Origin of the sequence: Serratia sp. BNK-4 (assembly GCF_048685115.1) — a bacterium.
In the GTDB taxonomy this organism is placed as follows: domain Bacteria; phylum Pseudomonadota; class Gammaproteobacteria; order Enterobacterales; family Enterobacteriaceae; genus Serratia; species Serratia bockelmannii.
This window is the reverse complement of record NZ_JBLQTM010000001.1, coordinates 513,404-569,701: the sequence shown is the minus strand read 5'-3', so window position 1 is coordinate 569,701 and position 56,298 is coordinate 513,404. Positions and strand designations below refer to the sequence as shown.

Annotated in this window: 56 protein-coding genes and 4 tRNA genes (2 of these 60 only partly in view); 18 read left to right on the top strand and 42 right to left on the bottom strand. The window is 59.5% G+C overall.

All coding sequences use genetic code 11. The annotated features are described in order from the left end of the window. Together ACMGGW_RS02670 and ACMGGW_RS02665 are read left to right on the top strand one after the other, a co-directional pair. On the top strand, positions 1-225 hold the end of the coding sequence (locus tag ACMGGW_RS02670) for a lysozyme (protein ID WP_049208782.1). 291 nt of this gene lie to the left of the window's left edge; the window shows 225 of its 516 coding nt (coding positions 292-516); the start codon falls outside the window, past its left edge; it ends in the stop codon at positions 223-225. A 63-nt stretch (positions 226-288) separates the two neighbouring features. Next, entirely contained in the window at positions 289-516 is a 228-nt protein-coding gene (locus ACMGGW_RS02665) for an ogr/Delta-like zinc finger family protein (RefSeq protein WP_025301639.1), read from the top strand. 143 nt (positions 517-659) lie between these two features. Here the strand turns inward: ACMGGW_RS02665 and rplS are convergent, their stop codons facing one another. The 5 genes from rplS to ffh form a co-directional block, all read right to left on the bottom strand. Next, positions 660-1,016, bottom strand: a complete 357-nt coding sequence (gene rplS / locus ACMGGW_RS02660; protein ID WP_025301638.1) for a 50S ribosomal protein L19 — start codon at positions 1,014-1,016, stop codon at positions 660-662. A gap of 48 nt (positions 1,017-1,064) precedes the next feature. Continuing rightward, the gene (gene trmD, locus ACMGGW_RS02655) at positions 1,065-1,832 is read right to left on the bottom strand and encodes a tRNA (guanosine(37)-N1)-methyltransferase TrmD (protein WP_004932485.1); all 768 of its coding nucleotides are present in this window, start codon (positions 1,830-1,832) and stop codon (positions 1,065-1,067) included. Positions 1,833-1,884: 52 nt separating this feature from the next. After that, a complete protein-coding gene (gene rimM / locus ACMGGW_RS02650) occupies positions 1,885-2,433 on the bottom strand; it encodes a ribosome maturation factor RimM (RefSeq protein ID WP_019455135.1) in 549 nt (182 codons plus the stop codon). An 18-nt stretch (positions 2,434-2,451) separates the two neighbouring features. Continuing rightward, positions 2,452-2,700, bottom strand: a complete 249-nt coding sequence (gene rpsP / locus ACMGGW_RS02645; RefSeq protein WP_004932501.1) for a 30S ribosomal protein S16 — start codon at positions 2,698-2,700, stop codon at positions 2,452-2,454. A 214-nt stretch (positions 2,701-2,914) separates the two neighbouring features. Then, positions 2,915-4,276, bottom strand: a complete 1,362-nt coding sequence (gene ffh, locus ACMGGW_RS02640) for a signal recognition particle protein (protein ID WP_004932504.1) — start codon at positions 4,274-4,276, stop codon at positions 2,915-2,917. Between the two features lie 169 nt (positions 4,277-4,445). Here ffh and ACMGGW_RS02635 point away from each other — a divergent pair, with 169 nt between their 5' ends. Together ACMGGW_RS02635 and ACMGGW_RS02630 are read left to right on the top strand one after the other, a co-directional pair. Beyond that, positions 4,446-5,237, top strand: a complete 792-nt coding sequence (locus tag ACMGGW_RS02635) for a cytochrome C assembly family protein (RefSeq protein WP_004932506.1) — start codon at positions 4,446-4,448, stop codon at positions 5,235-5,237. Between the two features lie 42 nt (positions 5,238-5,279). Then, positions 5,280-6,569, top strand: coding sequence for an HlyC/CorC family transporter (locus ACMGGW_RS02630; protein WP_016929024.1), 1,290 nt, complete (start codon positions 5,280-5,282; stop codon positions 6,567-6,569). A gap of 65 nt (positions 6,570-6,634) precedes the next feature. On the opposite strand, the gene luxS is transcribed toward ACMGGW_RS02630, so the two are convergent. The 10 genes from luxS to alaS all read right to left on the bottom strand — a co-directional run bounded on the left by luxS (position 6,635) and on the right by alaS (position 13,941). Beyond that, a complete protein-coding gene (gene luxS / locus ACMGGW_RS02625; RefSeq protein WP_004932513.1) occupies positions 6,635-7,150 on the bottom strand; it encodes an S-ribosylhomocysteine lyase in 516 nt (171 codons plus the stop codon). A 166-nt stretch (positions 7,151-7,316) separates the two neighbouring features. Further along, positions 7,317-8,879, bottom strand: coding sequence for a glutamate--cysteine ligase (gene gshA, locus ACMGGW_RS02620; protein WP_043143899.1), 1,563 nt, complete (start codon positions 8,877-8,879; stop codon positions 7,317-7,319). An 82-nt stretch (positions 8,880-8,961) separates the two neighbouring features. Beyond that, positions 8,962-9,390, bottom strand: a complete 429-nt coding sequence (locus ACMGGW_RS02615; RefSeq protein WP_004932520.1) for a YqaA family protein — start codon at positions 9,388-9,390, stop codon at positions 8,962-8,964. Next, positions 9,387-9,953 (bottom strand): fructose-1-phosphate/6-phosphogluconate phosphatase, encoded by a 567-nt coding sequence (gene yqaB, locus ACMGGW_RS02610; protein ID WP_025301636.1) that lies wholly within the window; start codon positions 9,951-9,953, stop codon positions 9,387-9,389. Before yqaB ends, ACMGGW_RS02615 begins: the two co-directional genes overlap by 4 nt. Positions 9,954-10,125: 172 nt before the next feature. Next, positions 10,126-10,202, bottom strand: a tRNA-Arg gene (locus ACMGGW_RS02605). A 52-nt stretch (positions 10,203-10,254) separates the two neighbouring features. After that, positions 10,255-10,331, bottom strand: a tRNA-Arg gene (locus ACMGGW_RS02600). A gap of 61 nt (positions 10,332-10,392) precedes the next feature. Beyond that, positions 10,393-10,469: transfer RNA gene (locus tag ACMGGW_RS02595), tRNA-Arg, on the bottom strand. Positions 10,470-10,472: 3 nt separating this feature from the next. Continuing rightward, positions 10,473-10,565, bottom strand: a tRNA-Ser gene (locus tag ACMGGW_RS02590). Between the two features lie 310 nt (positions 10,566-10,875). Continuing rightward, entirely contained in the window at positions 10,876-11,061 is a 186-nt protein-coding gene (gene csrA, locus ACMGGW_RS02585) for a carbon storage regulator CsrA (protein ID WP_004091602.1), read from the bottom strand. A gap of 252 nt (positions 11,062-11,313) precedes the next feature. Continuing rightward, positions 11,314-13,941 (bottom strand): alanine--tRNA ligase, encoded by a 2,628-nt coding sequence (alaS, locus tag ACMGGW_RS02580; RefSeq protein WP_099816563.1) that lies wholly within the window; start codon positions 13,939-13,941, stop codon positions 11,314-11,316. On the opposite strand from alaS, the gene ACMGGW_RS02575 reads away from it, so the two are divergent. Beyond that, positions 13,891-14,034 (top strand): hypothetical protein, encoded by a 144-nt coding sequence (locus ACMGGW_RS02575; protein ID WP_162180460.1) that lies wholly within the window; start codon positions 13,891-13,893, stop codon positions 14,032-14,034. The two genes, alaS and ACMGGW_RS02575, sit on opposite strands and share 51 nt — an antisense overlap. 40 nt (positions 14,035-14,074) lie before the next feature. Here ACMGGW_RS02575 and recX read toward each other — a convergent pair whose 3' ends face one another. The 3 genes from recX to pncC form a co-directional block, all read right to left on the bottom strand. After that, positions 14,075-14,587, bottom strand: coding sequence for a recombination regulator RecX (gene recX, locus ACMGGW_RS02570; protein ID WP_060434275.1), 513 nt, complete (start codon positions 14,585-14,587; stop codon positions 14,075-14,077). Positions 14,588-14,647: 60 nt separating this feature from the next. Then, a complete protein-coding gene (gene recA / locus ACMGGW_RS02565; RefSeq protein WP_004932541.1) occupies positions 14,648-15,712 on the bottom strand; it encodes a recombinase RecA in 1,065 nt (354 codons plus the stop codon). 111 nt (positions 15,713-15,823) lie between these two features. Beyond that, entirely contained in the window at positions 15,824-16,312 is a 489-nt protein-coding gene (gene pncC, locus ACMGGW_RS02560; protein WP_060448145.1) for a nicotinamide-nucleotide amidase, read from the bottom strand. 243 nt (positions 16,313-16,555) lie between these two features. Here pncC and ACMGGW_RS02555 point away from each other — a divergent pair, with 243 nt between their 5' ends. Then, on the top strand, positions 16,556-17,935 hold the full coding sequence (locus ACMGGW_RS02555) for an MFS transporter (protein ID WP_043135805.1): 1,380 nt from the start codon (positions 16,556-16,558) through the stop codon (positions 17,933-17,935). A gap of 9 nt (positions 17,936-17,944) precedes the next feature. Here ACMGGW_RS02555 and chbG read toward each other — a convergent pair whose 3' ends face one another. The 6 genes from chbG to ACMGGW_RS02525 form a co-directional block, all read right to left on the bottom strand. Further along, entirely contained in the window at positions 17,945-18,706 is a 762-nt protein-coding gene (gene chbG, locus ACMGGW_RS02550) for a chitin disaccharide deacetylase (protein ID WP_049294841.1), read from the bottom strand. 148 nt (positions 18,707-18,854) lie between these two features. Next, positions 18,855-19,703, bottom strand: a complete 849-nt coding sequence (chbR, locus tag ACMGGW_RS02545) for a transcriptional regulator ChbR (protein WP_043135810.1) — start codon at positions 19,701-19,703, stop codon at positions 18,855-18,857. Positions 19,704-19,718: 15 nt separating this feature from the next. Continuing rightward, the gene (locus ACMGGW_RS02540) at positions 19,719-21,104 is read right to left on the bottom strand and encodes a glycoside hydrolase family 1 protein (protein ID WP_049294840.1); all 1,386 of its coding nucleotides are present in this window, start codon (positions 21,102-21,104) and stop codon (positions 19,719-19,721) included. A gap of 43 nt (positions 21,105-21,147) precedes the next feature. After that, positions 21,148-22,509, bottom strand: a complete 1,362-nt coding sequence (gene chbC / locus ACMGGW_RS02535; RefSeq protein ID WP_016929034.1) for a PTS N,N'-diacetylchitobiose transporter subunit IIC — start codon at positions 22,507-22,509, stop codon at positions 21,148-21,150. A gap of 12 nt (positions 22,510-22,521) precedes the next feature. Then, positions 22,522-22,839, bottom strand: coding sequence for a PTS sugar transporter subunit IIB (locus ACMGGW_RS02530; RefSeq protein WP_004932561.1), 318 nt, complete (start codon positions 22,837-22,839; stop codon positions 22,522-22,524). A 420-nt stretch (positions 22,840-23,259) separates the two neighbouring features. Beyond that, positions 23,260-24,153, bottom strand: coding sequence for a LysR family transcriptional regulator (locus tag ACMGGW_RS02525; RefSeq protein ID WP_025301628.1), 894 nt, complete (start codon positions 24,151-24,153; stop codon positions 23,260-23,262). A gap of 106 nt (positions 24,154-24,259) precedes the next feature. Here ACMGGW_RS02525 and ACMGGW_RS02520 point away from each other — a divergent pair, with 106 nt between their 5' ends. The 4 genes from ACMGGW_RS02520 to mutS all read left to right on the top strand — a co-directional run bounded on the left by ACMGGW_RS02520 (position 24,260) and on the right by mutS (position 29,931). Beyond that, positions 24,260-25,060: an SDR family NAD(P)-dependent oxidoreductase gene (locus ACMGGW_RS02520; protein WP_049294839.1), complete on the top strand. Its 801-nt coding sequence runs from the start codon at positions 24,260-24,262 to the stop codon at positions 25,058-25,060. A 12-nt stretch (positions 25,061-25,072) separates the two neighbouring features. Next, positions 25,073-26,044, top strand: coding sequence for an aldo/keto reductase (locus tag ACMGGW_RS02515; RefSeq protein ID WP_197824180.1), 972 nt, complete (start codon positions 25,073-25,075; stop codon positions 26,042-26,044). A 30-nt stretch (positions 26,045-26,074) separates the two neighbouring features. Then, the gene (locus tag ACMGGW_RS02510) at positions 26,075-27,067 is read left to right on the top strand and encodes a hypothetical protein (RefSeq protein WP_265527318.1); all 993 of its coding nucleotides are present in this window, start codon (positions 26,075-26,077) and stop codon (positions 27,065-27,067) included. Between the two features lie 308 nt (positions 27,068-27,375). Next, on the top strand, positions 27,376-29,931 hold the full coding sequence (gene mutS, locus ACMGGW_RS02505; protein WP_197759248.1) for a DNA mismatch repair protein MutS: 2,556 nt from the start codon (positions 27,376-27,378) through the stop codon (positions 29,929-29,931). A gap of 79 nt (positions 29,932-30,010) precedes the next feature. Here mutS and rpoS read toward each other — a convergent pair whose 3' ends face one another. The 8 genes from rpoS to ftsB form a co-directional block, all read right to left on the bottom strand. Continuing rightward, on the bottom strand, positions 30,011-31,009 hold the full coding sequence (gene rpoS, locus ACMGGW_RS02500; protein WP_004932578.1) for an RNA polymerase sigma factor RpoS: 999 nt from the start codon (positions 31,007-31,009) through the stop codon (positions 30,011-30,013). 54 nt (positions 31,010-31,063) lie between these two features. Next, positions 31,064-32,059, bottom strand: coding sequence for a murein hydrolase activator NlpD (gene nlpD / locus ACMGGW_RS02495; RefSeq protein WP_197832156.1), 996 nt, complete (start codon positions 32,057-32,059; stop codon positions 31,064-31,066). Between the two features lie 325 nt (positions 32,060-32,384). Then, positions 32,385-33,011 (bottom strand): protein-L-isoaspartate(D-aspartate) O-methyltransferase, encoded by a 627-nt coding sequence (locus tag ACMGGW_RS02490; RefSeq protein ID WP_004932585.1) that lies wholly within the window; start codon positions 33,009-33,011, stop codon positions 32,385-32,387. Continuing rightward, on the bottom strand, positions 33,005-33,766 hold the full coding sequence (gene surE, locus ACMGGW_RS02485) for a 5'/3'-nucleotidase SurE (RefSeq protein ID WP_060434262.1): 762 nt from the start codon (positions 33,764-33,766) through the stop codon (positions 33,005-33,007). Before surE ends, ACMGGW_RS02490 begins: the two co-directional genes overlap by 7 nt. After that, positions 33,747-34,793: a tRNA pseudouridine(13) synthase TruD gene (gene truD / locus ACMGGW_RS02480; RefSeq protein ID WP_025301620.1), complete on the bottom strand. Its 1,047-nt coding sequence runs from the start codon at positions 34,791-34,793 to the stop codon at positions 33,747-33,749. Before truD ends, surE begins: the two co-directional genes overlap by 20 nt. A gap of 4 nt (positions 34,794-34,797) precedes the next feature. Continuing rightward, entirely contained in the window at positions 34,798-35,271 is a 474-nt protein-coding gene (gene ispF / locus ACMGGW_RS02475; RefSeq protein WP_004932594.1) for a 2-C-methyl-D-erythritol 2,4-cyclodiphosphate synthase, read from the bottom strand. 10 nt (positions 35,272-35,281) lie between these two features. Beyond that, a complete protein-coding gene (gene ispD, locus ACMGGW_RS02470) occupies positions 35,282-35,989 on the bottom strand; it encodes a 2-C-methyl-D-erythritol 4-phosphate cytidylyltransferase (protein ID WP_197832155.1) in 708 nt (235 codons plus the stop codon). A gap of 3 nt (positions 35,990-35,992) precedes the next feature. Next, positions 35,993-36,313, bottom strand: coding sequence for a cell division protein FtsB (ftsB, locus tag ACMGGW_RS02465; RefSeq protein ID WP_021505314.1), 321 nt, complete (start codon positions 36,311-36,313; stop codon positions 35,993-35,995). A 403-nt stretch (positions 36,314-36,716) separates the two neighbouring features. Between ftsB and ACMGGW_RS02460 the strand changes: the two genes are divergently transcribed. The 3 genes from ACMGGW_RS02460 to ACMGGW_RS02450 all read left to right on the top strand — a co-directional run bounded on the left by ACMGGW_RS02460 (position 36,717) and on the right by ACMGGW_RS02450 (position 39,027). Further along, a complete protein-coding gene (locus ACMGGW_RS02460) occupies positions 36,717-37,487 on the top strand; it encodes a basic amino acid ABC transporter substrate-binding protein (protein ID WP_025301618.1) in 771 nt (256 codons plus the stop codon). Positions 37,488-37,601: 114 nt separating this feature from the next. After that, positions 37,602-38,321 (top strand): amino acid ABC transporter permease, encoded by a 720-nt coding sequence (locus ACMGGW_RS02455; RefSeq protein WP_042706788.1) that lies wholly within the window; start codon positions 37,602-37,604, stop codon positions 38,319-38,321. Then, positions 38,305-39,027, top strand: coding sequence for an amino acid ABC transporter ATP-binding protein (locus ACMGGW_RS02450; RefSeq protein ID WP_043135839.1), 723 nt, complete (start codon positions 38,305-38,307; stop codon positions 39,025-39,027). Before ACMGGW_RS02455 ends, ACMGGW_RS02450 begins: the two co-directional genes overlap by 17 nt. Positions 39,028-39,079: 52 nt before the next feature. On the opposite strand, the gene ACMGGW_RS02445 is transcribed toward ACMGGW_RS02450, so the two are convergent. The 5 genes from ACMGGW_RS02445 to cysG form a co-directional block, all read right to left on the bottom strand. After that, positions 39,080-39,406 carry a DUF3561 family protein gene (locus ACMGGW_RS02445; RefSeq protein WP_025301616.1) on the bottom strand — a complete coding sequence of 109 codons (327 nt, stop codon included), beginning with the start codon at positions 39,404-39,406 and terminating at the stop codon, positions 39,080-39,082. Positions 39,407-39,490: 84 nt separating this feature from the next. Beyond that, positions 39,491-40,180, bottom strand: a complete 690-nt coding sequence (cysC, locus tag ACMGGW_RS02440; RefSeq protein ID WP_080271240.1) for an adenylyl-sulfate kinase — start codon at positions 40,178-40,180, stop codon at positions 39,491-39,493. Next, a complete protein-coding gene (gene cysN, locus ACMGGW_RS02435; protein ID WP_025301614.1) occupies positions 40,119-41,546 on the bottom strand; it encodes a sulfate adenylyltransferase subunit CysN in 1,428 nt (475 codons plus the stop codon). The genes cysC and cysN overlap by 62 nt, the downstream gene beginning before the upstream one ends. A gap of 11 nt (positions 41,547-41,557) precedes the next feature. After that, positions 41,558-42,466, bottom strand: a complete 909-nt coding sequence (cysD, locus tag ACMGGW_RS02430) for a sulfate adenylyltransferase subunit CysD (RefSeq protein ID WP_004932620.1) — start codon at positions 42,464-42,466, stop codon at positions 41,558-41,560. Positions 42,467-42,488: 22 nt separating this feature from the next. Then, a complete protein-coding gene (gene cysG, locus ACMGGW_RS02425) occupies positions 42,489-43,919 on the bottom strand; it encodes a siroheme synthase CysG (protein WP_043135853.1) in 1,431 nt (476 codons plus the stop codon). A gap of 261 nt (positions 43,920-44,180) precedes the next feature. On the opposite strand from cysG, the gene ACMGGW_RS02420 reads away from it, so the two are divergent. Next, positions 44,181-45,251: an aminopeptidase gene (locus ACMGGW_RS02420; RefSeq protein WP_164099425.1), complete on the top strand. Its 1,071-nt coding sequence runs from the start codon at positions 44,181-44,183 to the stop codon at positions 45,249-45,251. A gap of 55 nt (positions 45,252-45,306) precedes the next feature. Here the strand turns inward: ACMGGW_RS02420 and ACMGGW_RS02415 are convergent, their stop codons facing one another. The 3 genes from ACMGGW_RS02415 to cysJ all read right to left on the bottom strand — a co-directional run bounded on the left by ACMGGW_RS02415 (position 45,307) and on the right by cysJ (position 49,620). Beyond that, positions 45,307-46,041: a phosphoadenylyl-sulfate reductase gene (locus tag ACMGGW_RS02415; protein ID WP_016929052.1), complete on the bottom strand. Its 735-nt coding sequence runs from the start codon at positions 46,039-46,041 to the stop codon at positions 45,307-45,309. Between the two features lie 61 nt (positions 46,042-46,102). Then, positions 46,103-47,818, bottom strand: a complete 1,716-nt coding sequence (gene cysI / locus ACMGGW_RS02410; protein ID WP_197832154.1) for an assimilatory sulfite reductase (NADPH) hemoprotein subunit — start codon at positions 47,816-47,818, stop codon at positions 46,103-46,105. Beyond that, on the bottom strand, positions 47,818-49,620 hold the full coding sequence (cysJ, locus tag ACMGGW_RS02405; RefSeq protein WP_025301609.1) for an NADPH-dependent assimilatory sulfite reductase flavoprotein subunit: 1,803 nt from the start codon (positions 49,618-49,620) through the stop codon (positions 47,818-47,820). Before cysJ ends, cysI begins: the two co-directional genes overlap by 1 nt. A 436-nt stretch (positions 49,621-50,056) precedes the next feature. On the opposite strand from cysJ, the gene queD reads away from it, so the two are divergent. Further along, positions 50,057-50,416: a 6-carboxytetrahydropterin synthase QueD gene (gene queD, locus ACMGGW_RS02400; protein WP_025301608.1), complete on the top strand. Its 360-nt coding sequence runs from the start codon at positions 50,057-50,059 to the stop codon at positions 50,414-50,416. 26 nt (positions 50,417-50,442) lie between these two features. Here queD and ACMGGW_RS02395 read toward each other — a convergent pair whose 3' ends face one another. After that, entirely contained in the window at positions 50,443-50,952 is a 510-nt protein-coding gene (locus ACMGGW_RS02395) for a GNAT family N-acetyltransferase (protein ID WP_060448153.1), read from the bottom strand. A gap of 43 nt (positions 50,953-50,995) precedes the next feature. Then, complete coding sequence (queE, locus tag ACMGGW_RS02390; RefSeq protein WP_004932641.1) at positions 50,996-51,667, bottom strand: 7-carboxy-7-deazaguanine synthase QueE; 672 nt, start codon at positions 51,665-51,667, stop codon at positions 50,996-50,998. A 323-nt stretch (positions 51,668-51,990) separates the two neighbouring features. Between queE and ACMGGW_RS02385 the strand changes: the two genes are divergently transcribed. The 3 genes from ACMGGW_RS02385 to hutH all read left to right on the top strand — a co-directional run. Continuing rightward, a complete protein-coding gene (locus tag ACMGGW_RS02385; RefSeq protein ID WP_197832153.1) occupies positions 51,991-53,331 on the top strand; it encodes an MFS transporter in 1,341 nt (446 codons plus the stop codon). A gap of 375 nt (positions 53,332-53,706) precedes the next feature. Beyond that, positions 53,707-55,398: a urocanate hydratase gene (gene hutU / locus ACMGGW_RS02380; RefSeq protein WP_025159649.1), complete on the top strand. Its 1,692-nt coding sequence runs from the start codon at positions 53,707-53,709 to the stop codon at positions 55,396-55,398. Further along, on the top strand, positions 55,395-56,298 hold the 5' portion of the coding sequence (gene hutH / locus ACMGGW_RS02375) for a histidine ammonia-lyase (RefSeq protein ID WP_025301604.1). Its footprint extends 632 nt past the window's final position; the window shows 904 of its 1,536 coding nt (coding positions 1-904); its start codon is at positions 55,395-55,397; its stop codon lies off the right edge, out of view. The genes hutU and hutH overlap by 4 nt, the downstream gene beginning before the upstream one ends.

Genomic DNA, 56,298 nt, shown 5'->3' with positions numbered 1-56,298 from the left:
CTCTCGCAACAAACCTATGACGCAGTGATCGCCTTCGCCTTCAATGTGGGCGTCGGCGCAGCCTGCCACTCTACGCTGGTCGCGCTGCTGCAACAGCGCCAGTGGCGGCAGGCCTGCGATCAGTTACCACGCTGGATTTACGTAAACGGAAAGAAAAATAAGGGGCTGGAACAGCGACGCGCCATGGAACGCGCACTGTGCTTGCAGGGGATTGCCTCATCATGACGAGTTCGCTCGCCAAAGGGTGATGCCACAACAATTTCACTTAATTTGTTCAAGGGGGTTCTTATGATGCACTGTCCACTATGCGGTCACGTGGCCCACACTCGCTCCAGCCGCTATCTGAGCGAGTCGACCAAAGAGCGTTACCATCAATGCCGCAACATCAATTGCAGCTGCACGTTCGCCACGCACGAGTCCGTCGCGCGGGTGATCGTCAAACCTGGCGATGACATTATCCCGGCGCAGCCTCACCCGCCGGAGAGTCAGCATAAACAAAGCGCCGCGGCGCTATAATGCAAAAAGCTTGCTTATGCAGGCTTTATTATGTTGGCGGCGCGCAGACAAAATCTCGCAAATGTAACCAGTCGAGATTTAAGATAAAAAAAGGGGTTGGCATAATGCCAACCCCTGATAACTATTAACTTTTGGATGCAGCGTTAGCCAACGCGGTTCAGACGCTCTTTGATACGAGCAGCCTTACCAGTACGCTCACGCAGGTAGTACAGTTTAGCTTTACGAACGGCACCACGACGTTTCACAGCAATGCTGTCGATTACTGGGGAGTGAGTCTGGAATACGCGCTCAACACCTTCGCCGTTGGAAATCTTACGAACAGTGAATGCAGAGTGCAGACCGCGGTTACGGATAGCGATAACCACGCCCTCGAATGCCTGCAGACGTTTTTTGCTACCTTCAACGACCCATACCTTCACTTCCACGGAATCACCCGGACGGAATGCAGGTACGTCTTGTTTCATCTGCTCTTGTTCAAGTTGCTTAATAATGTTGCTCATAATATGTCTCTTACCCTAGGTAAACTGATATATCGGTCCCGTCTGTTGTCAGACGTTTCCTTCATAGTCCTGTTGCCTGGCCTGATGTTCCCGTTGGAACTCAGCCAGCAACACCGCTTGCTCGTCAGTCAGAGCTAGGCTTTCTAGAAGTTCAGGTCTTCTAAGCCAGGTTCGGCCCAGCGACTGCTTTAAGCGCCAGCGACGTATCTCGGCATGGTTACCCGACAGCAGAACTGGCGGTACCTCCATCCCTTCCAACACCTCTGGGCGGGTATAGTGCGGGCAGTCCAGCAATCCGTCGGCGAAGGAGTCTTCCTCCGCTGAGGCCTGATGGCCCAGCACACCCGGTATGAAACGGGCGACTGAATCAATCAGGGTCATTGCCGGCAGTTCCCCGCCGCTGAGAACGTAATCGCCGATTGACCATTCTTCGTCAATTTCGGTTTGGATTACGCGCTCGTCTATCCCTTCGTAACGGCCGCATACCAGAATCATCTTCTGATTGGCCGCCAGTTCGCACACGCCGGTTTGATCCAGCTTGCGCCCCTGAGGTGACAGATAAATCACCTTTGCTCCCTCGCCTGCCGCTGCTTTCGCCGCATGAATGGCTTCCCGTAAAGGTTGCACCATCATCAGCATTCCCGGGCCGCCGCCGTAAGGGCGATCGTCCACGGTACGATGCCGGTCGTAGGTGAAGTCGCGAGGACTCCAACACTGCACGCTCAGCAGGCCATTTTTTACTGCCCGGCCAGTCACCCCGTAATCGGTGATAGCGCGGAACATCTCAGGAAACAGGCTTACAATACCGATGAACACAAGCCAATCCCCTTACCGTTATTCCACTTGCTTCGACCGTTTGATCCGGGGGTCAAAAACCAGGATCCCAATCTGCCTCAATCACGCGGGCAGTGAGATCGACTTTCTTGATAACCTGCCCATGAAGAAACGGAATCAACCGCTCCTTCATGCCGAACGCATCTTTCAGGTTCGCTTTCACAACCATCACATCGTTCGAGCCGGTTTCCATCATATCGATGACTTTACCCAGCTCGTAGCCAGCGGTGGTGACTACCTGGCAGCCCATCAGGTCTTTCCAGTAGTAATCGTCACCCTCCAGCGGAGGAAGTTGCTCAGAATCCACCATAATCTCGCGATTAGTCAGCAGATTCGCCGCGTCCCGATCGTCAATGCCTTTGACCTTGATGATCAGATCCTGACTGTGGCGCTTCCAGTCTTCCAACTCGATATGCTGCCACTGACCCGCCTGCTGGATAAACCACGGCTGATAGTCAAAAATGCTTTCGGCGTTCTCGGTGGATGAAAACACTCTGAGCCAACCACGAATGCCGTAAGCGGACCCCATTTTACCGAGTACAATCGGCTGCTTAGGCGCTACCGGTTTGAGTTGCTTGCTCATTGCCACCACCGCGACAGATTAAGCTGCTTTCTTAGCGTCTTTGATCAGCGCGTGAACGCGATCAGAAACGGTTGCACCCAGACCAACCCAGTGCTCGATGCGGTCCAGGTCCAGACGCAGTGCTTCAGCCTGACCGGAAGCGATCGGGTTGAAGAAGCCAACGCGCTCGATGAAACGACCATCACGAGCGTTGCGGCTGTCGGTCACTACTACTTGATAGAACGGACGCTTTTTAGCGCCGCCACGTGCCAAACGAATTGTTACCATAACATCCTCTTTAGTTAATAAAACAGCCGGGCCCCATTGAGGGACGGGGCCCGGTTGCAATATAAAAAGCCCGAAAATTTTACTCATTTTGGCGCAAAAAGCAATCTAAAGCGTCGATCGCAGGGGACAACTTTTGCAGCCTGTCAAATTTCGGGCGGTTTTCACCGCGAACGGCGAATGCTGAAAGCGCCCGCACTCAGCGTGCGGAGGCCCATCAGCGGCCTGGGAAGCCCGGTGGCATCATACCTTTCATGCCGCGCATCATCTTCGCCATACCGCCTTTCTTCATCTTCTTCATCATACGCTGCATTTCGTCGAACTGCTTCAGCAAGCGGTTGACGTCCTGCACCTGCATGCCGGCCCCCATCGCGATGCGGCGCTTGCGCGAGCCCTTGATGATTTCAGGTTTGGCGCGCTCTTTCAGCGTCATCGAGTTGATGATCGCCTCCATGCGCACCAGCACTTTGTCGTCCATCTGCGATTTGACGTTGTCCGGCAGTTGGCCCGCGCCCGGCAGCTTGCTCAACATGTTGGCCATACCGCCCATGTTGCGCATTTGCTTGAGCTGCTCCAGGAAGTCGGTCAGATCGAAACCGTCGCCCTTCTTCAGCTTGTTGGCCAGTTTCTCCGCCTGCTCGCGGTCGACCTTGCTTTCGATATCTTCGATCAGTGACAGCACGTCGCCCATGCCCAGGATGCGTGATGCCACGCGATCCGGGTAGAACGGCTCCAGCGCTTCGGTCTTCTCGCCCACGCCGAGGAATTTGATCGGCTTGCCGGTGATGTGGCGGATGGACAATGCGGCACCGCCGCGCGCGTCGCCGTCGACCTTGGTCAGCACCACGCCGGTCAGCGGCAGCGCTTCGTTAAACGCCTTGGCGGTATTGGCGGCGTCCTGGCCGGTCATGGCGTCAACCACGAACAGGGTTTCCACCGGCTTGATCGCCGCATGCACCTGTTTGATCTCGTCCATCATCGCTTCGTCAACGTGCAGACGGCCGGCGGTATCGACGATCAGTACGTCGTAGAATTTCAGCTTGGCCTGTTGCAGCGCGCGATTGACGATGTCGATCGGTTTTTCTTTGACGTCAGACGGGAAGAAATCGATGCCGACACCTTCCGCCAGCGTTTCCAGCTGTTTGATCGCCGCTGGGCGATAAACGTCCGCGGAAACCACCAACACTTTCTTCTTCTGTTTTTCTTTCAGGAACTTGCCGAGCTTACCGACGCTGGTGGTTTTACCGGCGCCCTGCAGGCCCGCCATCAGCACCACCGCCGGCGGCTGGGCCGCCAGATTCAGCTCGGTGTTGACTTCGCCCATCGCGGCGATCAGCTCGCCCTTGACGATCTTGACGAACTCCTGCCCCGGCGTCAGGCTCTTGTTGACTTCATGACCAACCGCGCTCTCTTTGACGCGGTTGATGAAGTCGCGCACCACCGGCAGCGCAACGTCCGCTTCCAGCAATGCCATACGCACTTCACGCAGGGTTTCCTTGATATTCTCTTCGGTCAGCCGCCCGCGGCCGCTGATATTGCGCAACGTGCGCGACAATCGATCGGTTAAATTTTCAAACATCGTCTCATGCTCAACGTGTAATGACAGGCCGCTCCGGCGACACAATTGCGCCGATGATAACACGAAGCGCGCAGGATCTCTGCCTCAGCGTTGGAGATAGGTTGGAGTGAAACGCGCGCAACGTTATACTGACACTCCTATTAACCACGCCGAAGCAAAATTAAACGCTATGCCAGTTTTCTCCATTGTGGCTTTGATGGCCTACCTGCTCAGCCTTGGACTGATCATTCCCAGCTTGTTGCGGAAGAACAGCGCATACCGTCGACTGGCCCTCGTCTCGGCGGTGGTGGCGCTGATTTGCCACGCCATCGCGCTGCAGCAGCGCATCTTTGACGTCAGCGCCGGGCAGAATCTCAGCCTGCTGAACATTGGTTCTATCGTCAGCCTGATCATCTGCTCGGTGATGACCTTCGTCGCTTCGCGCGACCGCGGCTGGTTCCTGCTGCCGATCGTCTACAGCTTCGCGATGATCAACCTGGCCTTCGCCAGCTTTATGCCCGGCGAGTTTATCACTCACCTGGAGGCCAGCCCGGAATTGATGGTGCATATCGGTCTGGCGCTGTTCTCTTACGCCACCCTGATCATCGCTGCACTCTACGCCTTGCAGCTCGCCTGGCTCGACTACCTGTTGAAAAACAAGAAGCTGACCTTCAGCGCCGACATGCCGCCGCTGATGAGCATCGAGCGCAAGATGTTCCATATCACCCAGATCGGCGTGGTGCTGCTGACGCTCACCCTGTGTACCGGCCTGCTGTACATGGATAATCTGTTCAGCAAAGAGAACGTGCATAAAGCCGTGCTGTCGATCATGGCCTGGTTCGTGTATATCGTGCTGTTGTGGGGCCATTACCATGAAGGCTGGCGCGGCCGCCGCGTCGTCTGGTTCAGCTTCGCCGGCGCCTTCCTGCTGACGCTCGCCTATTTCGGCAGCCGTCTGATTCAGCAGGTGATGGTGCGCTAGGCCAGCCTGGCTCAATTCTCCCTCTCTATAAGGAATACTGCATTGGAGCATGTGTCGACGGGGACCCTCATCATTATCCTGGTGATCATGATCGTGGTCTCCGCTTACTTCTCCGCCTCCGAAACCGGCATGATGACGCTCAACCGTTATCGCCTGCGTCACCTGTCCAAACAGGGCAACCGCTCGGCGCGTCGGGTGGAGAAGCTGCTGCAAAAACCGGATCGGCTGATCGGCCTGGTGCTGATCGGCAACAACCTGGTCAACATCCTCGCCTCGGCGCTGGCGACCATCGTCGGCATGCGGCTGTATGGCGATCTCGGCGTGGCGATCGCGACCGGCATACTGACCTTCGCCGTGCTGCTGTTCGCCGAAGTGCTGCCGAAGACCTTCGCCGCACTCTATCCGGAACGTATTGCCTTCCCCAGCAGCGTCCTGCTGGCCCCGTTGCAAAAGGTGATGTTCCCGCTGGTCTGGCTGCTCAACGGCATCACCAGCCTGACCTTGCGCCTGTTCGGCATTCGCACCAACGTGCGCATCAGCGACGCCGTCAGCAAGGATGAGCTGCGTACCATCGTGCGCGAATCCCAGTCGCAGATCTCACGCCGCAATCAGGACATGCTGATCTCGGTGCTGGATCTGGAAAAGGTGACGGTCAACGACATCATGGTGCCGCGCACCGAGATCGTCGGCATCGACGTCAACGACGACTGGAAGTCGATCATGCGCCAGCTGACCCACTCGCCGCACGGCCGCATCGTGCTGTATCGCAGCTCGTTGGACGATGCGATCGGCATGCTGCGCGTGCGCGAAGCCTACCGCCTGATGACCGAGAAAAAAGAGTTCAACAAAGAGAACCTGCTGCGCGCCGCCGATGAGATCTACTTCGTACCGGAAGGCACGCCGCTCAACGTTCAGTTGGTGAAATTCCAGCGCAATAAAGAGAAGGTCGGCATCGTGGTCGACGAGTACGGCGACATTCAGGGCCTGGTTACGGTGGAAGACATCCTCGAGGAGATCGTCGGCGACTTCACCACCTCGATGTCACCGACGCTGGCGGAAGAAGTCACGCCGCAGAGCGACGGTTCGGTCTTGATCGACGGCACCGCCAACGTACGGGAGCTGAACAAAGCCTTCAACTGGACCTTGCCGGCCAATGAAGCCCGTACCGTCAACGGTATGCTGCTGGAAGAACTGGAAGAGATCCCCGAAATCGGCACCCGGGTGCGTATCGGCCATTACGATATCGACATTCTCGACGTACAGGGCAACATGATCAAACAGGTGCGAGTCACGCCGATCACCTCGCTGCAGTCCAGCGTCGGCCATCACTGACCGCCGGCCAGAACGTAAAAAAGACGCGAAATCGCGTCTTTTTTGTTTCTGCGGGAAACGTACGGTCAGATATGCAGCTCCTGCAGCTTCTCTTTCGGCAGCGCCAGCTCGTCGTTGTGGTTCACCACCACGCCGTTATCCAGAATGTGCTTGGCGATTTCCTGCGCTTCTTCCAGCGAGTGCATGTGGTAGGTACCACACTGGTACTCGTTCAGCTCAGGGATCTTGCGCTGGTCGGTCACTTTCAGCACGTCGGCCATCGCCGCTTTCCAGGCATCGGCAACGCGCTGCTCTTCCGGCACGCCGATCAGGCTCATGTAGAAACCGGTGCGGCAGCCCATTGGGGAGATGTCGATAATCTCCACGCCCTGGCCGTTCAGGTGGTCGCGCATAAAGCCGGCGAACAGGTGTTCCAGCGTGTGAATGCCGCGTTCGGGCATCACTTCCAGGTTCGGGCGGCAAAAGCGCAGATCAAATACCGTGATGGTATCACCATGAGGCGTTTTCATGGTTTTCGCAACGCGGACAGCCGGGGCTGCCATACGGGTATGATCGACGGTAAAGCTATCCAGCAATGGCATTTCGCTACCTCCTCGTAAAAGAGCATTTATTTCGAAACTTTTTTTCCTAACCGGGAAACCTTTTCCAACCCTGCGAGTCTGAGTATGTGAAAGACGCGCATTTGTTATCATCATCCCTGTCATCAGAGATGCATATTTGGCCACATTGATGTGGCCTTTTTCTTTTTCAGCTTCCGCCGTTTTGCTTCAGGAACGCTTCAAAGCTTAGCGTATCATTGGCTTCTATGTCGCGTTGGCGCTGCCACGAGGCTTCCCGCTCTTTATCCAGCTCGGCCTCATTCAGGATTTCCAACGGTTCTTCCAGCAACGTCTGGCGATACTGCTCCGCCAGCTGCAGACCGACGCGCCCAGTGCCTTCCGCCTTCATCGCCTTCAGAATGCGCGCGGAGAAGGTCAGCTCAGGATCGTCGAACGCGGCGACCAGCTCATCGCACACCTGCTGGTATTGACGGTTGCCGGCTTCGCCGTCCAACACTTCCGCCACCCGACGCAGATCGGCGAACAGCGCCTTACCCACTTTTTCCAGCGGCTCATGGCTGGCACCACAGCCGATGCCGATGGTCTGGCCCGGCTTGCGCCCTTCGAGGATCACCCGGTTCCAGTTCTTGCGCGTGCACAGCAGTTCATCGCTGCTCATCTCCGGCGCATCGGCCAGCGCGCACCACACCAGGAACAGATCCAGGAAACGCGCCTGCACCGCATCCACGCCGATCGGCGAGAACGGGTTGATATCCAGCGAACGCACTTCGATGTATTCGATACCGCCGCGCAGCAACGCGTCTGACGGTGTCTCGCCGCTTTGGGTCACGCGCTTCGGCCGGATCGGCGCATACAGCTCGTTCTCGATTTGCAGCACGTTGCTGTTCAGCTGCAGGTAGCGATCGCCCTCTTTCACGCCCAGCTTGGCGAACTCTTCGGAAGGCGTAGCAATCGCCCGTTTCAGACCGGCCACATAGCTGTGCAGATCGTTGAAGGTGATGCCCAAATTGCTCTGCGACTTATTGGTGTAGCCCAGGTCGCTCAGACGCAGCGAGGTGGCGTACGGCAGGTAGCACATCCCCTGCTCGGTGCGCTCGAACGGCAGAGTGGTCTCGCGCCCTTTGAGGAACGAAGAACAAATGGCCGGCGATGCGCCAAACAGATATGGGATCACCCAGCCGAAACGATAATAGTTGCGGATCAGGCGGAAATACCCCGCCGAGATCTGCTCTTTACCGCTTTCTGCGTCCTGCACGCCGGCCCAGGCCTGCCAAAATTCCAGCGGCAGCGAGAAGTTGTAGTGCACACCGGAAATAGTCTGCATCAGCGCGCCATAGCGATTCTTCAGCCCTTCACGGTACAGCGTCTTCATGCGGCCGATGTTCGACGAACCGAACTGCGCCAGCTCGATGTCCTGCTCGGCTTCGATAAAACACGGCATGCTGAGCGGCCACATGCGCTCATCGCCAATGTTGCGCGCCACGTAGCGATGAATATCGCGCAGGAACGTCAGCAGGTGATCGATATTGTCATCAACCGGCGTAATAAACTCTAACAGCGCCTCGGCGAAGTCCGTGGTGATCCAGTGGTGCGTCAATGCCGCCCCCAGCTTTTCCGGATGCCCGGTGGTCGCCAAGGTGCCGTTCGGCGTGACTCGCAGCGTTTCACGCTCGATGCCGCGACGAATGCCTTTTAATGCCTGAGGATGGGCTTCCAACCAAGAAAGCGCCTGTGATACGTCCGGGATCAAATTGACCTCCCGCTTCTAAAAACAATAACTCGTAAGCATACTGAATCCGCACCCGAGAGAATATTGAGTTATATTCACTTGGTTACTGCCACCAGGCAATGCCCTGTACCGTTATCATAGCCAAAACGATGTAACGCAGCGCCTTTCCGATACACAGAAACAGCGCGACAGAGCCCCAGGGCATGCGCAGCCAACCTGCCAACACGCACAACAAATCGCCCACCACCGGCACCCAGCTGAGCAACAGCGCAGCCGGGCCGAAGCGTTGCAGCCACCCGAGCGCCGTTGCCAGCCCCCGCTGTGGTTTCAACGCCGGTAACAGGCGCCCGATAATGACATTGGTCAAGCCGCCCAGCGTGTTGCCCAAGGTCGCGGCCAATACCAGCAATTCCGGCGAGACGCGACTCTGGGTCAGCAAGGCGACCAGAACGATTTCTGAATTTCCCGGCAGCAGCGTCGCACTGAGGAAGCTACTGCCAAATAACGATATTACGGCTAGCGTACTACTCACAGCGTGCGGACGTCTACCACAGCCATACCGGCACTTTTCGCCGCCTGAATGCCAAATTCGGCATCTTCAAACACCACGCATTTTTCCGGCGGCACGCCGATCAGTTCAGCACAGCGTAAGAAGGTATCCGGCTCCGGTTTATGGCGCTGTACGTCGTCCGCGCCGACGATCGCGTCGAAGCAGTCGAACAGGCCGAGATGACGCAGCAGCATTTCAGCCATGCGGTGCTCGCTGCCGGTACCGACCGCCATCGGACGGCGGCCGTGATAGGACTTCACCACCTCGATCAGCGGCAAGGGACGCACGCTATCCAGCAGCATCGCTTCCACCGCGCGGGTTTTCTCCGCCGCCAGGTGATGGGGATCGAGGTCGGCCTGATGGCTGGCGATAATCGCCTGAGCGATGCGCCAGGTCGGCGAACCGCTCAGCGCCACCATGGCCGTTTCATCAAACGTCATGCCATAACGGGACAGCACTTCATGCCACGCTTTACGGTGCGTTGGCTCGGTGTCCAGAATCGTGCCGTCCATGTCGAAAATAAGACCCTGATAGCGGTCGTACATCGTTACTCCATGATCGTTGAGGAAAGAAAACTACTTTAGCGTAAAGCCGATGGGTTGTCGCTGACTGCGTCATAGCGGAATGTGCTGTGCCTAATCGTGCACAAAGGGGAAAGGGGGGGAGATAGATAAAGGCTGAAAAGCGAAAAACCCGCCGAGGCGGGTTTCTCTTAGATGGTGCATCCAGGAGGATTCGAACCTCCGACCGCTCGGTTCGTAGCCGAGTACTCTATCCAGCTGAGCTATGGATGCATGTCTATTTTTACTGCTTGCCTGCTTCGCTAACGAAACACGACAGAAAGAATGGTGCATCCAGGAGGATTCGAACCTCCGACCGCTCGGTTCGTAGCCGAGTACTCTATCCAGCTGAGCTATGGATGCACAGGAATTCTTTTTTGATACCGTATGGTACGTTGTTACTACCCCACCATACTGCAAAATATGGTGCATCCAGGAGGATTCGAACCTCCGACCGCTCGGTTCGTAGCCGAGTACTCTATCCAGCTGAGCTATGGATGCAAATGGCGGTGAGGCGGGGATTCGAACCCCGGATGCAGCTTTTGACCGCATACTCCCTTAGCAGGGGAGCGCCTTCAGCCTCTCGGCCACCTCACCATACGCTTCTTTCGAATTGTGCCTAACTTGCTTTGGAGAAGCTCATCGGCACTGCGTGGCGCACATATTACTTTCTCCGACTTTTAAGTCAAACAATTTTTCCCAACTCATGCGCGTTTGCACAATTCACACCCAACATGGGCGATTTCACGGCAAAAAGGGCGTTTTATCAACAGGCAACCGTAGCGTCTGTGGCAACAAAGCAGAAAACTAACCGGGAAAATAATCACGAAAAAGAGAGGGGAGAACGAAAGAAGTGGGTAAAACGATGCAGTAGCGTCTCGTCTGGCAACGAGACGCTGCTTCGGAATCAGTAAGTCGTCTGCTGAGACTTCTCTGCCTGAATGCGCTGATAGATTTCTTCACGGTGAACCGAAACCTCTTTGGGGGCATTCACACCAATACGCACCTGGTTGCCTTTTACCCCTAGCACAGTGACCGTAACCTCATCGCCAATCATGAGGGTTTCACCAACTCGACGAGTCAGAATTAACATTCTTTGCTCCTTGAAAGATTAAAAGAGTCGGGTCTCTCAGTTTCCCCGTCATTATCCATCATATGTGGTGAAAACGTAAGCCGCGCAATCCACAATAAGTGTAAGCAGACTTGGTCCCACCTCAGATAATGGTAAGTTTAGCCGACCTGAAAAACTTTGTTCCCGCAATTGTAACTAAATTGTGTTAGCACAGTATGAAAACGCCATAATCAACAAAGTATTATGGCGTTTGTGCGTGCTATTTATTTATGTTCACAGCTTCGAGGCCACCCAGGCTTCTACGCTGTTTAACGCCGCTGGCAGGGCGTTGATATCCGTCCCCCCCGCCATCGCCATATCAGGGCGACCACCGCCCTTGCCGCCGACCTGCTGCGCCACGTTGCCGATCAACTCGCCGGCTTTCACGCGGTCAGTCAGATCCTTGGTCACGCCCGCGACCAGGCTGACTTTGTCATCAGCCGTCGTCGCCAACACGATAATGGCCGAACCCAATTGATTTTTCAGGTCATCCACCATAGTGCGCAGCATTTTGGCTTCGACATTGTCCAACTGGCTGACCAACAGCTTCACGCCGTTAACCACTTTCGCCTGACTGGACAGCGACGCGCTTTCCTGCGCCGCCTGCTGATCTTTCAGTTGCTGCAGTTCTTTTTCCAGCACGCGGGTGCGATCGAGCACCGAGCGCACTTTATCGGTCAGGTTGTTGCTATCGCCCTTCACCAACTGCGCAACGTCTTGCAACAAATCGCTTTGCTGATGCAGCGTAGCTATAGCGCCAGCACCAGTTACCGCTTCAATACGGCGAATGCCCGCCGCGGTGCCCGACTCGCTCAGAATGCGGAACAGGCCGATATCGCCGGTGCGGCTGGCGTGGGTGCCGCCGCACAGCTCGGTGGAGAAGTCGCCCATGCTCAGCACGCGAACGTTGTCGTCGTACTTCTCACCGAACAGCGCCATCGCACCCTTCTCTTTGGCATCTTCCAACGCCATCAGCTCGGTCTGCACCGGCAGGTTACGACGCACCTGCTGGTTAACCAGATCTTCCACCGCGCGAATTTGTTCCGGCTTCATCGCTTCGAAATGCGAGAAGTCGAAGCGCAGGTATTTGTCGTTAACCAGAGAGCCTTTCTGCGCAACGTGCTCGCCCAACGTTTGGCGCAGCGCAGCGTGTAGCAGGTGGGTCGCGGAGTGGTTCAGGCGGATGCTGTTGCGGCGCTCAGTGTCGATCTGCGCGTCCACGCGATCGTTCAGCTTCAGCGAACCTTGCGCCAGCTTGCCTTGATGGCCGATAGCCTGACCGTATTTCTGGGTGTCGTTGACCACAAACTCGGCGCCTGCGGTTTTCAGCACGCCTTTATCGCCGACCTGGCCGCCGGATTCACCGTAGAACGGCGTCTCGTCCAGCACCACCACCGCCTCTTCGCCTGCGTTGATCTGATCGACCGGCTGGCCGTCGCGGAACAGCGCAATGACCATCGCCTGCTGCTCGTCGTGATCGTAGCCGCTGAACTGGCTGCTGCCGTCCACACGGATCAGGCTGTTGTAGTCGGCGCCGAAACCGCTGGATTCGCGCGCGCGGCGGCGCTGTGCTTCCATCGCCTCTTCAAAGCCCGCTTCGTCGACTTTCAGACCGCGCTCGCGGCAGACGTCAGCGGTCAGGTCCACCGGGAAGCCGTAGGTATCGTACAGACGGAAAGCGGTTTCGCCGTCCAGGGTATCGCCCTGCAGCTTGGCCAGCTCTTCGTCCAGCAGCGCCAGACCACGCTCCAGCGTACGGGCAAACTGCTCTTCTTCGGTTTTCAGCACCTGCTCCACCAGCGACTGCTGGCGTTTCAGTTCATCGGCCGCCGGGCCCATCACTTCGATCAGCGGCGCCACCAGCTTGTAGAAGAAGGTGTCTTTCGCGCCCAGCATGTTGCCATGGCGGATCGCACGACGAATGATGCGACGCAGCACGTAGCCGCGGTTTTCGTTAGACGGGATCACGCCGTCAGACACCAGGAAGGCGCAGGAACGGATGTGGTCGGCGATAACGCGCAGAGATTTATTGTCCAGATCGGTCGCACCGGTCACTTTCGCCACGGCGGCAATCAGGGTGCGGAACAGGTCGATCTCATAGTTGGAGTTCACATGCTGCAACACCGCCGCGATGCGTTCCAGGCCCATACCGGTATCCACCGAAGGTTTCGGCAGCGGCAACATGGTGCCGTCGGACTGACGGTTGAACTGCATGAAAACGATGTTCCAGATCTCGATGTAGCGATCGCCGTCTTCTTCCGGGCTGCCCGGAGGACCACCCCAGATGTGATCGCCGTGATCGTAGAAAATCTCGGTGCACGGGCCGCATGGGCCGGTATCGCCCATCTGCCAGAAGTTATCGGAAGCGAAAGGCGCGCCCTTGTTGTCGCCGATGCGGATAATGCGCTCGGCCGGTACGCCGATTTGCTTCTGCCAGATGTCGAATGCTTCGTCATCGGTTTCATACACGGTGACCCACAGTCGCTCTTTCGGCAGGTTGAACCAGTTTTCACCGGTCAGCAGTTCCCACGCGTAGCTGATCGCGTCGTGCTTGAAGTAATCGCCGAAGCTGAAGTTGCCCAGCATTTCAAAGAAGGTGTGGTGACGAGCGGTATACCCGACGTTTTCCAGGTCGTTATGCTTGCCGCCTGCGCGCACGCAGCGCTGCGAGGTAGTGGCGCGGGAATAGGCGCGTTTGTCGAGCCCCAGGAAAACATCCTTAAATTGGTTCATGCCGGCATTGGTAAACAGCAATGTCGGATCATTGTTAGGCACCAGGGAGCTGCTTGCTACAACCTGATGACCCTTACTATGAAAGAAATCGAGAAACGCTTGACGGATCTCAGCGGTGCTCTTGCTCATAATTTTCCTGGAAAGGCTAGAATAACGACACGTGAGCCGGTGGCGCGTCATCCCGACGATGACAACCAGCTCACGAACAAAAAGTGGGGATAAGATAAATTTTCTTCAGAGGGAAGTAAAACCCCGTGTGCGCTCATTGCGCAAAATCACGGTAAATTGACTGAATTTCTTCCTGGAAAAAGCCGCGATAGAGCAGATAACGCTGCACTTTAGCTTTCTCTTTCCAGTCGGTTGGCAACGCATCGCCAAATTTTCGCTGCGCCACCTGTTTTGCCTGTTCGCACCAGTCGATATCGCATTCCGCCAGCGCGTCCTGCACCAGCGCTTTATCCACGCCCTTTTGCATCAGTTCGCTGCGGATGCGCTGCGCACCATAGCCTTTGCGGCTGCGGCTACCGATGTAACTGTGGGCGAAACGCGTATCGTCCAGCCAGTTGTGCTGGTAACAGTAGCCGATGACCTGCTCGATCAGCGCGGGATCCACCGGCTCTTCGGCCACCGTCGGCGATGTCGACGCATGTGGCCCCTTGCCGCCAAACCGGGCTTTCGCCACAAACGGCTGCGCCGCAAGTTTGCGGCGCAGTTCAGCTTCACTATGATCGCGTTGCGACAGCAGGCGCATGGCGCGGCTTAGCAAGTCATTCATCATTTGAGCCTGAATTCAGGGGATGTGCGCCACATAAACGGCGGCGCACATCTTCAGCGATTAAAACTGCTCGCTGGTTTCCGCTTCGTCATCTTCGAAGTCGTCACCGGAGGCAGCCACCAGCTCACCGCCGCTGTGCAGCAGCAAGTCGCGCAGTTTCTTATCCAGCTCGGCGGCGATAGCCGGGTTTTCTTTCAGGAAGTTACAGGCGTTCGCCTTGCCCTGACCGATCTTCTCGCCGTTATAGCTGTACCAGGCGCCGGCTTTTTCGATCATCTTGTGCTTCACGCCCAGATCGACCAGCTCGCCACGGCTGTTGATGCCTTCGCCGTACATGATTTGGAATTCAGCCTGTTTGAACGGCGCAGCGATTTTGTTCTTCACCACTTTCACGCGGGTTTCGCTGCCCACCACTTCGTCGCCCTCTTTGATGGCGCCGATACGACGGATATCCAGGCGTACCGAAGCGTAGAACTTCAGGGCGTTACCACCGGTGGTGGTTTCCGGGTTGCCGAACATCACGCCGATCTTCATACGGATCTGGTTGATGAAGATCAGCAGGGTATTGGCGTTTTTCAGGTTGCCGGCCAGCTTACGCATCGCCTGGCTCATCATGCGCGCCGCCAGACCCATGTGCGAATCGCCGATTTCACCCTCGATTTCCGCCTTCGGCGTCAGCGCCGCCACGGAGTCGACGATGATGACGTCAACCGCGCCGGAGCGGGTCAGCGCATCACAGATTTCCAGCGCCTGCTCGCCGGTGTCCGGCTGGGAGCACAGCAGGTTGTCGATATCAACGCCCAGCTTTTTCGCATAGATAGGATCCAGCGCATGCTCAGCATCAATGAACGCACAGGTTTTGCCTTCGCGCTGCGCAGCGGCGATCACCTGCAGCGTCAGGGTAGTTTTACCGGACGATTCCGGGCCGTAGATTTCGACGATGCGGCCCATCGGCAGGCCGCCGGCGCCCAGAGCGATGTCGAGTGACAGTGAGCCGGTGGAGATCGTTTCCACGTCCATGGAGCGGTCTTCACCCAGGCGCATGATGGAGCCTTTGCCGAACTGTTTCTCAATCTGGCCCAGTGCTGCAGCTAACGCCTTTTGCTTGTTCTCATCAATAGCCATTTTTGCTCCTTCGTTTCGCAATGCCGGTGTTACCCCACACTGCCACTGAATGTATGTTGTGCAGGAAATGTCACTAATTATACTGTATGGTCATACAGTATCAAGCCTAATTTACAAAAATTCGTCGATGGCGGTTTGCAGCGCGAAAATCGTCGCCTGCAGCCGCACCGCATCGCGGTCGCCCTCGAATTGCATCTTGCGCGACAGCCCCCGGCCATCGCTGCCGGCGAAACCGAACCACACGGTGCCGACCGGCTTTTCCGCGCTGCCGCCGTCCGGGCCGGCGATGCCGCTCACCGACAGCGCCAGATCGGCCTGCGCCGCCCGCAGCGCCCCTATCGCCATCTCGCGCACCACCTCTTCGCTGACCGCGCCGTGCGCCGCCAACGTCGCTTCGCTCACCCCCAGCAGGTCATGCTTTGCCGCATTGCTGTAGGTGACGAAACCGCGATCGAAATAGGCGGAGCTGCCGGCGATATCGGTAATGGCCTTGGCGATCCCCCCCCCGGTGCAGGATTCCGCACAGGTGATCCAGCGGCCCTGAGCCTTCAGTTTCTCCCCTGCCAGCACGCTGAGCTGACGCAGTTGGTTTTCACTCATAATCCCTCCCTCGCGAATTCAGGTATATGCGCCCGATAGTAGCATTTATCAAGGCGCTGCAGCGGCTGGCGCGCAGAAATGCGCAGCGCCTCGCAGGAGGTGCGGTTTTAAGCGCCCAGCCAAGCTGCTAGTATCAAAAGAAGCGCCCCATCGAGCGGCGGCGCACCAGCACAAGGAACATCACGGAGGCGGCACGCTGCGGCGGCGGCCTCAGGGCGCACCAGAAGAGATTAGGATGATAGCGTGAAAAAAACGTTGGGCGTATTTTTGCCGTTGTACACCACCACCCTGCTGCTGCTGTTGGGCTCGGGCCTGCTCACCACCTACGTCTCGCTGCGGCTGACCTCCATCCACGTCAGCAGCGCGTTGATCGGCGCTATCATCGCCGCCAACTACATCGGGTTGGTGATCGGCGGCAAGGTCGGCCACTTTCTCATCGCCCGCGTCGGGCATATCCGCGCCTACGTGGCCTGCGCCGGCATCATCACCGCCGCGGTGCTGGGGCACGGCCTGACGGAGTTCATTCCCGCCTGGGTCGCGCTGCGTCTGGTGATCGGGCTGTGCATGATGTGCCAGTATATGGTGCTGGAAAGCTGGCTGAACGACCAGGCGGAATCCAACCAGCGCGGCATGGTGTTCGGCTTCTATATGGCGGCGACCTATCTCGGCATGTCGCTGGGCCAGATCGTGCTGATGCTGCAAAGCAATCTGGGCATCACCACGCTGCTGGTGATCGCACTGTGTTTCGCGCTCTGTCTGGTGCCGATCGCTCTCACCACCCGCACCAATGCGCGCCACATGTCGCCGGCCCCGATGGAGCTGCGTTACTTTGTCGGCGCCATTCCCAAGGTGCTGGCCACCACGTTGGTGATCGGCATGGTGGTGGGCTCGTTTTACGGCCTGGCGCCGGTCTACGCCAGCCTGCAATCCTTAACCACTCAGCAAACCGGCCTGTTCATGGCGCTGGCCATCTTCGCCGGGTTGGTGGCGCAGTTCCCGCTCAGTTGGCTGTCGGATCGCTATAACCGCCCGTTGCTGATGCGCTTCAACGCCATTTTGCTGATCGTGGCGGCGCTGCCGCTGGCACTGCTGCCGCACATCGATTTCCCGCTGCTGCTGGCGGTGGGGTTCGTCGTCAGCATGCTGCAGTTTACGCTCTATCCGCTGGTGGTGGCATTGGCCAACGATCTGATCGAGCCGGAGCGCCGCGTCTCGCTGGCCGCCTGTCTGCTGATGGCGTTCGGCGTCGGCGCCAGCATCGGGCCGTTGGCGGTCGGCGCACTGATCGAGCCGCTTGGCGGCAATATCCTGTACGCCTTCTTCGCTCTGTGCGGCGTACTGCTGGCGGCCCTCGGCCGTACGGCGAAAGCGGAGGAACCGCAGCTGGCACAGGACGCGCCGGTGCCGCACATTGCGCTGCCAGACAGCCTCGCCAGTTCACCGCTGTCGCCGGCGCTCAATCCGACCTTCGATGAGCAGATCATTCACGACACCATGCCGCCGCCGGAAGCGGCGCCCGATGTCGAGGAGCCACAGCCCGAAGAACAGGAGGAGGAACCCTTGCCTCAGGGAGCCGATCCGCAAGAGGACACCGGCCTGAAAAAGGCGCACGCCATGCTGTAAACGGTGGTGCTACAGATCCTGGAAGGAGCCCAGCATAAAACCGCGTTCGGCGATCGCCGCTTTCAGCGTCGGCGCGGTCAACACATCCAGCTCGACGAGCCGCGGGTGGCAGTATTTGCTCTGCAGGATCGTCGCATCGAGGAACGCCGGGTGGCACATCATTTCCAATGACTCGGCGCCCTGCGCGTCGGCGCGTGCCAACCTCTGCAGGAACAAGGCTTCGGAAATCGTTTCACCGTAGAATCCCGCGTCAAACGCGTCGGTGCTGTAGGGCGTCTGCAACGCAATACCGCGCCGTTTCGCCTCTTCGCGATCGAGGCGCAGCGGCAGACCCTGTGCCTGTGCAAACGCCTCCACCAGCGGGTAAATCTGCGGCTGCATATGCACATGGTGGTGGCTGTCGATATGCGTTGGCGCCCTGCCGAACAGCGTCACAAACCGCGTGAACTGGCGCTGCAGCTCCTCCTGAATCTCGTCCAGCTGCAGCTCGCCGGCCTCGGCGCGGCCCCACAGCCATTTGCCCAGCTCGCCATGCTCATTGACCAGCGAAGGCATGGCGCCCAGCGGCCTGCCATGGGTCAAAACGAAATGCAGCCCGATCGGCAACCCCGGATATTGCCGGCTGAGCGCCGCCGCGTGCTGGGCGCCGCCGCCGTTCACCATCGCCGTGGTGGAGGAAACGACGCCATGCTGATACGCCTCGACGACGCCGTAGTTCTGTCCTTTGCTCAGGCCGAAGTCGTCGGCATTCACGATCAGTAGTTTTTCCATAATGGCTCCCGCAGGATGAATTTTCGGCAAGGAAAAGCCGACCGACCGGCGCGGCATTCCCCTTCTCGAAGGTAAAAATCGAATGATTAACCGGCCGGCGACCTAAAGCTCATCGGCATATCGGCGTTAATACTGATCGGGAGCGGCCCTAAAGAGGGCCGTAACACTTTTTTCGGTAGTTGCCTGGGGTCACGTCGGTGAGCCGCTTGAAGTTTTTAATGAACAGACTGACGTCGCCATAGCCAGAATCAAAGGCGATATCGGAAACTGAATAGTTGGTGACCTCCAGCTGCGTCTTGGCGAAGTTGATGCGGATCTCGTTGATCACCTGCATCGGCGTCTTCTGGTAGTAGCGCCGCATCGCCCGGGTCAGATATTCCTGGGTTTTCCCCGACAGCGCCACCATGTTCGCCAACGCCCTTTCGCCGAACATCGCCTTGTCATGCATGCCGGCGAGGGTGTTCTTCAGCCACTGCGGGATATCATCGCCGCCGTCATTGTCTTCTTTATAGTGACGAATACGGCTGATCACATAGAAAGTCAGCGTTTCGAGAAATTCGGCGAAGTCATCCTCGCGAAACTGTGGCGAACTCACCACCGACTCGATGTAGGCCAAGAACTCGCTTCTCAGGCTGTAGGCTTGCGAGGCGACAAAGCAACGCGGCAGCTGCTGCAAATAGTGCTCTTCAAAGAACGCTTTGCTGACCGCCACGTTGAAGATTTTCGTCGCGCCGAACTCGTAAAAGCTCTGGTGGTAGGAGCCGATAGGGATAAAGACGAAATCCCCGCGTTCCAGCAGCACCCGCTTGCCGTTGATCTCCTGATAACATTTGCCGCTCAGCACGATGGTGAACTCGTAATAATCGTGCTGATGCAGCCCGGTGGCGCTTTCCACCTTGTTGTAGATAAACAGGTGAAAATCTTTGCAGTTAAAGAAATCCTGCTCGCGAATCAGCTTCACGTCGTTGGCACTCAGCGAAATTCGGTTATCGGACACGGCACCGGCCTCCCGTTAGTCAAACCCGTTGCGTCTGGCCGCCTCGGCAAACCAGTAGCCGCTTTTCTTGATGGTGCGGCGCTGATCTGCCCGATCCAAGCGCACCAGCCCATAACGATTCTTGTAGGCATTCAGCCAGGACCAGCAGTCGATAAAGGTCCACAGATGATAGCCCTTGCACTGCGAGCCTTCCGCCAGCGCGCGGTGCAGCCACTTCAGATGCTCGCGAATAAAGTCGATGCGGTAATCGTCCTCCACCCGCCCATCGGCGCCGATAAACGCCTCTTCGCCCTCGACGCCCATGCCGTTTTCGGAAATATAACAAGGCAGATTGCCGTAGTTCTCTTTCAGATCCATCAGGATGTCGTACAGCCCCTTCTCGTAGATCTCCCAGCCGCGGTGCGGATTGATTTTGCGGCCCGGCATTGCATAGTAACTGAACAAATCCTCCGGCGATGCGATCGGCCCCTCGGCACGACGCCCCGCTTTCGCCTGTACCCTGCGCGGCTGGTAGTAATTGACGCCGAGGATATCCACTACGCCGCCTTCGATCAGCGGCGCATCCTGCGGCTCGCAGTAGGGCATCAGCCCATGGCGCTCCAGCAAGTGCAGCAACGCCGCCGGATAACGCCCTTTGGCGACCGGATCGAGGAAACTGCGGTTGAGCAGCAGATCGGCGTCGTGTGCGGCCTGCCGATCCTCCGGCGCGTCGGAGCGCGGATAGGTCGGGCTCAGATTCAGAATAATGCCGATGCTCCCCGGCAGCCCGCGCGCTCTGAAACGCTGCACCGCCATGGCGTGCGCCAGTACGCTGTGATACGCCACGGTGATCGCCCGTTTGAAATCCACCACGCAAGGGTAATGCAGGTCATTCAGGTAACCGGCCTCCACCGGCACGATCGGCTCGTTGAAGGTGAACCAGTGGGTAACCCGATCGCCAAACAGACCGAAGCAGATGTCGGCATAACGCGCATAGGCTTCGACCACCGCCCGATTTTCCCAGCCGCCGCGCTGCTGCATGCACAGCGGCATATCGAAGTGATAGAGATTGATAAACGGGGTGATGCCCTGCGCCAGCAGCTCGTCGATCATCGCGTTATAGAAGGCCACCGCCTGCGGGTTCACCTCGCCGTCGCCGTCCGGGATCAGCCGCGACCACGAAATCGAGGTTCTGAAGGTATTGTGGCCCAGCGTTTTGAGCAGCCCGATATCGGTACGGAAATGGTCGTAAAAGGTCGAGGCCTCGGCCGGCCCCACCCGATCGTGAAAGCGCTCGGGCGCGATCTCGTACCAATAATCGAAGATATTGCGGCTCTTGCCGTCCCGCGCTGCCGCACCTTCAGACTGCGGCGCGGAGGTGGCGCTGCCCCACCAGAACCCGTCGGCAAATTGATATTCCATACTCGTGTCCCTCGCGGGGCGGCCGCGCCGCCCCGTTCCACAGTTAGAATTTCAGCGCCTTGGCGATGTCTTCTTCGCTTTCCGTCGCCGCGTCGATCTGGCTCTGCGCCTTGTTGGAGATCGCCACGAACGGCAGATAAATCACGGTGGCGACCGCCAGGTTGAACAGGCTCAGCAACATGGCCATGATGCTGCCGTTGGTGTTGAAGAATGCCCCCAGGCCGACCGGCATGGTCCAGGGCGCAATGTTGGTGATCGGCGGGATCAGCCCGGAGTAATAAGCCAGCGAGGTGATAATGGTCAGTACCGGCTGCACCAGGATGAACGGAATGAACATCACCGGGTTCATGATCACCGGCAGGCCGAACAGAATCGGTTCGTTGATCTGGAAGATGCCGGACGGCGTCGCCAGCTTGGCGACCTGGCGGTAATCTTCGCGGCGCGAGGCGATGAAGATGGCGATGATCAGGCCCAGCGTCGAGCCGGTGCCGCCAAGGTAGATGTAGGAGTCGACGAACGGTTTCGCCCACATATGGAACTCTTTGCCGGCGGCCACCGCCGCTTCGACCGAACCGTATTTGTTGTACAGCTCCACGTTTTCCAGCGCGAACGGCGTCATGATGCCGCTGTCCAGCGCCGCCAGCGCCATGGAGCCGTGCACCCCGAAGAACCACAGCAGCGAGGAGAACAGCACGTAAACCCAGCCCACCACGCTGCCCATCTTGGCCAGCGGCGCCGAAATGCCGTCCATGATGATCTGGTGGAAGTTGGTGCCCCAGTGCGCCAGCGCGAACGCCACCAGCCCCATGATGGAGAGGATGATGAAACCGGGGATCAGCGCCGAGAAAGAGCGCGACACCGAAGCCGGCACGCTGTCCGGCAAGCTGATCACCCAGTTGCGCCGTACGATGAAAGCAAACATCTCAGCCACCGCCAGCCCGATCACCATACCGGAAATGATGTTGGCGCCGCCCAGCCAATTGGCGCCCACCGCATAGGCCTCGCCGACGTTGAACGGCGTGACGGTCATGAAGGCCGCCACCGCCAGCAGCGCCGAGGCCAGTGGATCGACCTTGCGCTCTTCGGCCAACGCCATGCTGATAAAGAACGGCGTCATCAGGGACATGATCCCTAGCGTACCGTTATAAACGCTGCCACCAATACTCTTCAGGCTATTGAGCGTCTCGATGGTGGAGGCGTCCAACCTTACACCCAACGAATAGAAAAACGATCCCTCGCCGAAGCTCAGGAACACGTTGTTGATCAACACGAACATCGCCCCGGTCAAGGTCAGCGGCATCAGGCGGATAAAGCCGTTCTTGATGGCGTTGACATGGGGCTGCTTACCGATTTTTACGGCGAAAGGCAGGATAACCTTCTCGAGCGAGGCAATGAGGGTATTCACGGCGGCCTCCTGTTATTGATTGGCTTTCTTGATGGCGGCCACCGCGGCCTTCAGTACGCCCAGCCCATCGACCTTGCCGTACAACAGCGGATCGATGACTTCAACAGGTTTATTGGGCAGCTGTTTCTGCACTTCCGGCAGGGTGTAGGCGATCTGCGGCCCCAGCAGGATCAGATCCGCTTCAACGCCTTTCTCCGCGGCCAGCGCTTCCGGATAGGCGGCGATGATCACCGGCACTTCATATTTTTCGGCCTGCGCCTTCATTTTTGATACCAACAGGGAAGTGGACATACCGGCAGAACAAAACAGATAGATTTTTTTCTTTTCCATACCAAGCACCTCAGATAATCAAAAAAACCCGGTGTTATTTGTATGCCAGATGCAATCACGATTGCTTCACGCACATTCCTTATGAAAATTTCCGTCACGTTGCCCTGGTTACAGACAGTATACGGAGCATGAAAAAAGGATCGGTAAGCCAGAAGGAGACAGAACCGTCTCTCATTGACCTGATGGATTGACCCTCTTCACATTTCGCACAAAAAAATAGTGTGACCGGGCTCTCAAACAACCGATAAAAACTCAGAATATTCGTAATAAATAATCAAATGACAATTATAAACAGCAAGTTATGAACTCGCTGGGAATTTAAGAGGTTATTTGCGCCTGAACAAACGGCGAGGGAATAAAAATAGTTCAAGCTTGATTCGGCTGCTGCCATCCGAACGCGACGGCAGCAGGCAAAGAGGATTACATGGGCAGACGCAGCAACTCGATCACCGTGGCCAGCGCCACGGAATGGTTCCTGCGGTTGGGGTAATAGAGGTAAAAACCGGGAAACGGCGTACACCAGTCGGCCAGCACCCGCCGCAGCCGCCCGCTCGCCAGGTATTCTTCCACCTCCTGCTCGATGGCAAAAGCGATGCCGACGTTCGCCAGCGCCGCCTGCACCATCATCCTGCCGTCATCGAGTATCAACGGGCTGTTAACCGCCACAGAAAATCGCTGCTCCCCCTGCTGAAAAGCCCATTTGTAGCGCTCGCCTGAAGAGGCTTTGCGCCAACCGATGCAACGGTGCTGCAGTAAATCCCGCGGATGCGTCGGCTCGCCGTGCCGCTGAAAATAGTCCGGCGTGGCGACGATGGCGAAACGCAGATCCGGTGTCAGGCGCACCGCGCGCATATCGTTATGCAGGTCCTCACCGAGCCGGATGCCGGCGTCAAAACCTTGCTCGACGATATTGGCGAACCCCTCGTCCGCCACAACTTCCAGCGTAATGCCGGGGTATTCGCTGGCCAACCGCCCCAGATGCGGCACGATGGCGAGATCGATCGCAGAACGCGGCGCGTTGATGCGCACCAGGCCGCGCGGCCCTTCGCGAAACGCATTCAGGCTCTCGAGCGCGGCGTCGATGTCGGTAAAAGCCGGCACCAGCTGCGCCAGCAGATGCTCTCCGGCCTCCGTCGGCGAGACGTTGCGGGTGGTGCGGTTCAGCAGGCGAATGCCCACCTGCGCCTCCAGTTCGCGCAGGGTGTGGGTCAGCGTCGGCGGCGTCACGCCCAATCGGGCGGCGGCGCGGCGGAAGCTGCGTTCACTGGCGATAGCCACGAAGGCCGCCAGGCCGGACAGTTCGGGTTTCTTCATGCTATTGATATAAATTATCTAATAGTGAGATGAATTTTTAGCGGATAGTTATCCGTCATCTAACAACATAGCATTGCGATCGAACCCATTACCAGGTATCGATGCGATGATTAATGCTACAGCTCCAACCCATGAAACGCCGCGCCGTCTGGCAGACAAAGTCGTACTGGTGAGCGGCGGCGGTACCGGTATCGGCCGCGCTGCGGCGCTGGCCTATGCCCGCGAGGGCGCCAAAGTCGCGCTGGTCGGCCGGCGCGCGGCGGAGATCGAAGCCACGGCGCGCGATATCGCGCTGGCCGGCGGTGACGCCCTGCCCATCGTGGCCGACGTCTCCCTGGAAGACGATATCCGTAGGCTGCTCGCCGCAGTGACCGCCCACTACGGCCGGCTCGACGTCGCTTTCAACAACGCCGGCATCATCGGCAACTTCGCCCCCATCACCGAACAGAGCAGCGAGGATTTTGACCGCGTGATCGCCATTAACCTCAGAGGCGTCTGGCTGGCGATGAAATACGAGATTGAAACCTTCCTGGCACAGCATTCAGGCGGCGTGATCATCAACACCTCCTCCTGGCTGACCCACGGCGCGCTGGCCGGCTCATCCAGCTACTCCGCCAGCAAAGGCGCGCTCGATGCGATGATCCGCGCGGTGGCGCTCGAATACAGCGGCCAGGGCATCCGCGTCAACAACATCAACCCCGGCATCATCGACACGCCGATGGCGCGCGGCAGCGTGGCCGACAGCGCGGCGTTCGCGCCCTTTATCGCCCATACGCCCGCCGGCCGCTTGGGCGAATCAGAAGACATCGGCGATGTGGCGCTGTGGTTGGCGACGGACGAGGCCCGCTTCATCACCGGCCAAAGCCTGTTGGTGGACGGCGGTTACACTATCGCCGGCATGCGTTGAGGAGACGATGCCATGAACTACGTTCGGCTTGGCGACAGCGGCCTGCAGGTGTCCCGCCTCTGCCTGGGTTGCATGACCTATGGCGATCCGGCCTGGCGCCCCTGGGTGCTGAAGGAAGATGAAGCGCGCCCCTTTATCCGCGAAGCGCTGGAAGCGGGCATCAATTTTTTCGATACCGCCAACATTTACTCCGGCGGAGAAAGCGAGCGCATTCTCGGCCGCGCCCTGAAGGCGTTCGCCCGCCGCGAAGACGTGGTGATCGCCACCAAAGCCTACTTTCCGATGGACGCGCAGCCGAACAGCCGAGGGCTGTCGCGCAAGCACCTGCTGCAGAGCGTCGACGCCTCTTTGCAGCGGCTGGGGACGGATTACCTCGATCTGTTTGTGCTGCACCGCTTCGACACCGAAACGCCGATCGAAGAAACCACCGATACCCTCGACGGCCTGGTGCGGGCGGGCAAGATCCGCTATCTCGGTGCCTCCTCGCTGCACGCCTGGCGCCTGATGAAAATGCTGGCCTTTCAACGTCAGCACCGCCTGGCGCCGTTTATTTCGCTGCAGAGCCAATACAACCTGGTGACGCGTGAAGATGAAGAGGAGCTGATCCCGCTGTGTCTGGAGGAGGGGCTCAGCCTGACGCCCTGGTCGCCGCTGGCCCGCGGCGTGCTGGCCGGCTCCGGCAACGCCGGCACGCTGCGCGCCGCCACCGACGAACAGGCGCCCCGTTGGTACGGCGGCAGAAACGAAGTGGAACGCACCGTCGCGGCGGTAGCGGAGGTGGCGGCCACGCGCGGCGTTCCACCGGCGCAGATCGCGCTGGCCTGGCTGCTGGCCAAACCCGGCGTGGCGTCGCCGCTGGTGGGCATGTCCAAGCCGCACCATCTGCAGGATGCACTGGCGGCGCTCAATCTCAGCTTATCGCCGCAAGACGTGGCCGCGCTGGAGGCGCCTATGGCGCACGCTGCCCGCCCCGATCGCTGGTAGCCCCTTTTCCGTCATTCCAGGAGAGAAGACATGTCATATGCGCTTACCGCGCGAGCAGCGTTGTTCACCCTCGCCGCCGCACTCCCCCTGACCACTCCGGCGCAGGCCGCCACCAATACCCACTGCGCCGAAAGCAGCATGACGCTACCGCCCGGCGCGCTTTACCCCAACGGCATCGCCCGCGCGGCGGACGGCACGCTGTATGTCGGCCTGATCACCAGCGGCAACGTGCTGCGCAAGCGGCCGGGTAAAGCGTGGGAAACCTTTTTCCCTGGCGCTGACACGGTGTTCGCCTCAAACGCGCTGCGGCTGGACGAACGGCGCGGGTTGCTGTGGGGCAATTCGCCGGACTTCCTTTCCGGCGGCAAATCGCGCGCCAACCGCATCTATGCGCTGAATGTCGCCGATGGCACGCTCAACCGCAGCCTGGCGCTGCCGACGGGGGAAATGGGCAACGATATCGTGCTCGGCGCAGACGGTACGGTGTACGTGACAGAAACCCGAGGCGGCGGCATCCTGCGCCTGCGGCCGGGCGAAGCGGCATTCAGTACGCTGTTTCAGGATGCGCGATTGGCGGCCCCCAGCGGGCTGGGCGCCGCCGGGATCGTGCTGCTCGACGATCGGCTGATGGCTGTCGCCAATTTCGGCACCGGTAAGCTTTATACCCTCAGCTATAACGATCCGCAGCCGCAGCTGACGGAAATGCAGCTGCCGCGCCTGATTGAAAACCCGGACGGAATGGGATTGGCGCCGGACGGCGCGCTGATCGTGCTGGAAAACGGGATCCAGAGCGGCCAAGGGCGGATCCTGCGGATCCCGTCACCCAAGGCGGCAGGGATGCACCAACTTGAGGTCTTGCGCGAAGGCATGGAGTCGCCGGTTAACCTGACTATCACCCCGCAAGGCTGCGCCTTCGTCAGCGAGTCGCGTATCCGCCACCGTCTGCTGCCCGGCCATGAAACCGAAGTGCCCGACAGTTTCCGCCTCTATCAACTGCCCCTGCCTCTCACCGCCGCGCAATAAAGTCGCCGCCCCACTGCGGGCGGCGACTTGCGTTGTTGCCCGCAGGCGAACGACAATCTCGCTGCGTTACAAACCGGCCTTGCGCAGCGCTTCCCATTTTTACCTGTGACAGCCGATTGCCCGCTAGGCTAGTATAAGCGTCTGTGCAAACCTCGGGTTTGAGCGCGCCGTTTGGCGTTTTGATGATTTGATTTGCGCCGCCCGGCAAGCGCTAAAAGGGGCGGCGTCTGCTGAAACAATGTGATAGCGAATGACGACAATGAAAATCACAGTTCCTTTTACATTCAATGGATTGGAAAAATAATCGCATGAATAGCACCGATAAACTCGATTCGCACACGCCGATGATGCAGCAGTACCTGCGCCTCAAGGCCCAGCATCCTGAAATCCTGCTGTTCTACCGCATGGGCGACTTCTACGAGCTGTTTTACGATGACGCCAAGCGCGCTTCCCAACTGCTGGATATCTCGCTGACCAAACGCGGCGCCTCGGCGGGTGAACCGATCCCGATGGCCGGCGTGCCGCACCACGCGGTGGAGAACTACCTGGCCAAGCTGGTGCAGCTTGGCGAGTCCGTCGCCATCTGTGAGCAGATCGGCGATCCGGCCACCAGCAAAGGGCCGGTCGAGCGCAAAGTGGTGCGTATCGTCACCCCCGGTACCATCACCGACGAAGCGCTGCTGCAAGAACGCCAGGACAACCTACTGGCGGCGATCTGGCAGGATGCGCGCGGCTTCGGTTACGCCACGCTGGACGTGAGCTCCGGCCGCTTCCGCGTCGCCGAGCCGCAGGATCTGGAAACCATGGCCGCCGAGCTGCAGCGCACCAATCCGGCCGAGCTGCTCTACCCGGAAACCTTCGAACAAATGGCGCTGATCGAACAGCGCCACGGCCTGCGCCGCCGTCCGCTGTGGGAATTCGAACTGGAGACCGCACGCCAACAGCTCAACCTGCAGTTCGGCACCCGCGATCTGACCGGCTTCGGCGTCGAGCAGGCGCACCAGGCGCTGCGCGCCGCTGGCTGTCTGCTGCAGTACGTCAAAGATACTCAGCGTACTTCGCTGCCGCACATTCGCGGCATCACCATGGAGCGTCAGCAGGACGGCATCATCATGGACGCCGCCACCCGCCGCAACCTGGAGCTGACGCAGAGTCTGTCCGGCAGCAGCGACAACACGCTGGCGGCGATCCTCGATCGCACAGTCACGCCGATGGGCAGCCGCATGCTGAAACGCTGGCTGCACATGCCGACCCGAGACATCAAGGTGCTGACCGCCCGCCAACAGGCGATCGGCGCATTGCAGGAGCTGTTCGCCGATCTGCAGCCTTCGCTGCGCCAGGTGGGCGATCAGGAGCGAATTTTGGCGCGCCTGGCGCTGCGTACCGCGCGTCCGCGCGATCTGGCGCGCATGCGTCATGCTTTCCAGCAATTGCCGGACATCCGCGCGCTGCTGCAAGACGTGGACACCCCGCACGTGCAGCAGCTGCTGGCGCAGGTGGGCCAGTTCGACGAGCTGCGCGAGCTGCTGGAGCGCGCGGTGATTGAATCGCCGCCGGTATTGGTGCGCGACGGCGGCGTGATCGCCCCCGGTTACAACAGCGAGCTGGACGAGTGGCGCGCGCTGGCCGATGGCGCCAGCGACTACCTCGACCGGCTGGAGATCCGCGAGCGTGAAAAGCTGGGGCTGGATACGCTCAAGGTCGGTTTTAACGGCGTACATGGCTACTACATTCAGGTGAGCCGCGGCCAAAGCCATCTGGTGCCGATCCACTATGTGCGCCGCCAGACGTTGAAAAACGCCGAGCGCTACATCATCCCGGAATTGAAAGAGTACGAAGACAAAGTGCTCACCTCCAAGGGCAAGGCGTTGGCGATCGAGAAAAGCCTGTACGACGAACTGTTCGATCTGCTGCTGCCGCACCTGGCGGAGCTGCAGCAGAGCGCCACCGCACTGGCCGAGCTGGACGTGCTGGCCAACCTGGCCGAGCGCGCCGATACCCTGAACTACGCTTGCCCGACCATGAGTGAGCAGCCGGGGATCCGCATTACCGAAGGCCGCCACCCGGTGGTGGAGCAGGTGCTGAGCGAACCGTTTATCTCCAACCCGCTCACCCTGTCGCCGCAGCGCCGCATGCTGATCATCACCGGCCCGAACATGGGCGGTAAAAGCACCTATATGCGGCAAACGGCGCTGATCGTGCTGATGGCGCACATCGGCAGTTACGTGCCGGCCACCAAGGCCAACATCGGCCCGGTGGATCGCATCTTCACCCGCGTCGGCGCTGCGGACGATCTGGCTTCCGGCCGTTCCACCTTCATGGTGGAGATGACCGAAACCGCCAACATCCTGCACAACGCCACCGAGCACAGCCTGGTGTTGATGGATGAAATCGGCCGCGGTACCTCCACCTACGACGGCCTGTCGCTGGCCTGGGCCTGCGCCGAGAACCTGGCTAACCGCATCAAGGCGATGACACTGTTCGCCACCCACTACTTCGAACTGACGACCCTACCGGAAAAAATGGAGGGCGTGGTCAACGTGCATCTGGACGCGCTCGAACATGGCGACACCATCGCTTTTATGCACAGCGTACAGGACGGGGCTGCCAGCAAAAGCTATGGCCTGGCGGTCGCCGCGCTTGCCGGCGTGCCGCGCGACGTCATCAAGCGCGCCCGCCAGAAGCTGCGCGAGCTGGAGTCTATCTCCAGCCACACCGCGTCGGGCAGCGTCGATGCCACCCAGATGACGCTGCTGCAGGAAGAGGCCTCGCCGGCGGTTGAAGCCCTGGAAGCGCTGGATCCGGATTCCCTGTCGCCGCGCCAGGCGCTGGAATGGATCTACCGGCTGAAAAATATGGTGTAATCAGGCGCCAGACGCAGGCATAAAAAAACGGTGAGCATAATGCTCACCGTTTTTATTTGATGCGGTTCAACAACCGGCGTTATTCGCGGAACAGCGCCTCAATGCTCAGGCCCTGCATCTGCAGAATCTCACGCAGACGGCGCAGACCTTCAACCTGAATCTGACGGACGCGCTCGCGCGTCAGGCCAATCTCCCGGCCTACGTCTTCCAGCGTCGCCGCTTCATAGCCCAGCAGGCCGAAACGACGCGCCAACACTTCACGCTGTTTGGCGTTCAGTTCGAACAACCATTTGACGATGCTTTGTTTCATATCATCGTCTTGCGTGGTGTCTTCAGGCCCGTTGTCCTTCTCGTCGGCCAGAATGTCCAGCAGCGCTTTCTCCGAATCCCCGCCCAGCGGCGTATCCACCGAGGTGATGCGCTCATTCAGGCGCAGCATGCGGCTGACATCATCCACCGGCTTGTCGAGTTGCTCGGCAATCTCTTCAGCGCTCGGTTCATGATCCAGTTTATGGGAAAGCTCACGCGCGGTGCGCAGATAGACATTCAGTTCTTTGACGATATGGATAGGCAAACGAATAGTACGGGTTTGGTTCATGATCGCCCGTTCAATCGTCTGACGGATCCACCAGGTTGCATAAGTGGAGAAGCGGAAACCGCGTTCCGGGTCGAATTTTTCCACTGCGCGAATCAAACCGAGGTTACCCTCTTCGATCAGATCCAGCAGCGCCAGACCACGGTTGCTGTAGCGGCGGGCGATTTTCACCACCAGCCGCAGGTTGCTTTCAATCATGCGACGGCGGGACGGCACGTCACCGCGCAGAGCACGCCGCGCAAAATAGACTTCTTCCTCTGCGGTCAGCAGAGGTGAATAACCGATCTCACCCAGATAGAGCTGCGTCGCATCCAATACGCGTTGCGTAACGCCTTGAGACAACAGCTCTTCTTCCGCTAAATCGTTCTCGCTGGTCTCTTCTTCTACCAGCGCTTTTTCATCAAACGACTCGGCCTCAGCTCCATTCTCGTCGAAATCCGCATCATCATGTAACTCGTTAACTTTCAGCGTATTTTGGCTCATATGCTGCTCCTACCCGTGATACCGCGAGCAGAATCTCAGCGTATTCTGCCCAATCTATCGCTGCGGAAGATAACGCAGCGGGTTTACGGATTTCCCCTTGTAACGAATTTCAAAATGCAAACGTACTGAACTGGTACCGGTGCTACCCATGGTGGCTATTTTTTGACCCGCCTTCACTTCTTGTTGTTCCCGGACCAGCATTGTGTCGTTATGAGCGTAGGCGCTCAGGTAATCATCATTATGTTTGATGATGATTAGATTACCGTAACCCCGTAAAGCGTTGCCTGCATACACTACGCGACCATCGGCGGTAGCGAAGATAGGCTGCCCACGAGAACCGGCGATATCGACACCTTTATTCCCACCTTCTGATGAGGAAAAGTTATCAATAACCTTACCGTCAGTCGGCCATCTCCAGGTACTGACCGGAGCGCTGTTGCTGACGGTGCTGCTCACGGGTGGAGCGGCTTCCGGCGCGGTAACAGGCGCAGTCGCGGTCCCAACCGCTGCGACACCTGCTGCAGGTAACATCTTACCTACATTCTGTTTACCCGAGTTTTCAGAATACGCGTTAGTTGATTGAGAATCAACCGTTGCCGTCTGGATCTGGGCGCTGGAAGGTGGCTTCGGAACGCCGCCTTTGGTCGCGTCTGTCGTCGCCAACATGCCGCCGCCGCCGTTGGCAGAACCATTACCAAGCTGAATGGTTTGACCAACATTCAGGCTGTATGGCTCGGGAATATTGTTGCGCTGAGCCAGGTCGCGGAAATCATTGCCGGTGATCCAGGCGATGTAAAACAGCGTGTCGCCGCGCTTGACCGTATAAGTTTCACCGCCGCTGTAGCTCCCTTTTGGGATGGCGTTATAACTACGATTATAGACAATGCGGCCCTCTGGGCTGGCCTGCTGCACTCCGCCATTATTATTGCCGGATGGAACGGCGCCGCCGCCCACACTGCTGATAGGGGCCGACGTCGAGGCCGTATTCGTACAACCCGCCAACCACAAACTTACCATCGTACACACCGCTACCCGGCGTAACGTAATCATTGGGCTTCCCGTGCTCATGCTTCCCCCATGACAGCAATATCAGTGATATATCCAAAATACCCTTTACATCGTAGCCGAGCTTTTGCCACTTCCCAGTTTCTGCGATGTAAAGGCGCCGCCGGCCGATCCCTGAACGCCAGGTCATCTCCCGCCGGAGCATCAAAACGCGCGCCAATGCTAACCACATTGGCGTCGCCGCACCATAAGACAACTACGTAGAAAGGCCAATTCTAGTGAAAATTAGCCTGATTGGAACGAGAAAACCTTATCCGCACGTGATGAAAGTGCAACAGATTTTGCAGACGGTCGAAAAATCAGACAATCGCTAGGCCAATTCGCCTTTCACCAGCGGCACAAAGCGCACCGCTTCTACCGCATCGACCACGAAATCGTTGCCATGACGCTGAATGCGTTTGAGGGTTTGGGCCTGCTCGCCCACCGGCAACACCAAAATGCCGCCGTCGTCCAGCTGCTCCACCAGCGCCTGCGGGATCTCCGGCGGCGCGGCAGTGACGATGATCGCATCGAATGGACCGCGCGACGCCCAGCCCTGCCAGCCGTCGCCGTGGCGAGTGGAAACATTATGAAGATCGAGCTGCTTCAGGCGGCGCTTGGCCTGCCACTGCAGCCCCTTGATGCGCTCGACAGAACAAACGTGTTGCACCAGATGCGCCAGGATGGCGGTTTGATAACCGGAACCGGTGCCGATCTCCAGCACTCTTGAGGTGGGCTTCAGATTCAGCAGCTCGGTCATCCGCGCCACCATATAAGGCTGAGAAATGGTCTGGCCAGAGCCGATCGGTAATGCAGTGTTTTCGTAGGCTTTGTGATCCAGCGCTTCGTCGACAAAACGCTCGCGCGGCACCGCCTCGATCGCTCTCAGCAGCTTTTCGTCCCGGATCCCTTGCTGACGCAGCTGCGTCAGCAATGTTTGCATACGCTTGTTCACCATTCCCCGCTAACCTCTGCCTTGGTTAACCATGTTGTCACGACTTCCTGCGCCGCGTAGGCGGTCAAATCCACCTGTAGCGGCGTGATCGCCACATAGCCTTGTTCCACCGCCGCAAAGTCGGTATCCGGCCCGACATCAAATTTATCACCAGGCGGCCCGATCCAGTAGAGATTTTGTCCACGCGGATCCTGCTGGCAGAAGACCTTATCGGCAGGATGGCGGCTACCACAGCGAGTGACGCGCAGGCCTTTGACCTCCGCCAGCGGCAAATCCGGCACGTTGATATTCAGGATTTTTCCGGTGCGTAACGGTTCACGCTGCAGCGCACGCAGGATGCGGCAGGTAATGGCCGCTGCGGTTGCGTAGTGTTGGTGACCGTTCAGAGACACCGCCAGCGCGGGCAGCCCCAGGTGCCGGCCCTCCATTGCCGCCGCGACGGTGCCGGAATAGATGACATCATCGCCTAAATTCGGTCCGGCGTTAATGCCGGAGACGACGATATCCGGCGCCGGGCGCATCAATGCGTTGACGCCAAGATAAACGCAGTCGGTCGGCGTCCCCTGCAGCACCGCGATATCGCCGTTGGCCAGCGTCTGCGTGCGCAGCGGCGACTCCAGCGTCAGGGCGTTGGAAGAACCGCTGCGGTTACGATCCGGCGCCACGACCTGCACCTCGGCGAACTCCCGCAGCGCCGCCGCCAGCACCTGAATGCCCGGGGCGCTAACGCCGTCATCGTTACTCAGCAATATCCGCATCACTGTTATCCTGCTGCATGATTTCGCGAACTACGCTGGTGGCGAAGCTGCCTGCTGGCAGCCAGAAGCGCAGTTCCACGGTAACGTCATCCCACCAGTTCCACTGCAAATTTTGCGGCTGCAACAGCAGGGCCCGACGAGCGGGTTCGACACGCTCGCGCTTTAAAAGCGTAAGCAATTCCGGTTGTTCCGCCAAGCATTGTTGTTCAAAAGCCAAGGCTTTGCCGGCGGTGCCTGGCTCACCGTCGCCCGGCAACGCCGCGGTGACAACCAACTCGCCGGCATCCAGCCGTTGCTGCAACGTCTCCAGCTCATCGGCCTTGGCGACGAACCAGCTGCCGCGGCCGCTCAACTGCAGGGCATCCCCCTCCAGCACGGTGCGCTGCAGGCCGTCGGCCAGGCGCCGGCCGACTATCAGATTGAACAGCGCGCTGCGGCTGGCGGAAAGGTAGAAGCTGCGTTTGCTGCGCTCTTTGACGCGGATTTCGTCGTTTGCCCAGCGACGCGCCATCACCAGATTGTTGCCGCCGCGGCCGAAGCGCTGGCTGCCGAAATAGTTTGGCACGCCCTGCGCGGCGATGGCCTGCAGACGGTTTTCCACGTCCTGACGATCGGAAATGTGGCGCAGCACCAGCGTAAAGTGGTTGCCCTTCAGGTTGCCGATACGCATTTTGCGCAGGTGGCGGGCGAACGAGAGCACCTCGCAGCCTTCCAGCGCAAACTGTGAGAAATCCGGCGTGTCTTTGCCCGGCATATGCAGGCAGAACCACTGTTCGGTCACCGCGTGGCGATCCTTCAAGCCCGCATAGCTGACGGAACGGGCGTGAATACCGGCGAAGCGCGCCAGATAGTCGGCCACGAACTGGGTATTGCAGCCGTTTTTACGGATGTTCACCAGCACATGCTCGCCTTCGCCGTCCGGCGCAAAGCCCAGGTCTTCCACCACCACGAAGTCTTCCGGATTGGCTTTCAACACCCCGGTGCTCTGCGGCCGGCCATGCAGCCAGGTCAGTTTCGCCATATCCATGCGGTTATTCCTTGATCAGCAAGGCGACCGCTTCGCAGGCGATGCCCTCGCCGCGCCCGGTGAAGCCGAGCTGCTCGGTGGTCGTGGCCTTCACGTTGACGTCATCCATATGGCACTGCAGATCTTCCGCCAGGAAGACGCGCATCTGCGGGATGTGCGGCGCCATTTTCGGCGCCTGAGCGATAATCGTGATATCGAGGTTACCGAGGCGGTATCCTTTGGCACGGATACGTTTCCAGGCTTCGCGCAGCAGCTCGCGGCTGTCCGCGCCCTTGAAAGCCGGATCGGTATCGGGGAACAGCTTGCCGATATCGCCCAGCGCCGCAGCGCCCAGCAAGGCGTCGGTCGCGGCGTGCAGCGCAACGTCACCGTCCGAGTGGGCCAGCAAACCTTTGTCGTAAGGGATGCGAACGCCACCGATCACCAACGGGCCTTCGCCGCCGAATTTATGTACGTCAAAACCGTGACCGATACGCATGATGCGCTCCTTAATTGTCTAACTGAGTCAAATAGAACGCCGCCAGCGCCAAATCCTCCGGCCGCGTTACTTTAATGTTGTCCGCCCGGCCGGCGATCAGCTGCGGATGATAACCGCAATGCTCCAGCGCCGAGGCTTCGTCGGTGACGTTCGCACCTTCATCCAGCGCGCGCTGCAGGCACTGCTTGAGCAGCGGCAGCGGAAACAGCTGCGGCGTCAGCGCGTGCCACAGATCCTGCCGTTCGACGGTGTGGGCGATGGTTTCGCGGCCGGGTTCGGCGCGTTTCATGGTGTCACGCACCGGCGCGGCGAGAATGCCGCCGACCTTGCTGTGTGCGGTGATCGCCAGCAGGCGCTCGAGATCGTCGGCGTGCAGGCAGGGGCGTGCAGCGTCGTGCACCAGTACCCAGTCCGCATCGCCCGCCAGTTTAAGTCCGGCCATCACCGAATCGGCGCGCTGTTTGCCGCCCTGAGTGACGGTCACCCGCGGATCCTGGGCGATGGGCAGCCGTTCGAACTGGCGATCTCCCGGGCTAATCGCCACGATCACCCGTTCAATGCGCGGGTGGCGCAACAGGGCATGGATAGCGTGTTCGACGATGCTGTGCCGGCCGATGGTTAAATATTGCTTCGGGCATTCCGCCTGCATGCGGCTGCCGATACCGGCAGCGGGCAGGACGGCAATCACCGAGGGAAAGGTGCCTGCGGAGTGATTCATGCGTTATTTTTGTGCGTTATTTTGCGAGGAAGACGCCGCGTTGCGTCTGGATTGGTCAGGAACCAGACGATAGAAAGTCTCACCGGGCTTGATCATGCCCAGCTCATTACGCGCTCGCTCTTCGATCGCTTCCTGACCGCCGTTCAAATCATCGATTTCGGCAAACAGCTGATCGTTACGCGCTTTCAACTTGGCGTTACTGCCCTGTTGGACCGCAACGTCTTCATTGACTCGCACGTAATCGTGAATACCATTTTTGCCCAGCCACAGTGAATACTGTAACCAACCGAGCAATGCCAGCAATAGCAGCGTAAGTTTTCCCATCTCCGCCCCCTGAAAAACCGACCAATCATCCCACAACTTCTCGTTGGACTCCACACTGAGAGCGGCATTTCAGCGCCAAATTCAGAATACGGATGAAGGGTTCCCGAGTTTATCGCCTAATTCCGTGGTGAAAGCGGCAAAAAAAGCCCCTTTTGCCCGGCACGCGCGGCGCATTTTCCGCTGAGACACGCACTGCCCTTTCCCCATTATGCAGCAAGAACCACTGCATCGCCGCTTGCTGACCCATTTCTTACGCCAAAGCAACGTCAAAAGTGAATATTTAACACCATAGAAAGAATAATTATCATGCAGTGGTTGCACTTTCATTCATTGGAGCTTATTTTTATGCACTCATAGTGCATAAATAATTCCAATATATAACCATTCATTATCGGGGATCGCGATGTTAAAACGTTTAGTTCTGATCGGCGCCTGCCTAGCCGCCACCTTCTCCACCGCCGCGTTAGCGGCTGAAACGACCTACGTCGTCGGCTCCGGCGGCACCTATCGGCCGTTCGAGTTTGAAAACAGCCAAAAGCAGCTGGAAGGTTTCGACATCGACATCATCAAAGCGGTGGCCAAGGCCGAAGGCTTCCAAATCAAACTGATCAATACGCCGTGGGAGGGGATCTTCGCCACGTTGAATTCCGGCGATCGCGACATCATCATTTCCGGCATCACCATCACCGACAAGCGCAAGCAAATGGTTGATTTCTCAGCGCCTTACTTCCCGGCCGAGCAGGCTATCGTGGTGCCGCAAGACTCGACGGTGGACTCCATCGCCGCGCTCAAGGCGCTGAAGGTCGGCGTGGTGAACTCCAGCACCGGCGACATCGTGGTGTCCGACGTGCTGGGTAAAAACAGCACCGCTATCAAGCGCTTCGACAATACCCCGCTGATGCTGCAAGAGCTGTATGAAGACGGCATCGGCGCGGCGGTCGGCGACGTCGGCGTGGCCAAGTTCTATATCAAAACCCACCCTGAGAAAGCCTTCAAGTTGGTGCCCGACGCCAAGTTTGAGCGCCAGTATTTCGGCATCGCCGTCGCCAAAGGCAACGATGAGCTACGCAACAAAATCAACGCCGGCCTGAAGAAAATCGTCGCCGACGGCACCTACGCCAAGATCTACCAAACCTGGTTCGACAGCAACGTACCGACGCTGCCGGCGGAATAATGCCCTGCCGCCGGCGCCCGCATGGGCGTCGGCGCGCCACCGTTTCAGCCTACCAAGAAGGAACACCCTTTGAACTTCCGCTGGGAGATCATCCAGGAATACGCGCCGCTGTTTATGGAAGGCGCCTGGATGACCATCAAATGCACCATTATCTGCGTGCTGCTGGGCACCACCTGGGGCTTGATCCTCGGGCTGGGCCGCTTGGCGCAGGCGCCGCACGGCATCTGGAAACCCATCCTGCATTACGGCGTTCAGTGGCCGGTACGCATCTACATCAGCGCCTTTCGCGGCACGCCGCTGTTCGTGCAGATCATGGTGGTGCACTTTGCATTGGTGCCGCTGTTCATCAATCCGCGCGACGGCCTGTTGGTCACCAGCGGCCTGATGAGCGTCGATTTCGCCCGTGCTCTGCGCGCCGACTACGGTGCCTTTCTTTCCTGCGTGGTGGCGATCACGCTCAACGCCGGCGCCTATGTGTCGGAGATCTTCCGCGCCGGGATCCAATCGATCGATCGCGGTCAGATGGAGGCTTCGCGTTCGCTGGGCATGAGCTACGGCAAGACCATGCGACAGGTTATCTTGCCGCAGGCCTTCCGCCGCATGCTGCCGCCGCTGGGCAACAACGCCATCGCGATCGTCAAGGATTCGTCGCTGGCCTCCGCCATCGGCCTGGCGGATCTGGCCTATGCCGCCCGTACCGTCTCCGGCGCCTACGCCACTTACTGGGAGCCCTATCTGACTATTTCGCTGGTCTATTGGGTCATCACCTTCCTGCTCTCGCTGCTGGTGCAACACATGGAAAAGAGGTTCGGTAAAAGTGATTCGCGTACATAACCTGCAAAAACAGTTCGGCGAAAGCCACGTGCTGCGCGGCATTTCCTGTCAGATCGCCGCCAATGAAGTGGTGTGCGTCATCGGCCCTTCCGGCTCAGGGAAGAGCACCTTCCTGCGCTGCATCAACGCGCTGGAAACGCTCTCCGGCGGCGAGATCGAGGTGAATGGCTTCGCCGTCCACGATCAGAAAACCGACCTGAACAAAATGCGTGAAAGCGTGGGCATGGTATTTCAGCGCTTCAACCTGTTCCCGCACATGACGGTGTTGGAAAACATCATCATGGCACCGGTAAGCGTGAAGAAACTGCCGCGCGCCGAAGCCATTACGCAAGCTGAACAGCTGCTGCGCAAGGTCGGCCTGCTCGACAAGATTGACGCCTACCCCAACAGCCTGTCCGGCGGCCAGCAGCAGCGGGTGGCGATCGCCCGCGCGCTGGCGATGGAGCCGAAGATCATGCTGTTCGACGAACCGACCTCCGCGCTCGATCCGGAGCTGGTGGGCGAAGTATTGGCAGTGATGAAATCGCTGGCCCACGAGGGCATGACCATGGTGGTCGTCACGCATGAGATGGGCTTTGCCCGCGAGGTGGCCGACCGGGTGCTGTTTATCGATCAGGGGATCATTCAGGAGGAAGGCGCACCGCAGCAGATCTTCAGCCATCCGACTAATCCGCGCACTCAGGCATTTCTAAGCAAAGTTTTGTAACCTTCGGCACCGCTTTGCAATCCTTCGGGCGCCGGCATCGGCGCCCGCTCCCTCACCACCCGGTCAGGAAGCTGAACACCAGCCAAAACAGGCACAGCACAATGGTGCCGGTCAACAGCAGCGTCAAGATCAGACGACCGCGCAGCAGCATGCTGAGGGTGATGCCGATCAACACCGACAGCGGCATCAGCGCCAGGAAGAATGGCCAAGTATAAAGCAGGAAAAACAGCGTGTTGGAACCGTAAACCAGAAACGGCAACGCGAACGCCAGCCAGTAGAAAACAAAGCCGCTGACGCCGCCCAGGAAAGAATAAGAAGGCTCCTCTCTCTCCTGTTTTGATTGCTTGGCGTCGATCAAGATAGGCGTGACATTTTGCATAGTGATCCCTGGTTATTCGGCTCGCTCTGCGGCGGCTTAGAGTAAAAAGCGCATGGCGAAAAACGCCACACGCTTTTTTTGAATTCAGGGTTTGATAATAGCCTGACCACGCAACACGTCTAACAATTGCGCAATCAAATTTGTTACCAATTGTTGGCCATCAAGGTGGATTTCCGGCTGCTGCGGCGCCTCGTAAACCGCGTCGATACCGGTGAAATTGCGCAGCTCGCCGGCGCGCGCTTTCTTATACAATCCCTTCGGATCGCGCGCCTCGCAGATCGCCAACGGCGTATCGACAAACACCTCGATAAAGCGATCGTCACCGAGCATCTCGCGCACCATCTGCCGTTCGGCGCGGTGCGGCGAAATGAACGCGGTCAGCACCACCAGCCCAGCGTCCACCATCAGCTTGGCCACTTCCCCCACCCGGCGAATGTTCTCGCGCCGATCCTCGTCGGAGAAGCCGAGATCGCGGCACAGGCCATGGCGCACGTTATCGCCGTCCAGCAGGTAGGTGCTGACGCCGAGCCCATGCAGCGCCTGCTCCAGCGCGCCGGCGACGGTGGATTTGCCCGAGCCGGACAGCCCGGTAAACCACAGCACCGCGCCGCGATGGCCGTTGCGCGCTTCGCGATCCGCGCGCGTCACCGCGTGCGGATGCCAAACCACGTTCTCGTCGTCCGGCCCGGTCGCCCTCAGTTCAACGGCCACCTTATCGGCCACCGAGCAGATCGCGCGCGCCCCAGTGCGGGAAGTGCTTGCGCACCAGCGCATTCAGCTCCAGCTCGAAGGCGCTGAATTCGCCGCGCGCCGCCGATGCGGCCTGCAGCGTTTCACGCACCAGACCGGCGCCAACCGTGACGTTGCTCATGCGATCGATAAAGATCAGCCCGCCGGTGTCGTGATTGCTCTGATAGCTGTCCAGCATCAGCGGCTCGTCGAAGGTCAGTTCCACCAATCCGATGCCGTTGAGCGGCAACGTGTCGGCCGGATGCTGCGCCAGCGTATTGATCTCCACCTGATGACGGATGCTCTCCACGCGTGCGCGGGTCTTTTTACCGGCGATCTTGATGTCGTAGCTCTGGCCCGGCACCAGCGGCTGCTCGGCCATCCATACCACGTCCACCAGCGCGCTCTGCGCCGCCTGCAGACTTTCGCCGGCGTCGACCAGCAGATCGCCCCGGCTGATGTCCACTTCATCCTTCAGCACCAGCGTAATCGCCTCACCCGGCACCGCTTCTTGCAGATCGCCGTCGAAGGTCACGATGCGCGCCACGCTGGACTCCACACCGGAAGGCAGCACTTTGACCCGTTGCCCCACCCGCACCACGCCGGCGGACAGCGTGCCGGCATAGCCGCGAAAATCGAGATTCGGGCGGTTGACGTACTGCACCGGGAAGCGCAGCGGCTGGTTTTCTCGCTCGCTGATCACGTCAACGCTCTCCAGCACTTCCAGCAGCGTCGGGCCGCTGTACCACGGCATATGGGCGCTTTCGCTCGCCACGTTGTCGCCGTCCAGCGCCGACAGCGGCACGAACTTGATGTCCAGATCGCCTGGCAGCTGCTGGGCGAAGGTCAGGTAATCCTGTTTGAACTGCTCGAACACCGTTTCCTGATAGTCCACCAGATCCATCTTGTTCACCGCGACCACCAGATGGCGAATGCCCAGCAGGGTCGCGATAAAGCTGTGGCGGCGAGTCTGATCCAGCACCCCTTTGCGCGCGTCGATCAACAGGATCGCCAGATCGCAGGTCGAGGCGCCGGTGGCCATGTTGCGGGTGTACTGCTCATGCCCCGGGGTATCGGCGATGATAAACTTGCGTTTTTCGGTCGAGAAGTAGCGATAGGCCACGTCGATGGTGATGCCTTGTTCGCGCTCGGCCTGCAGGCCGTCCACCAGCAGCGCCAGATCGAGCTTCTCGCCCTGGGTGCCGATGCGTTTGCTGTCGCTGTGCAGCGTCGACAGCTGATCCTCGTAGATCTGGCGGGTATCGTGCAGCAGGCGGCCGATCAGGGTGCTTTTGCCGTCGTCGACGCTGCCGCAGGTCAGAAAGCGCAGCAGGCTCTTGTGCTGCTGCGCGTGCAGATAGGACTCGACGCCGCCCTGGTCAGCGATTTGTTGTGCAATTGCGTTGTTCATCCGGCGGCTCCTTAGAAATACCCTTGACGCTTTTTCAGCTCCATCGAGCCGGACTGATCGCGATCGATCATCCGCCCCTGGCGTTCACTGGTGGTGGAGACCAGCATTTCTTCGATGATCTCCGGCAGGGTTTGCGCCTGCGAGTCCACCGCGCCGGTCAGCGGCCAGCACCCCAGGGTGCGGAAACGCACCATGCGCTGGCTGATCACTTCGCCCGGCTGCAGATCGATGCGATCGTCGTCCACCATCATCAGCATGCCGTCGCGCTCCACCACCGGGCGTGGTTTCGCCAGGTACAGCGGCACGATGTCGATCTTTTCCAGGAAGATGTACTGCCAGATATCCAGCTCGGTCCAGTTCGACAGCGGGAAGACGCGGATGCTCTCCCCTTTGTTGATCTGGCCGTTGTAGTTGTGCCACAGCTCCGGCCGCTGGTTTTTCGGATCCCAGCGGTGGAAGCGATCGCGGAACGAATAGATGCGCTCTTTGGCGCGCGATTTCTCCTCGTCGCGCCGCGCACCGCCGAAGGCGGCGTCGAAACCGTACTTGTTCAGCGCCTGCTTCAGGCCCTCGGTCTTCATGATGTCGGTATGCTTGGCGCTGCCGTGCACGAACGGGTTAATGCCCATCGCCACCCCTTCCGGGTTTTTATGCACCAGCAGCTCGAAGCCGTACTCCTTCGCGGTGCGATCGCGGAATTCGTACATTTCGCGGAATTTCCAGCCGGTATCGACGTGCAGCAGCGGGAACGGCAGCGTGCCGGGGAAGAACGCCTTGCGCGCCAGATGCAGCATCACGGAAGAGTCTTTGCCGATGGAATACAGCATCACCGGGTTGGCGAATTCAGCGGCGACTTCACGGATGATATGGATACTCTCCGCCTCCAATTGCCGCAAATGAGTGAGTCGTTTTTCGTCCATAACAGGTCCTTAAAAGCCTTGCCTATGCCAAATTCACGACGGCCGGGCGCGCTGCCCCTTCCGTCTGCGATTGATGCCCGAACCAGGCGATTTGATGGTGCAGTTCCACCACTTCGCCGATCACCAACAGCGCCGGCAGCGGCGCCTGTTGGGCCAGGTGTTCCAGTTGTTCCAGCGTGCCGATCTGCACCTGCTGATCGGCGCGCGTGCCGCGGCTGATCACCGCCACCGGCGTCGCGGCAGCACGACCGTGGGCGATCAGCCGCTGGCTAATGTCCGCCGCCTTCATCGTGCCCATGTAGATAGCCAACGTCTGCCGCGCCCGAGCCAGATCGGCCCAGTCCAGGCCATCGCCGTCGGGGCGGCAGTGGCCGGTGATAAAGGTCACGCTCTGCGCGTGGTCGCGGTGCGTCAGCGGAATGCCGGCGTAGGCGGTCGCCCCCGCGGCGGCCGTGACGCCCGGCACCACCTGGAAAGGAATGCCGGCGGCGGCGGCCACCTGCAGCTCTTCGCCGCCGCGGCCAAAGATGAACGGATCGCCACCCTTGAGGCGCACCACGCGTTTGCCCTGCTGCGCCAGTTCCACCAGCAGCCGATTGGTCTCCTCCTGGATCACCGAGTGCGCGCCGGCGCGCTTGCCCACGCAGATGCGTTCGGCGTCACGGCGCACCAGATCGAGGATTTCGCCGCTGACCAGATGGTCATACAGCACCACGTCCGCCTGCTGCATCACCTGCAGCCCGCGCAGGGTCAACAGCCCCACGTCGCCCGGCCCGGCGCCCACCAACGCTATCTCGCCCTGGGCGCCCTCATCGCCTGCGGCGAAGCGGTGTAAATCCTGCTCCAGCTGGCGTTCCGCCTGCGCCGTCTGGCCGTTGGCCACCAGCGTGGCGAAACGGCCACCGAAGGTTTTTTCCCAGAAACGGCGGCGTTCGCCGATCGAAGCCAACCGCTGTTTGACCTGGCCGCGCCAGCGGCCCGCCACCTGCGCCATCTGCCCCAAACTGGCGGGTAGCAACGCCTCCAGCTTTTCGCGCAGCAACCGCGCCAGCACCGGCGCCTGGCCGCTGGACGATACGGCCACCACCAGCGGCGAGCGATCGATGATCGACGGGAAGATGAACGAACAACGCGGCTGATCGTCCACCACGTTGGCCAGCACCCGGCGTTTATCCGCCTCGGCGAACACCGCGGCGTTCAGCGCGTTGTCGTCCGTGGCGGCGATCGCCAGAAACACGTCGTCCAGCTGCTGCGGATCAAAGCTTTTCCCCAGCCAGAGCACCTGCCCTTGCTGACGTTGTTGTTCCAGTTCCGGTGAGAGCGACTGCGCAACTATCCGTATTTCAGCCCCGGCGCGCTGAAGCAGATCGACTTTGCGCGCCGCCACGTCACCACCGCCAACGACCAGTACCGGACGTTGTTTCAGGTCGGCGAATATTGGTAGATAGTCCACAACAGCCTTTTCATATAACAGAAAGATAGTGTGACTATACGGGCTGAGATTTAGCCTCTGAAATGACGAAAAGGAATGATTAGTTCCTTTATGGAATATAGGCCGCAACGCCGAAGGCAAACGGTGATACTCACGACAGCAGTTTGCGCGTTGGCGCGAAAATTAAGAGACAGGGAAATTGTGTAATGCCGCCCGGCGTCTCATACTGGGTGCCGAAGAAAAATGATCGGCAGCGCCGATAGCAAAGAAGGATTTTTCGGTATGTTTTCCCGTTTTTACCTGAAGACCAGCCTGCTGGCCCTCGCACTCGGCGGCGTCTTCAGCGTGTGTGCCGCACAGCCCGTAAAAGACGCGCCAATGGGCCGTTTCGCCGCCGAACAGACCCGCCACATCGCCACTTACTTCCCCGGCCGCATGGCGGGCAGCCCGGCCGAATTGCTCACCGCCGACTACCTGAAGCAGCAATTCAGCAAGATGGGTTACCAAAGCGATATTCGCAGCGTCAATACGCGCTATCTCTACACCAGCAAAGATGGCAAGAAGAACTGGAACAACGTCACCGCCAGCTCGGTGATCGCCGCCCGCAACGGCGACAGCCCGAAACAAATCGTGGTCGTCGCCCACTTCGACACCTATACGCCGCAGAGCGACGAGGATCTGGATAACAACCTCGGTGGCTTGACGCTGCAGGGCGTCGACGACAACGCCTCCGGCATCGGCGTAATGCTGGAACTGGCGGAACGCCTGAAGAACATCCCCACCGCCTACGGCCTGCGCTTCGTCGCCACCAGCGCCGAAGAGCTCGGTTCGCTGGGGGCGCAGAACTACCTGCAGCGAATGAGTGCGGAAGAGAAAAGCAACACCGTGCTGGTGATCAATCTCGACAGCCTGATCACTGGCGATCGGCTGTACCTCAACGCCGGGCGCAACACGCCGCCGCAGATGGCGAAGCGCTCCCGCGATCGCGCGCTGGATATCGCCCATCGCTACGGCATCGCCGCCGCCACCAATCCAGGCAGTGCACAGCATCCGCAGGGCACCGGCTGCTGCTCCGATCAAGAGGTGTTCGATGCCGCAGGCATCCCGGTATTGTCGGTAGAGGCCACCAACTGGTCGTTGGGGGAGAAGGACGGCTATCAGCAGCGCGCCGTCAGCCCGCACTTCCCGCAGGGCATCACCTGGCACCGCCCGCAATACGACAACCTGCAGTATCTGGATCGCTATCTGCCGGGGCGGATCGACAAACGCAGCCGCGACAGCGTGCAGATCCTGCTGCCGCTGATCAAAGAGTTGGCGCAGGCGCACCCGCCGAAAGCACAAAAGAAAAAGTAGCCTACAAAAAAACAGGGCCCAGCATTGCTGAGCCCTGTCGGGTGATTCGCCTCTTTTAGCCTTCGTGCAGACCGCACTCGCGCTTCAGGCCGAAGAAACGCGTCTCTTCCTCACTCATGCCCGGCTCCCATTTCTGGGTGGTGTGGGTATCGCCTACCGACAGGTAGCCCTGTTCCCACAGCGGGTGATAACTCAGCCCGTGTTCGGTCAGATACTGGTAAATCTTGCGGTTGTCCCAGTCGATGATCGGCAGGATCTTGAACACCCCACGCTGCACCGCCAGCACCGGCAGATTGGCGCGGCTACCGGACTGCTCGCGCCGCAGACCGGCGAACCAGCTCTGCGCCCCCAGCGTCTCCAGCGCGCGGTTCATCGGCTCAACCTTGTTGATCTGGTTGTACTTTTCAATCCCTTCCACGCCCTGTTCCCACAGCTTGCCATAGCGCGCCTCTTGCCAGGCGGGAGACTGTTCGGCGCGGAACACCTGCAGATTCAGCTTCAGCTGGTCGGTCAGTTGATCGATAAAGCGATAGGTTTCCGGGAACAGGTAACCGGTGTCGGTCAGGATCACCGGGATATCCGGCCGGATGCGCGTCACCAGGTGCAGACATACCGCCGCCTGAATGCCGAAACTGGACGAGAGTACGAACTCGCCGGGCAGATGCTCCAGCGCCCATGCAACGCGCTGTTCGGCGCTGAGGGTCTCCAGTTGGCCGTTGACTACCGCCAATGCCAGCGCCTGCCCGGATTTGGGCAACGCGTTCAGCGCCGCCAGATCGAATTCAGCCATGTTGTCTCTCCTGATGCTTGAAATTACCTGCGCGGCCCCTCTGCCCAGAGGCCGCCCGGCCTCACTCCCAGAAATCTCGCGCCGGATCCAGCACCGGTTTGACGATGCCCGCACGCACGGTGAAGTCGCCGAAGCCTTCGCCGCCGTTGCGCTCCTCCGCCCAGCGCCCCACCAACAGGTCGATCTCGTTCAGGATCTCGTCTTCGTTGATGTTCTCGCGGTACATGCGCGGAATGCGCGTGCCTTCGCGGTTGCCGCCCAAATGCAGGTTATAACGGCCGACCGCCTTGCCCACCAGCCCCAGCTCCGCCAGCAGCGCGCGGCCGCAGCCGTTCGGGCAGCCGGTAATGCGCAGCACGATATGCTCGTCGCCCACCCCGTGCCGATGCATGATCCCCTCCACCTTGGTGACGAACTGCGGCAGGAAGCGCTCGGCCTCCGCCATCGCCAGCGGGCAGGTCGGGAACGACACGCAGGCCATAGAATTCTTGCGTTGCTCGCTGATCTCGTCGTCGATCAGGCCATGATCGCTCGCTAGGGCTTCGATCTTCGCCTTCTCGCTTTCCGGCACGCCGGCGATGATCACGTTTTGGTTCGCCGTCAGACGGAAGTCACCTTTATGGATCTTGGCGATCTCCGCCATGCCGGTCTTCAGCGGGCGCCCCGGATAGTCCAGCAGGCGGCCGTTCTCGATAAACAGCGTCAGGTGCCATTGATCGTCGATGCCCTTCACCCAACCGATGCGATCGCCGCGGCCGGTGAATTCATACGGCCGGATCGGCGCGAAAGTAATGCCGGCGCGCTTTTCCACTTCGGCGCGGAAAACATCTACCCCGACGCGCTCCAGCGTGTATTTGGTCTTGGCGTTCTTGCGATCGGTGCGGTTGCCCCAGTCGCGCTGCGTGGTCACCACCGCTTCCGCTACCGCCAGCGTATGTTCGAGCGGAATGTAGCCGAACTCGCTGGCCTGGCGCGCGTAGGTTTTCTTGTTGCCGTGTTCGATGGACAGCCCGCCGCCCACCAGCAGGTTGAAGCCTACCAGCTTGCCGTTTTCGGCGATCGCCACAAAGTTCATGTCGTTGGCGTGCAGATCGACGTCGTTCTGTGGCGGGATCACCACCGTGGTTTTAAATTTGCGCGGCAGGTAGGTCGGCCCCAGAATCGGTTCTTCGTCGGTGGTGGCCACCTTTTCCTGATCCAGCCACACCTCGGCGTAGGCGCGGGTGCGCGGCAGCAGGTGTTCGGAGATCTTCTTCGCCCACTCGTAGGCTTCCTGATGCAGCTCGGACTCCACCGGGTTGGAGGTGCACAGCACGTTGCGGTTCACGTCGTTGGCGGTCGCCAGCGCGTCCAGCCCCAGGCGGTTCAGCAGCTGGTGCACCGGTTTGACGTTGCCTTTCAGGATGCCGTGAAACTGGAACGTCTGGCGGTTGGTGATGCGAATGCTGCCGTACAGCGTGCTCTCCTGCGCGAACTTGTCGATGCCCAGCCACTGCTGCGGGCTGATGATGCCGCCCGGCAGGCGACAGCGCAGCATCATGGCGTGGCGCGGCTCCAGCTTCTGCTCGGCGCGTTCGGCACGAATGTCACGGTCATCCTGCTGGTACATGCCGTGAAAACGGATCAGCAGGAAGTTGTCGCCGTTGAAGCCGCCGGTCAGGCCGTCGTTCAAATCTTCGGCGATGGTGCCACGCAGGAAGTTGCTTTCCTTCTTCATGCGCTCCGCATCGGCCAGTTTGCCTTCGACTACCAAAGGCCCGGGGTGTTTATCACTCATCAGTAAACATCTCGCTGATAACGGCGCTCAAGGCGCAGCTCACTTAAAAATTCATCCGCCTGCTCGGTATCCATGCCACCGTGCTCGGCCACCAGTTCCAGTAATGTGTTTTCCACGTCTTTCGCCATGCGATTGGCATCGCCGCAGACGTAAATGTGCGCGCCTTCCTGAATCCAGCGCCACACTTCTGCGCCCTGTTCGCGCAGTTTGTCTTGTACGTATATTTTATGTTGCTGGTCGCGGGACCAGGCCAGATCGATGCGGGTCAGCAGGCCGTCTTTCACGTAGCGCTGCCATTCGACCTGGTACAGGAAATCTTCGGTAAAGTGCGGGTTGCCGAAGAACAGCCAGTTCTTGCCGCCGGCGCCGTCGGCGTCGCGCTGCTGCATAAAGGCGCGGAACGGCGCGATGCCGGTGCCCGGGCCAATCATGATCACCGGCGCCTCCGGATTGGCCGGCAGGCGGAAGTTGTCGTTGTGCTCGATAAACACCCGCACGTCACCGTCTTCCTCCAGGCGATCCGCCAGGAAGCCGGAGGCGCCGCCGCTGCGGGCGCGCCCGTCGATGTCGTAACGCACCACGCCCACGGTGATGTGCACTTCGCTTTCGTTCTCCGCCTGCGAAGAGGCGATGGAGTACAGGCGCGGCGTCAGCGGACGCAGCAGCCCGACCAGCTGTTCGGCGCTCAGATCCGCCGGCGCCTGGCGCACCATGTCGACGATCGGCGTGTTGTGCGCATACTGCTGTAGCGCAGCCTTATCCGCCAACAGACCGATCAGCGTTTCGTCGCGCGACAGCGCGGCGTATTTATCGACGATCGGCGTGGTGTTCTGCGTCAGTTCGAAATGGCTGCGCAGCGCCTGCGCCAGCGGCAGGGTCTTCCCTTCCACCTCGACCGGCTCGTCGCCTTTCAGCCACAACAGCTGCACCAGTTCGTCCACCAGCGCCGGATCGTTGTCGAACCATACGCCGAGCGCATCGCCCGGCTGATAGCGCAGGCCGGAGTCGCCCAGATCGATCTCGATATGGCGCACGTCTTTATCCGACGCGCGGCCGGTAATTTTCTGCTTGACCGCCAGTTGGGCGGTGAGCGGTTGTTCCTTGCTGTACGGACTGCTGTCGATCAGGTCAACCGCGCCGCTGGCCAACACGCCCGGCGCAGCGCTTTCCGCCGGCGCGCGCGCCTTCAGCACCGACACCACCTGTTTGCGCCAGGCGGCGGCCAGCTCCTGGTACTCCACGTCGGCATCTACGCGCTCCACCAGGCGCTCGGCACCCAGCTCGGCCAGCTTGCCGTCGAAATCTTTACCTGACTGGCAGAAATTCTCATAAGAGGTGTCGCCTAACCCGAACACCGCAAACGCGGTGTCATTGAGCTTCGGCGCCTTCTTCGAGAACAGGAATTTATGCAGCGCCACCGCTTCTTCCGCCGGTTCGCCTTCCCCTTGTGTGGAGGCGACGATCACCAACAGGCGCTCTTGCGCTATCTGTTTGAACTTGTAGTCGCCGGCGCTGACCAACGTGGCGCTCAGATTGGCGGCCAACAGATCGTCGCGCAACTGCTCCGCCAGGCGGCGCGCATTGCCGGTCTGCGAAGCGGAAATGATGGTGATGGCGGCCGCAGCCGCAGGGGCGGCAGGCGCAATGGCCACGGCTCCGGGCTGTTGATTGACCATGCCCCAAAAATAACCGGACAGCCACGCCAGCTGCGTCGGCGAATAGTCGCCGATCGTCGCCTGTAAGCGCGCCAGCTGTTCGGGCGTCAGCGGGAGCAAAGATGTTGGAGGAGCCTGAGTCGTCATTGCTGTACTTATTTCCTATACTTAGCGCCTTTCCTGCCAGGCGCGCGCCAGTGCCAGTCGCTGTCTCTTCGCTGCGTCGGGTGTGCGGAAAAGATCAGGAGAGTTTGTAAGGTTACCGAGCAGAATAGCAACGATTAAATAAGGGATAGCAATAAATCATAACCAAAATGACTAAGCTGTTTTTCTGGTAAGGGATAACGCTTAAACCGTTAAACAAAGTTTTTTATCCAGATGAAAATAAAGCACTTTTTTTCATCATTTTTTCACCGTTCAACATTTCGGCTCATAACCCCAGCCGATAGGTGCCGCAGACACCAAACAAAAAAAGTGTTAACCGGGTGCGTTTGCCGTGGCGGTAGACCATAACGGTATAAATGGCAAGCAGGCGCGCTTTCCGGTACTATGCGGCGGTTTTTGAGTCAATGAGGCCGTAATAATGGCAACCACGCTGTTTAAAGATTTTCAGTTTGAAGCCGCACACCGTTTGCCGCATGTACCGGAGGGCCACAAATGCGGCCGTCTGCATGGGCATTCGTTTATGGTGCGTCTGGAAGTGACCGGTGACGTGGATCCCCACACCGGTTGGGTGATGGATTTCGCCGAGCTCAAGGCTGTGTTTTCCCCGATCTGGGAGCGGCTGGATCACCATTATCTGAACGATATTCCAGGATTGGAAAATCCCACCAGCGAAGTGCTCGCCGCCTGGATTTGGCAGCAGCTCAAGCCTCAGTTACCGGAACTGACTGCGGTGATGGTGAAAGAGACCTGTACGGCGGGATGCGTATATAAAGGTTGATGCCGTGAGGGTATGTGCAGATACCCTCACACTACCTCGCCTTGCAGATCCAGGCGCCGCGCCACCCAGGGCCTTTCCGACAGGCTCAGCACCATTCCCCCGCGATAGACAAACGTTTTGCTCTCGCCATCCTCAATGAACGCCGTCTCGTTTTCCATCGCCCGATAGCCGGCGCCGGTATAGTACTTTTCGCTTACCGCAAACAGTATGGAATACGCGATCCCTTTACTGCGCAAATAGTCATGCGCCTTCACCAGCATGTTTGCGGCCACGCCGCGGCGCCGATGCGTGTGTGCCACGGCCACCAGCCCGATGATGCCGATCACCTCGGTCTCACCGTCAATCAACACCGGCCGCTTATGCACCGCCAATTGGCCGACGATCACCTCGCCTTCCGCGGCGGTCACCAGGCAAACCGGCACCTGCCGCCGATAAAATCCGTCGGTTATCTCGGGGAAAGCGTCGGACAACAGCGAGCGAATCGACCGCAATTCCGCTTCCGTCACCGCCTCGAATGCACGCGATACAATTTTCACCGTAACTCCCGTCCCGTTCGAAGGCCTGCGGCCAATAAAAAACTCAGGCGATATTCAGATATTTGTGGGTCTGCATCGACAGCCGCCAATTGCGCGCAATGCAGGTTTCGATGCACAGGCGGGTCGCCTCTTCTTTCTGGCTGATCGGTTGCAGCGCGATAATCCGCGCCTTGTCATCCTGCAACGTCGCCAGCAGCGCATCCAGCGCCTCGATGTCGCGCTCGCGCGCCACCGGATGCTTCACCTCGTCAGCGCGCCGCAGCGCCTGATCCAGCACCTTCATGCCGCCGCGCATATTCACCTTGGGCGAAACCGTCACCCAGGTGTTGGCGGAGCAGCGAATTTCGTGGGTGCCGCTGGTCTCAATCTGGCAACGGTAGCCGTGCTGTTCGAACAGCTCGGTCAGCGGCGCCAGATCGTAAATGCAGGGTTCGCCGCCGGTGATCACCACATGACGCGCGGTGTAGCCTTGTTGGCGCATCACCGCCAACAGCTGCTCGGCGCTGGCATTGCCCCAGGCGTCGCTCTCTTCTGTTTTGACCAGGATCCGTTGCAGGTCGACTTCCCGATGGGCTTCCTTTTCCCAGGTATGTTTGGTATCGCACCAACTGCACCCTACCGGGCAGCCCTGCAGGCGGATGAAAATGGCCGGCACGCCGGTGAAAAAGCCTTCGCCCTGCAAGGTTTGGAACATCTCGTTGATCGGGTACTGCATCGGTTTCTCAATCTGGAAAAGTAAAAAGCGATTATCGCAGATTCCGGCCCGGCGACCAAACGGCCAAAATTGTATTAAATTTTATCCTCCGCGCCGCCATCAGCATATCTCACCGCCAATGGCGTTCATTTAATTTGTTAACCGGTCTTTGGCCTTTCATCGGCGGTGCAACCTGCTCCACAGAAAACAACACGCAGTTAACAAATAAGATAATTATATTTGACATAAAGCGCTGACGCGCAGATGTATATACAAGCAAACACAAGCCGAGCGCCAGTTTCGGCCACGTTCCATCACGACTACATCTGCGTTTAGAGGGTGCCATGACTCATTCCACCAGCGAGTTAAACATTCAACAGGCCATCGACGACAGCAAGTTTTCGCTGTTTCACTGGACCCTGATCATTCTCGGATTCCTGATCCTCGCCATCGACGGTTTCGATACCGCCGCCATGGGCTATATCGCCCCCTCGGTCGCCAAAGACTGGGGCATCGTCAAACAGGATCTGGGGCCGGTGCTGAGCGCCGCGCTGCTGGGGCTGTCGCTCGGCGCGCTGATCGCCGGGCCGATCTCCGACCGCATCGGCCGCAAGCGCGTGCTGGTGTTTTCCTGCCTGTTCTTCGGCCTGTCGAGTTTGGCCACCGCCTACGCCGGTTCGCTCAACAGCCTGACGCTGTGGCGCTTCCTCACCGGCCTCGGGCTGGGGGCGGCGATGCCCAACGCCATTACCTTGATCTCCGAATACGCGCCGCAGCGCTGCCGTTCGCTGGCGATCAACACCATGTACTGCGGCTTTCCGCTGGGCGCGGCCGGCGGCGGCGCCATTTCATCGTGGCTGATCCCGAGCTACGGCTGGCACAGTGTGCTGCTGCTCGGCGCCATTGCGCCGCTGGTATTGACGGTTCTGCTGATCCTGCTGCTGCCGGAGTCGGTTAAATATATGGTTAACCGCGGCCAGGATGCGGCGAAGATCAAGTGCATCGCGCAGCGCTTCGTTAGCCGGAGCCTCGACGGCGTGACGCGTTTTTATCTGTACGAAGAGAAGCTGGCGCAGACCAAGACCAGCGTCGGCCTGCTGTTCAGCCGCCCTTACCTGCTCGGCACGCTGATGCTGTGGCTGACCTACTTTATGGGGCTGGTGATCTACTACGTGTTGCTGAGCTGGATGCCAATCCTGATGCAGGGATTGGGCTATCAGTTGGAGCAATCGGCGATGCTCACCTCGCTGTTCACCTTCGGCGGCACGCTGGGCATCCTGGTGGCCGGCTGGTTGATGGACCGCTGGAATGCGCACAAAGTGGTCTCGAGCGGCTTTGTCGTCACCGCCCTGCTGATCGTGGCGATGGCCACCGAGGATAAACAGATCGTGCTGCTAGGCGCCTTCATCTTCCTGATGGGCGTCACCATGAACGGCGCGCAGTCCGGGCTGCAAACGCTGGCGGCGACATTCTACCCGACCCACAGCCGCGCCACCGGCATCGCCTGGATGCAGGGCATCGGCCGCTTCGGCGGCGTCGCCGGCACCATGATGGGCGCCCAACTGCTGGCCATGCAGTGGGAAGTGCAGAGCATCCTGATGTTCCTGTGCGTGCCGGCGCTGATCGCCGCCATCGCCACGGTGTGCAAGATGAGCCGCAAACCGACGCTGCAGCCGGCCGCCTGACCCTTGCAAGCCCGCCCACGGCGGGCTTTCTTCCTGCGGTGATAGGGCTTTTTTATTCTCCGCCGTCAACTGTAATCAGACTGTAAAAATATTGTGACTAGCCGCCCAAAAATGAGTCAATTTTAATTCATTTTTGCCGAACAGCTCACTTTTCTCCGGCTTTCCGTACCTGAGACCGGCGATAAAAAATCGCATATCAACCTGATATAAAAAGAAAATAACTTTTTCTTATGCCACTTTTCAGCGGCAACTGGTCAGTGTTGCATATGCTTGTACATACAAGTATATGTTAATAAGCCCTATGCATTGTTATGCCGTGGTACTCATCCCCACCGCGGCATGGAATCTGCACCGATACTGTTTGAGGAAACTGCTGTGACTACAAATAACAAAGTTCGCAATGTCGATGTACGCGCGCCACGCGGCACACAATTAAACGCAAAAAGCTGGCTGACCGAAGCGCCGTTACGCATGCTGATGAACAACCTCGATCCTGAAGTTGCGGAGAACCCACACGAGCTGGTGGTGTACGGCGGCATCGGCCGCGCCGCGCGCGACTGGGATTGCTACGACAAGATCGTCGAAACCCTGAAAACGCTGGAAGAAGACGAAACCCTGCTGGTGCAGTCCGGCAAACCGGTCGGCGTCTTCAAAACCCACAGCAACGCGCCGCGCGTGCTGATCGCCAACTCCAACCTGGTGCCGCACTGGGCAACCTGGGAACACTTCAACGAGCTGGACGCCAAAGGCCTGGCGATGTACGGCCAGATGACCGCCGGCAGCTGGATCTACATCGGCAGCCAGGGCATCGTTCAAGGCACCTATGAAACCTTCGTTGAAGCGGGCCGCCAGCACTACGACGGCAGCCTGCAGGGGCGCTGGGTGCTGACCGCCGGTCTGGGCGGCATGGGCGGCGCGCAGCCGCTGGCCGCGACGCTGGCGGGCGCCTGCTCGCTGAACATCGAATGTCAGCAGAGCCGCATCGATTTCCGTCTGAAAACCCGCTACGTCGATGAGCAGGCCAAAGATCTGGACGACGCGCTGGCCCGCATCAAGAAATACACCTCAGAAGGCAAAGCCATCTCCATCGCTCTGTGCGGCAACGCGGCGGAAATCCTGCCTGAGCTGGTGCGCCGCGGCGTGCGCCCGGACATGGTCACCGACCAGACCAGCGCCCACGATCCGCTGAACGGCTACCTGCCGAAGGGCTGGAGCTGGGAAGAATATCGCCAGCGCGCGCAAACCGAGCCGGCCAAAGTGGTCGCCGCCGCCAAGCAGTCGATGGCCGATCACGTCAAAGCCATGCTGGCGTTCCAGCAGATGGGCGTGCCAACCTTCGACTACGGCAACAACATTCGCCAGATGGCGAAAGAAACCGGCGTCGACAACGCCTTCGACTTCCCGGGCTTCGTGCCGGCCTACATCCGTCCGCTGTTCTGCCGCGGTATCGGGCCGTTCCGCTGGGCGGCGCTGTCCGGCGATCCGCAGGACATCTACAAAACCGACGCCATGGTGAAAGAGCTGATCCCGGATGACGAACACCTGCACCGCTGGCTGGACATGGCGCGCGAGCGCATCAGCTTCCAGGGCCTGCCGGCGCGCATCTGCTGGGTTGGCCTCGGCCAGCGCGCCAAGCTGGGCCTGGCGTTCAACGAGATGGTACGCCGCGGCGAACTGTCCGCCCCGATCGTCATCGGCCGCGACCACCTGGATTCCGGCTCCGTTTCCAGCCCGAACCGTGAAACCGAAGCGATGAAAGACGGTTCCGATGCGGTTTCCGACTGGCCGCTGCTGAACGCCCTGCTGAACACCGCCAGCGGCGCCACCTGGGTTTCCCTGCACCACGGCGGCGGCGTCGGCATGGGCTTCTCCCAACACTCCGGCATGGTGATCGTCTGCGACGGCACCGACGAGGCCGCCGAGCGCATCGCCCGCGTCTTGCACAATGACCCGGCTACCGGGGTCATGCGTCACGCCGACGCCGGTTACGATATCGCTATCGACTGCGCCCGCGAGCAAGGCCTGAACCTGCCGATGGTTGCCGCGACCCAAGGAGAAAAAGCATGAAAGCGCTGACTATTCGCCCGGGCAAACTGACGCTGGCCCAGCTACGCGACGTGTATCAACATCCGGTGACGCTGACGCTGGACGACAACGCCTACGGCCCTATCCAACAGAGCGTGGCCTGCGTGGAACGCATCGTTGAAGAAAACCGCACCACTTACGGCATCAACACCGGGTTTGGCCTACTGGCTTCGACCCGCATCGCCCGCGACGATTTGGAAAACCTGCAGCGTTCGATCGTGCTGTCACACGCCGCCGGCGTGGGCGAGCCGACCGACGACAACCTGGTGCGCCTGATCATGGTGCTGAAGATCAACAGCCTGTCGCGCGGCTTCTCCGGCATTCGTCTGGAAGTCATTCAGGCGCTGATCGCGCTGGTCAACGCCGAAGTTTATCCGCATATTCCGCTGAAAGGCTCAGTCGGCGCCTCCGGCGACCTGGCGCCGCTGGCGCACATGAGCCTGGTGTTGCTGGGCGAAGGCCAGGCGCGCCATCAGGGCCAATGGCTGCCGGCGACCGAAGCGCTGGCCAAAGCCGGCCTGAAACCGCTGACGCTGGCGGCGAAAGAGGGCCTGGCGCTGCTGAACGGCACCCAAGTCTCCGCCGCCTTCGCGCTGCGCGGCCTGTTCGATGCCGAAGATCTGTTCGCCGCGGCGACCGTGGCGGGCAGTCTGACGGTGGAAGCGGCGCTGGGCTCTCGCAGCCCGTTCGATGCGCGTATCCACGAGGTGCGCGGCCAGCGCGGCCAGATCGACGCCGCCCTCGCCTATCGCCACCTGCTCGGCGCGCGCAGCGAAGTCTCCGACTCGCACCGCAACTGTGAAAAAGTGCAGGATCCTTACTCCCTGCGCTGCCAGCCACAGGTGATGGGCGCCTGCCTGACGCAGATCCGCCAGGCCGCCG

Bases quoted from the DNA above. Each gene is read 5' to 3' on its own strand.
- cysN (WP_025301614.1), bottom strand. From the start codon at position 41,546: ATGAACAACGCAATTGCACAACAAATCGCTGACCAGGGCGGCGTCGAG.
- ACMGGW_RS02665 (WP_025301639.1), top strand. From the start codon at position 289: ATGATGCACTGTCCACTATGCGGTCACGTGGCCCACACTCGCTCCAGC.
- cysI (WP_197832154.1), bottom strand. From the start codon at position 47,818: ATGAGTGATAAACACCCCGGGCCTTTGGTAGTCGAAGGCAAACTGGCC.
- ACMGGW_RS02520 (WP_049294839.1), top strand. From the start codon at position 24,260: ATGATTAATGCTACAGCTCCAACCCATGAAACGCCGCGCCGTCTGGCA.
- cysC (WP_080271240.1), bottom strand. From the start codon at position 40,180: ATGCGCTGGTGCGCAAGCACTTCCCGCACTGGGGCGCGCGCGATCTGC.
- ACMGGW_RS02385 (WP_197832153.1), top strand. From the start codon at position 51,991: ATGACTCATTCCACCAGCGAGTTAAACATTCAACAGGCCATCGACGAC.
- ACMGGW_RS02540 (WP_049294840.1), bottom strand. From the start codon at position 21,104: ATGGAATATCAATTTGCCGACGGGTTCTGGTGGGGCAGCGCCACCTCC.
- csrA (WP_004091602.1), bottom strand. From the start codon at position 11,061: ATGTTAATTCTGACTCGTCGAGTTGGTGAAACCCTCATGATTGGCGAT.
- surE (WP_060434262.1), bottom strand. From the start codon at position 33,766: ATGCGGATATTGCTGAGTAACGATGACGGCGTTAGCGCCCCGGGCATT.
- ffh (WP_004932504.1), bottom strand. From the start codon at position 4,276: ATGTTTGAAAATTTAACCGATCGATTGTCGCGCACGTTGCGCAATATC.
- cysD (WP_004932620.1), bottom strand. From the start codon at position 42,466: ATGGACGAAAAACGACTCACTCATTTGCGGCAATTGGAGGCGGAGAGT.
- mutS (WP_197759248.1), top strand. From the start codon at position 27,376: ATGAATAGCACCGATAAACTCGATTCGCACACGCCGATGATGCAGCAG.
- ACMGGW_RS02510 (WP_265527318.1), top strand. From the start codon at position 26,075: ATGTCATATGCGCTTACCGCGCGAGCAGCGTTGTTCACCCTCGCCGCC.
- nlpD (WP_197832156.1), bottom strand. From the start codon at position 32,059: ATGATTACGTTACGCCGGGTAGCGGTGTGTACGATGGTAAGTTTGTGG.
- ftsB (WP_021505314.1), bottom strand. From the start codon at position 36,313: ATGGGAAAACTTACGCTGCTATTGCTGGCATTGCTCGGTTGGTTACAG.
- ispD (WP_197832155.1), bottom strand. From the start codon at position 35,989: ATGAATCACTCCGCAGGCACCTTTCCCTCGGTGATTGCCGTCCTGCCC.
- recA (WP_004932541.1), bottom strand. From the start codon at position 15,712: ATGGCTATTGATGAGAACAAGCAAAAGGCGTTAGCTGCAGCACTGGGC.
- pncC (WP_060448145.1), bottom strand. From the start codon at position 16,312: ATGAGTGAAAACCAACTGCGTCAGCTCAGCGTGCTGGCAGGGGAGAAA.
- truD (WP_025301620.1), bottom strand. From the start codon at position 34,793: ATGGATATGGCGAAACTGACCTGGCTGCATGGCCGGCCGCAGAGCACC.
- rimM (WP_019455135.1), bottom strand. From the start codon at position 2,433: ATGAGCAAGCAACTCAAACCGGTAGCGCCTAAGCAGCCGATTGTACTC.
- rpoS (WP_004932578.1), bottom strand. From the start codon at position 31,009: ATGAGCCAAAATACGCTGAAAGTTAACGAGTTACATGATGATGCGGAT.
- queE (WP_004932641.1), bottom strand. From the start codon at position 51,667: ATGCAGTACCCGATCAACGAGATGTTCCAAACCTTGCAGGGCGAAGGC.
- luxS (WP_004932513.1), bottom strand. From the start codon at position 7,150: ATGCCATTGCTGGATAGCTTTACCGTCGATCATACCCGTATGGCAGCC.
- queD (WP_025301608.1), top strand. From the start codon at position 50,057: ATGGCAACCACGCTGTTTAAAGATTTTCAGTTTGAAGCCGCACACCGT.
- chbG (WP_049294841.1), bottom strand. From the start codon at position 18,706: ATGGAAAAACTACTGATCGTGAATGCCGACGACTTCGGCCTGAGCAAA.
- yqaB (WP_025301636.1), bottom strand. From the start codon at position 9,953: ATGTACGACCGCTATCAGGGTCTTATTTTCGACATGGACGGCACGATT.
- ACMGGW_RS02455 (WP_042706788.1), top strand. From the start codon at position 37,602: ATGGAAGGCGCCTGGATGACCATCAAATGCACCATTATCTGCGTGCTG.
- ACMGGW_RS02635 (WP_004932506.1), top strand. From the start codon at position 4,446: ATGCCAGTTTTCTCCATTGTGGCTTTGATGGCCTACCTGCTCAGCCTT.
- alaS (WP_099816563.1), bottom strand. From the start codon at position 13,941: ATGAGCAAGAGCACCGCTGAGATCCGTCAAGCGTTTCTCGATTTCTTT.
- ACMGGW_RS02515 (WP_197824180.1), top strand. From the start codon at position 25,073: ATGAACTACGTTCGGCTTGGCGACAGCGGCCTGCAGGTGTCCCGCCTC.
- cysJ (WP_025301609.1), bottom strand. From the start codon at position 49,620: ATGACGACTCAGGCTCCTCCAACATCTTTGCTCCCGCTGACGCCCGAA.
- ACMGGW_RS02575 (WP_162180460.1), top strand. From the start codon at position 13,891: ATGAAAGAAATCGAGAAACGCTTGACGGATCTCAGCGGTGCTCTTGCT.
- ACMGGW_RS02460 (WP_025301618.1), top strand. From the start codon at position 36,717: ATGTTAAAACGTTTAGTTCTGATCGGCGCCTGCCTAGCCGCCACCTTC.
- ACMGGW_RS02445 (WP_025301616.1), bottom strand. From the start codon at position 39,406: ATGCAAAATGTCACGCCTATCTTGATCGACGCCAAGCAATCAAAACAG.
- ACMGGW_RS02415 (WP_016929052.1), bottom strand. From the start codon at position 46,041: ATGGCTGAATTCGATCTGGCGGCGCTGAACGCGTTGCCCAAATCCGGG.
- rplS (WP_025301638.1), bottom strand. From the start codon at position 1,016: ATGAGCAACATTATTAAGCAACTTGAACAAGAGCAGATGAAACAAGAC.
- rpsP (WP_004932501.1), bottom strand. From the start codon at position 2,700: ATGGTAACAATTCGTTTGGCACGTGGCGGCGCTAAAAAGCGTCCGTTC.
- ACMGGW_RS02530 (WP_004932561.1), bottom strand. From the start codon at position 22,839: ATGGAAAAGAAAAAAATCTATCTGTTTTGTTCTGCCGGTATGTCCACT.
- recX (WP_060434275.1), bottom strand. From the start codon at position 14,587: ATGAATGACTTGCTAAGCCGCGCCATGCGCCTGCTGTCGCAACGCGAT.
- ispF (WP_004932594.1), bottom strand. From the start codon at position 35,271: ATGCGTATCGGTCACGGTTTTGACGTACATAAATTCGGCGGCGAAGGC.
- ACMGGW_RS02420 (WP_164099425.1), top strand. From the start codon at position 44,181: ATGTTTTCCCGTTTTTACCTGAAGACCAGCCTGCTGGCCCTCGCACTC.
- ACMGGW_RS02525 (WP_025301628.1), bottom strand. From the start codon at position 24,153: ATGAAGAAACCCGAACTGTCCGGCCTGGCGGCCTTCGTGGCTATCGCC.
- ACMGGW_RS02490 (WP_004932585.1), bottom strand. From the start codon at position 33,011: ATGGTGAACAAGCGTATGCAAACATTGCTGACGCAGCTGCGTCAGCAA.